This window comes from Terriglobia bacterium, from assembly GCA_020072845.1.
Taxonomy (GTDB): Bacteria; Acidobacteriota; Terriglobia; order Terriglobales; family Acidobacteriaceae; genus JAIQGF01.
The window spans coordinates 173,015-217,342 of record JAIQGF010000003.1; the positions used below are offsets into that span (position 1 = coordinate 173,015).

Here is a 44,328-nt window from a genome sequence, read left to right on the forward strand (position 1 = left end):
TTTTCCACCATGTTCTGCTGAGGTAAGGGTGCTGATTGTCGGCGGTCAAAAGCGGACACGCGGGATGTTATTGATAGCGCAGACTGTCTCTGTTTGAGATTCTCGTCTTTTCCTGAGACAGACCAATTGTGCCGACATGTTATTGATTTGGCACATACATCGCGATCACAGTGAAAAGTTTTGCGTTGCTAATTGTTTTCGACTAAAGATTGTTAGGACACGCACGTGGCACTGGGAAACTCCAAGGTAATTCCGCGGTTTCGGCAGACAAGCGCCTTGCCCTGGGCGATGGAACCGGACTTGCTCACGTGCACTGCAAGGGCAGGAGTTGCACAGAGTGAGATGTGACTCAGAGGGCGGAGCTACGTACAGCGGCACCTATAATGACGTAAGTCACATGCTGGAGCTGCCGTTGCCCACTCCGCTGCCACAATGGTACGCCGTGCAGACGCGTCCGCGGCACGAGAAGAAAGTCGCTGCCGAGTTGGCGCGAAAAGGCATTGAGAATTACGTGCCGCTCCTGGGTCAGATCCATCGTTGGAGCGACCGGCGAAAGAAAGTCGAAGTACCCCTCTTCCCGGGTTACGCGTTCGTGCATGCAGCCCTGTCACCAGAAACGCGGATAGCAATCCTGAGGGTCTGGGGAGTGTTGAACTTCGTCGGTTCGCAAAACCTGGGCACACCGATCCCGGATAAGCAGATCGAATCCATCCGGATGCTGATGGCCCAAAATCTCCAAGCCACACCGTATCCGTTCCTCAGGAGCGGTCAACGTGTGGTGGTGCGCAGCGGAGCACTGGCGGGACTGGAAGGCATTTTCTTGGGAACTGCGGGGAGGAAGCGATTGGTGATTTCAATCGAATCCATCCAGCAATCCGTCGCTCTCACGATTGAGGGCTACGACATCCAGCCAGTTTAACTGTCGAAGCTTTTGCTGCGGCATGCCTGCTGGATTCATCCAGCATCATGCTGACGCAACCCGGACGATGCGATTGCATTGTCGATCGGGGAATTCACAAAAGACATGAGGCATCACAGATGACAAATACGGACGCATCGATTCCTTTCCTCGACCTGATTACGCCGCATCGCGAACTGGAAAGCGAACTCCTCGCCGTCGTGCAACAAGCCTTTCGTACTGCCGGCTTTATCGGCGGCCGAATGTTGGAAGCATTCGAGCAGGACTACGCGCGCTTCTGCCAGGTGCCGTACTGCGTTGGGGTGAACAGTGGCACGGACGCTTTGCGCTTCGCGCTGATCGCCGCCGGCATTGGTCCGGGCGATGCCGTGATTACCGTCGCCAACACTTTCATCGCTACCACGGAAGCGATTTCCCAGGCCGGTGCACTGCCGGAGTTCATCGACGTTGACCCGCAAACCTGCAACATGGACGCGGGCAAGCTCCAGGAATATCTGGAGCTACGCTGCACGCTCGACAGCCACACCGGAAAGTTGATCAGCCGCCGAACAGGAAAACGAGTGGCGGCAATTCTCCCGGTTCACCTTTACGGCCAGATGGTGGACATGGATCCGATCCTGGACTTGGCACAACGCTATCACCTGATCGTCATTGAAGACGCTTGCCAGGCCCACGGGGCGGAGTACTTTTCAAAGAAACAGAATCGCTGGTGTAAGGCCGGATCCATGGGGCTCGCCGGCGCCTTCAGCTTCTATCCCGGTAAGAACCTTGGAGCATGCGGCGAGGCCGGTGCGGTGACGACCGGCGACGAAACGCTGGCTCGCAAGATCCGCGTCATCCGCGACCATGGTCAAGCGGAGAAGTACTACCACGATGTGGAGGGTTACAACGGACGCCTGGACTCAATCCAGGCGGGCATTCTCGGAGTCAAGCTGCAGCATCTCGCGAAATGGAATGCCAGCCGGGTGGAAGCTGCGAAGCGGTATGGACAATTGTTTGCGGCGGCGGGCGCGCCTGTGACCTTGACCGCACAGCCGGCCTGGTCGAAACCTGTGTATCACCTCTACGTGATTCAGGTGGACGACCGGGAAACTCTGCGGCAAGACCTGGCTGCGGAGAAAATCGGGACGGGAATTCACTACCCGATCCCATTGCACTTGCAGAAAGCCTACGTGGGCATGGGGATCCGTCGTGGTGAGTTACCGGTGACCGAAGCCGCGGCCAGCAGAATCCTGTCGCTGCCCATGTTCCCGACCCTCTCGGAAGCACAGCAGAGGCGGGTCGTAGATGCCGTGGTGCGCAGCGTATCGAAAAATGCTGCAGCGGTGTCGTCGTAGCGCCTGGAAGGCGAGTTCGTGGTGGGGCTCGCGGTATCTCAAGGTTTGTCAGGAGGCGGAATCGCCATGAGCGAGCGCAGTAATGTAGTCGTCGTCGGACTGGGAGAAGTTGGCAATCCACTGTTCCAGCTCATTTCCAGGCATCACAACACGGTCGGAGTGGACATTGTGCCCGTCGCCGAGCCGATCAAAGGCGTCGATTTCCTGCACATTTGCTATCCGTTCGAGATCAAGGACTTTGTCGGTGAGACCGCCCGGTACATCGAACGCTTTCAGCCGAAAGTGACAATCATCAACAGCACGGTCGGGATCGGAACGACGAGGTCGGTGGCCGAACGAGCGTCCGCCGCCGTTGTGCACAGTCCGGTGCGCGGCAAGCATGTCCGCATGCTGGATGATTTGGGCAAGTACATGAAATTCGTCGGAGGCATTGATTCCGCATGCGCGCGGCAAGCCGCCCGGCATTTCGAGTCGGTCGGTCTGAAGACGCGAATCCTCTCATCGCCGGAGGCGTGTGAAGTTGCGAAGTTAACGGAAACGACCTATTTCGGGCTGATGATCGCTTGGGCGCAAGAAGTGGAGAGGTATTGCGACCGGGTGGGGGCGGATTACAACGAAGTCGTGTCCTTCTACGAGGAGATCAAGTTCTTCCCCCCGGTCAAATACGTACCGGGAATCATCGGGGGACATTGCGTGATGCCCAATATTGAAATCTTAAGCAAGTTTGACCACTCGGCGATCCTCAAGGCGATCCAGTCCTCCAACAAGATGAAAATCGAGCGCGAGGCTCGTAACTCAGCAGCCGACGCCGGCAAATCGCTGGCTGCGTCTGCCAACAAGAATGGAAGGTAACGTACGCTTCGACACAGTGCTCTAGGGCGACCCCAGTGCAGCTTCGCCCTGTGAAGTCGATATATTCCATGGCTATCGAAGGCACGAATTCAATCACGCGATCTTCTGCCATCTCAGACCACGCTGACACCTCTGCGGGGATGTCCTCCCAAAGCCAGAGGCCGATCGCCTCGGGTCACCGTCGCCTGGAAGGAAAACGTGTGGCCATGGTGGTCCTGTCCGGTTATCCGGCGGACCCACGGCCGCGCCGCGCCGCAGAAGCGCTCAAGAACGAAGGGATGGAGGTAGAACTGGTATGCGTGGCGAATCATACCAAGGCGACCGGAGCGTGCAGCAACGGCATCGACGTGGTCCGTTTACCCATCAAGCATGCACGGGGCGGCAAATTATCCTACATGTATGAGTATTCCGCCTTCCTGGCGGCCGCATCCGCCATCTTGGCGGTTCGTTCCCTGACTCGACACTACGATCTGGTGTACATCCACAATATGCCGGACGTTCTCGTCATGAGTTCGCTGGTGCCCAAAGCGTTGGGGGCGAAGGTCATCCTTGACATGCACGATCCTATGCCCGAACTCATGATGACCATCTTCCAACTGGACCAGGAGAGCCGGGGTGTCCAGCTGATTCGACGATTTGAGAGATGGAGCCTGGGGCTGGCGGATCTGGTGGTCACCGTCAACATCGCGTGTAAGCGGATCTTTGGGACGCGGAGCTGTCCTCCCGAAAAAATCGGGGTGGTCATGAATTCTCCCGATCGTCAGATCTTCCCGTTTCGAGCGCCGCGCGTACGCGCTGCTGCCAAGAACGGTCAAGCAAAGCCATTCGTGATCATGTATCACGGGTCGCTCCTGGAGCGGAATGGCTTGGACCTCGCCGTCGATGCACTGGCGAAGATCCAAGAGTCGGTTCCCGCCGCGGAACTCAGGATTTACGGCGCCACAACCCCGTTTCTGGAACGTGTGCTGGATTCGGTGCGCAGCCGGGGCCTGCAGGACAGGGTTCACTATTTCGGTCCCAAGCGGCTGGAGGAGCTTGTCCCGGCGATCGAAGATTGCGATGTGGGTGTAATTCCGAACCATCGCAACGCATTTACCGAGATCAATACTCCCACACGAATTTTTGAATATCTGGCACTCGGCAAGCCCGTCATTGCCCCCTCCACGCCCGGCATACAGGATTATTTCAACAAGGATTCTCTCTATTTCTTTGCGCCAGGAAACTCCGACGACCTTGCTAAACAAATTGAATACGTGTTTCTCAATCCCACGGACGCTATGGAGATCGTGGCGCGAGGCCAGCAGGTTTACCTCGCGCACACATGGGAGCAGGAGAGAGAGACACTGGTGAATCTCGTAAGCGAACTGCTGCATGGGAGTAACTCGCATTAATGGCACATACAACGGCATTGGTCGAAAGCACGGCAGTCCCGGGCCGCCGGAGTTCGCAAGCGCTCCATGTTGAGGACGTCCAGCGTTCACTCGAGCGCGTTCAATCCTGGGTCGAGCAGCACAACTACCGCGGCTACGAGCCATTTGACGGGCTGTCGTCTTGGGCGCGTCCGTTGGCCTTCGGAAACATCTTTGCCGAGCGCCTGCTGATGCAGGCCATCCGGCAATGCCCGTTCAACCTTCGGCCACTGTTCGGGATTCATCCTCAAGAATCGACCAAAGGGCAAGGCTACATGGCAGCGGGATATTTGTTGCTCTACCGTGCCACCCACGAGCAACACTATCTCGATAAGGCCATCCGCTGCCTCGAGTGGCTCGACAGACACAAAGTGCCTCGGTTTAAGCATCACAGTTGGAGCAATCACTTCGACTTTTCTTCCCGTGGCGGAACCTATACCAAGGACGACCCCATCATTGTGTGGACCGCCTTGATCGGCCAAGCTTATGTCGATGCTTTCGAGATTACCGGGCAGGAATGGTGCCTTCGGATTGCGGAGAGTGCGTGCAACTGGATCCTCGACCTGCCCCGTGAACAGACTCCCCATGGTGCTTGTATCAGTTATTTCGCGCACGTGCAGAGTTCTGTGCACAACTCCAACATGCTGGGCGCTGCGCTGCTGGCGCGGACGGCGAAGCACAACGGCAGTGACCAGTATTCGCGGGTGGCGCGCTCAGCGATGACCTATAGCTGCTTTCACCAGCGTGACGAGGGATCGTGGTGGTACGGAGAGGAACCGAAGTACCGTTGGATCGACAATTTCCATACTGGCTACAATCTCGACAGCCTTCAATGCTACATCGAGGCCAGCGGAGATGACGAGTTTCGCCCCAATATCGACAAGGGACTGGCATTCTACAAGGCAAACTTTTTCGAGGATACAGGGCGGCCGAAGTACTACCACAACCGAACCTACCCCGTGGATATCCAGTGCGCGGCGCAATCGATCGACACGCTCGCCCTCTTCGCCGACCGCGACCGCGAGTGTCTCGAGCTTTCCCAGAAGGTTGCTGCCTGGACAATCGGCAACATGCAGGATTCGGAAGGATACTTTTATTACCGGCAGTATCCGCTAGTTAAGGCGAAGATTCCGATGCTCCATTGGGGGCAGGGCACAATGTTCAAGGCGCTCGCTCGTTTGTTGCTCGAAATGAAGTCCAACGAATGTGCGCAGCTGCGCGCCTCCCGGCGGGATCTGTAAACCGCTCACATACAGCCATGATTGGTGTCATTGCAGATCCGTCGGATTTCTCCGTCGTTCAAGAATTTTTTGAGTTGTTCAAGACGCCATGGGAATTTTATCGTGAAGGACGACATTACAGCGTTCTGCTGTGTTCCGGTGATTCCGGCCTCAGGGAGCAAGACGCGCAGCTTGTGGTTATTTATGGTGGCGCAAAGGCACGTTCCGATGCTGCGATTGCCGGCAGTCGAGCTTCAGGCAAGGTAAGCAGCCGCCTTCTGTCATATAAGGGAGCTCGCCTACAACTCTACTTCGAGAGCTTTACATTCGACGACCGGAGCGCTGGCATCCTCGTCGATGCGGAAACGCTTCGGCCGGCAGTACATGAAACTCGTCGCAACGGCGCCATCGTGGTGCGGGTTGGATACGACCTTTTTCGCGAAGTCCGCCATCTGCTGACGGTCGGCCAGCCAGCCCCTAGTGCGCCGAGTCCGACGCTGGATCTGCACATTGCTTTCTTGCGGGACGTGATCCGTTCAGCGGGCATCTCCCTGATCGAAATTCCACCGGTCCCATTTGGATACCGGTTCATCGCCTGCCTGACGCACGACGTCGATCACCCGTTTGTCCGGCGTCACAAGTTTGATCACACGATGTTCGGCTTTCTTTACCGCGCCTTGATCGGTTCGGCTATCGACCTGTTTCGGAGAAGGACTTCGGCCTTCAACCTGCTGCATAACTGGCTCGCAGCGCTGAAGCTGCCGTTTGTTCATCTCGGCCTGGCGAAAGACTTCTGGAGTGGCTTTGAGCGCTATCAAGAAATCGAGGGCGGCAGCCCGTCCTCGTTTTTCATTATTCCTTTCAGGAACAATCCAGGTCGGGGCTCCGACGGGTGCGCGCCGCGGTTCCGGGGTGCGACTTATGGCGCCTCCGACGTTGCCGATCAGGTTCACAGACTGCTGGCGGCGGACTGCGAAGTCGGGCTCCATGGAATCGACGCCTGGGTCGACAGTGCGAAAGGACGCGAAGAGCTGAACGAGATCCGTTTAATCACGGGCGCACGCAACATCGGCGTACGCATGCACTGGCTTTTCTTCGACGAGCAGTCGCCCGTCGCGCTTGAGAGCGCGGGTGCAAGCTACGATTCTACCGTGGGCTACAACGAGACGATCGGGTACCGCGCCGGCACTGGCCAGGTATACAAGCCGCTCAATGCCACCACGCTTCTCGAACTTCCTCTGCACGTCATGGACACCGCACTGTTCTATCCCTCGCACCTGCATCTGTCGCCCGAAGATGCCCAATCCAGGATCAATGACATTATCGAGAATGCAGTTCGGCAGGGTGGGTGCGTTACCGTGAACTGGCATGACCGCAGCATTGCACCGGAGAGGTTGTGGACCGGCACGTATGTGACCCTGGTTCAGGAACTCAGGGACAAAGGAGCCTGGTTCGCCACAGCGTCGCAGGCAACCGCCTGGTTTCGGATGCGAAGATCCGCGACGTTCGCAATCAACAGCGATGGCAGTTTACGGACAACCCTACCGGCCAGCTCCGATGGGAGACTACCGGCACTGACGCTGCGCAAGTACAGGGGTGCGTCGGGCGAGCCAATCGACGTTGCTCTCAAGGGAGTGGCCGATGCTCCTTGCTCGCATGCGGTCGCAGTGAATTGCTGTGGACCGACCTTACTAGGGTGATGCCCTCCTTTATTGTGCGCAGGATAATGTCGGAGTCTTACTGTTAGTGCACAGCCGAAACCTACTTCGCGAAAAAAAGTTGCTCGCCATGTCGCCATCTACGATCTCGCCCTCAAATAACTGTTCCGCTGGTCCTGACAAAGGAGTGGCGCCACAGGGAACTTATGACGTTGGTGAATCGGCTATTTCCAGAAAGCGTCCAGCGAGTATCGTGTTGGTCTCCAATCAAGTGATGCACTACAGGGTCTCTGTTTACAACTATTTTCACAGGAGATTTCGCGAATACGGTTTCGAATTCTCCGTGATTACGGACCGCCTTCAGAAGGAGAACCAAAAGCCTCTAGAGTTTGCATTGCACGAAGTGCCATTCGATTTCCTTAAGTACAAGCGGGTCATCAGCGCTGAACAGCCCGCTGCTGTGATCTTGTTTCTTCACCTCAAAGATTGGATTACTTGGCCGCTCGCACACTGGCTGAAGTTCCGCAGGATTCCCTTCGCTTTCTGGACAAAAGGTGGAAACTGGGACGCGAAAAACAGCAAGCTGCGCTACCAGATGTTCAATTACGTTCATGCGATGAGCGACGCCCTGATTCTCTACGCCGAGTCTTGCAGGGAGTTCATTAAGCCTCGCTTCCAATCCAAGGCATTCGTGGCCAATAACACCGTCAACTTTGAGGACTTTCCGCCGGTTCATGAGAGCAAGGCGGAAATTAAGCGGGAGTTTGGCATTCCCTTTGAGAAGACCGTCATCTTCATGGGAAGGATGGGCGAGGGAAACGGCCGGAAACGAGTCGACCACCTCATCGATATTTTTCGCGGCCTCGATCGCAGCGGGATCGGCCTGGTGCTCGTGGGATCGGGTTTGAGTGAAGAGTTGAAAGCGCGCATGAATACCCGGAATACGGTCTATCTCGGTGAGGTCCACGATCCACAAGACCTGCAAATCAGCAAATTGTGCAAGATGGCCGACGTTTGTGTCATCCCGGGCCACGTTGGCCTGGGACTCAACCAGGCCTTTTACTGGGGACTGCCGGTGATTACCGAGGAAGGCGACCATCCGCCGGAAATGTTCTATTTGAAACCCGGTCGCAACGGAATTGTCGTTCCCCGGAACGACACAGCGTCGCTGCGTGACCGCATTCTTTGGCTACTGGACAACGACCAGTTGAGGTCGGAATTCTCTAGGAATGCCCGCCAAGACATCTTGCGGGAGGCATCCGTTGAAGGAATGTTTTCGGGATTCAAGGCTTGTGTGGACTTCTTGACATCCCGCGATTGCAGGGGAGCTAGGGAGGTATTGTGAGGATCAGTGTCTTTGGTATGGGTTACGTGGGCTGCGTGAGCGCGGCGTGCCTGGCGGAGCTTGGGCACCAAATTGTGGCCGTTGAGACCAACCCAACGAAAGTGGAGATGATTAACGCGGGCAGAAGCCCGATTATCGAAGCGAAGTTGGATGAGCTCATGGCGGCGGCGGTGTCCAGCGGGCGGCTACGTGCCTCTTCCGATTGGTCAGCTGCGGTGAAGGAAAGCGAGCTGGCCATCGTATGCGTAGGTACACCCAGCCAGGATAATGGCAATATCGATCTCAGCGCAGTCGTGCGGGTCTGTGAGCAAATCGGCGGGGCCCTGACCTCCAAGAACGAATACTTCAGCGTAGTCATCCGCAGCACGGTTATTCCCGGTACGATGCGAGAGATCGTGATACCCACGCTGCAACGCTGCTCTGGAAAGAAGGCCGGGGTTGATTTTGGGGTATGCATGAACCCCGAGTTTCTACGCGAAGGCACCTCGGTGGATGATTTCTACAATCCTCCGAAGACCGTGATCGGCGAACTGGACAGCAAATCCGGGGAGAAATTGGCGCAACTGTACAAAGACTTTCCGGGCGCCCACGTTCGAACGGAATTGGGTGTCGCGGAGATGGTGAAATACGCCGACAATGCTTTCCATGCGTTGAAGATTACTTTCGCAAATGAGATGGGGAACATTGCGCAGGCGGTTGGCGTCGACAGCCACCGGCTGATGGAGATCTTTTGTCTGGACACAAAGCTGAACCTCTCGCCTTACTACCTGAAGCCAGGGTTCGCGTTCGGAGGCTCTTGTCTGCCGAAGGATTTACGGTCCCTTACCTATCTAGCGAAGACGCAAGATGTCGTCGTGCCGGTCTTGAATTCCATTCTTGAGAGCAACGATTATCAAGTCAAGAAGGTCGTCAAGAAACTGCTTTCTTTTAAGGGGCGGTCGTTAGGCTTCCTGGGGCTGACCTTCAAGGAAGGCACGGACGACTTACGGGAGAGCCCAATCGTGGAGCTGGTCGAGACTATGATCGGCAAAGGCTACGCGGTAAGGATTTTTGATCCGAATGTCTCTCTCGCACGACTGATTGGAGCGAACAAAATATATATTGAGAAGGAGATACCCCACATCTCACAGCTGCTGTGTTCCTCGGCGGAAGAGCTCGTCGCCCACAGCGACGTTTTGGTGCTGGCCGGCAAGGAAAAGGCTTATGTCAAAACGCTGCAGGACGTAAACGGGAACAAGCCCATTGTTGACCTGGTGAGGTTCTTTACTCCCGAGCGCCATCCCTCGTCGGAATATTACGGAATTTGCTGGTAATCGCGGTCGGTCGCGCGACCTCGTCTACAGCCCGAAGACCTCCTAGACTATGACCAAAGAAATGGCGCACATTTCGGTCTGCATTTGCACCTTCAGGCGGCCGGATCTGCTCCAGCGCCTGTTGCGCGGACTGGACGAACAGGAGACGGGCGGATTCTTCACCTATTCCATCGTGGTTGTGGACAACGACGAATTGCAGTCTGCCGAGGCCGTGGTTTCCAATTTTGCAGCCACGTCGAGGACCGCGGTCAGATATTGCGTGGAGTCGCAGCAGAACATTGCGCTCGCCCGAAATAAAGCGGTGGCAAACGCGGCCGGCGATTTCGTCGCCTTCATCGATGATGACGAATTTCCCACCAAGAGTTGGTTACTGACATTATTCACGGCCTGTGGGAAATACGAGGTGGATGGAGTGCTCGGACCGGTGAAGCCGCACTTTGACGAAAAACCGCCGCAGTGGGTAGTCAGGGGACAATTTTACGACCGGCCGAGCTATCCCACGGGAATGATCATCGACGGCAAAAAAGGACGGACCGGGAATGTGCTGCTGAAGAGGGAACTGTTCGCCGCCGCTGGCGCACAGCCCTTCCGGCCGCAGTTTCGCACCGGCGAGGACCAGGACTTTTTCACCCGCATGATCGAGCTTGGACATCGATTCATCTGGTGCCACGAAGCAATGGCCTACGAAGTTGTACCCCCCCTACGCTGGAAACGTAGTTTCATGTTGCGGCGGGCCCTGCTGAATGGTGGAGCAGCTGTGCTGCGCAAAAGCTTCGGACCTGTGGAGATTGCGAAGTCGCTCATTGCTGTCCCCACGTACATGGTGGTCCTGCCCTTTGCCCTGCTGTTGGGACATCACCGCTTTATGAGCATCTTGATCAAACTCTGTGACCACCTCGGGAAGCTCCTTGCTCTTCCGAAGTTGAACCCGATGCGGGAGCCTTACATTACCAACTGAGACCGCTATGAACCATACAGAACCACAGTCCTTGATTATCGAGCACGACGATCCGATCCTGATCACCGGCGCTGCCGGGTTCATTGGATTGCCGGTCGTCGAAAATCTGCTGGAGCGTGGGTTTTCTAACCTGCGCTGTTTTACCAGGTCCAAGGGAGCGGCCCGGCTGGCGACGCTTGCTGCGCGCTATCCCCGATCGCGAGTTGAAATCATCCAGGGGAATCTGCTGTCGCGCGATGATTGTAGAACCGCAGCGAAAGGCGCGGCCGTCATCTTCCATCTGGCCGCCGGGCGAGGGGAGAAGCTCGTGCCCGATGCCTTTCTTAACTCCGTGGTCACAACGCGCAACCTGTTGGAGGCCTGCGTCCAGCAGAAATGTTTGCGGCGTTTTGTGAACATCAGTTCTTTCACCGTGTATACGAACTCCGGGAAAACGCGGTGGAGAGCGCTGGATGAATCTTGTCCGGTTGAGTCGCATCCCGAGTTGCGGGGAGATGCCTACACCTATGCCAAGGTCAAGCAGGACGAGATGGTTGCTGACTATGGAAAAAAGTTTGGGATTCCCTACATCCTAGTCAGGCCCGGCTACGTGTATGGCACCGATGGAAAGGGAGCACTCACCAATCGCGTCGGCATTGGCACCTTCGGCCTCTTCCTGCACTTGGGCGGTTCGACTCAGATACCGCTGAGCTACGTAGACAATTGCGCCGAGGCCATTGTGCTGGCCGGCTTGACGCCAGGGGTGGATGGCGAGGTGTTCAACGTCGTCGATGACGACCTGCCCTCGAGTCGCAAGCTTTTGCGCTTGTACAAGAGAAATGTAAAGCGGTTTAAGTCTCTCTACGTACCGAAAGCTGCCAGTTATCTGCTCTGCTACCTGTGGGAACTTTATTCCGGTTGGTCGGAGGGACAGGTACCGCTGGCTTTCAATCGCAAGGCGTGGCATGCATTCTGGAAGACGACGAGTTACAGCAACCAGAAGCTTAAGACCCGCGTCGGATGGTCGCAGATTGTCCCGACAAAAGAAGCGTTACGGCGATACTTCGAAGCCTGCCGCATGGGAGGCGTCAATGCTTAAGATCGGCATCGTCGGATGCGGCAAGATTGCTGATTCCCACGCCGCTCAGATCCAGCGGATCAAGGGTACCGAGATCGTCGGAGTCTGCGACCGTGAGCCGCTGATGGCGCAGCAACTGTGCGATCGCTTTTCGGTCAAGCAGTCCTTCATGGAGTTGCCGGAACTGCTCGAACGTGCCAAGCCCGACGTGGTCCACATCACCACTCCTCCGCAGATTCACTTTGAGGCGGCCAAGCTTTGTTTGCAGGCCGGGTGCCACGTTTACGTCGAGAAGCCATTCACGGTCAACGAACGGGAAGCCCGCGAACTGATCGCGCTCGCCAATGAGCGAGGGCTCAAACTCACCGCCGGCCACGATAACCAGTTCCGCCGTGCCGCCATTCAAGCGCGAGAACTTGTGCGTGCGGGGTACCTCGGCGGAAATCCCGTGCACATGGAGAGTTATTTTTGTTATGAGCTGGGACCCGGCGGCTATGCCGGAGTGCTGCTCTCCGACAAACAGCATTGGGTACGCCGGCTGCCCGGACAATTACTGCACAACGTCATCAGTCACGGCATTGCCAGAATTGCTGAATTCCTCCAAACCGAATCGCCCCAGGTCATCGCGCATGGGTTTGTTAGCCCCTTCCTGCGCAGCCTGGGGGAACGCGAAATCGTTGACGAGCTGCGGGTCATCATTTCGGAGGAGTGCGGGACCACGGCTTACTTTACGTTCTCTTCGCAGATGCGTCCTTCTCTCCATCAGTTTCGTCTTTATGGACCAAAAAACGGTCTGATGGTGGACCAGGATCAGGACATCCTGATCAAATTGCCGGGCTTAATGCGCACCAGTTATCTGGAACAGTTCGTAAGCCCGGCGGCAACCGGCTGGCAGTACTTTGGGAACACCTGGAGCAACGTGAGGACTTTCTTGCACAGGGATTTCCACCCCAAGGCGGGGATGAAGCACCTGATCGAGAACTTCTACCGCTCGATCCTGGAAGACACTCCGGTGCCGATTCCCTACCGCGAGATCATTCTGACCGCCCGGATTATGGATGCGATCTTCACCCAGCTGGCGCAAGGCTCCGAGCGCCAGCGAATCAGCCGGCAGGAGGGCGAAGAGGCGCCGCTGGCGTATTCCGTTGGGGCAATGGCCGACGATGAGCATTCCAGCAAGTAGCCTTGGCCTGCCGTTGCCGGGACTGATAGCGCGTCTCTGAGGAAACCCAAGTGCCCCCGACAGTCGCCACTTTCATTTGTTGTGCCGGCATCCTCGGTGTTTTTTGGCTCGACCGCGACCCCAAGTCCCGGACCTCGCCAGCTCTGTGGATTGCCGTGCTCTGGTTCCTGCTGGCGTGCTCACGCACGCCATCCAGGTGGCTTTACCTGGGCCAAGCTTCGCCGGTGGCTGACGAGTTGATGGAGGGAGACCCGATAAACAGACTGGTTTATACAAGTCTCATCATCCTCGCATTGCTCGTGGTCCTGAAGAGATACAAGCAAGTCGTGGGCGGGTTGCGTCACACCTGGCCAATTCTGTTGTTCTTTATCTACTGTCTGGTGAGTCTCATGTGGTCCGACTATCCGGCGGTCGGGTTCAGGCGCTGGAACAAGGCCATTGCAGACTGGCTGATGGTTCTGATCGTTTGGACCGATCCTCAGCCGCTCACGGCCCTAAAACGGGTCGTTGCGAGAACAGCCTACATTCTGGTTCCTCTATCGATTTTGTTTATCAGGTACTACCCTGAGATCGGCCGATACTATCACCGCTATCTTGGTACTACCTTCTTTTCTGGCGTTGCACTGGAGAAGAATGGGCTCGGAGCAATCTGCCTGCTTTTTGGGCTAGCTTCGGTATGGCGCCTTTTGAACCTGTTTGCCGACGATCCTCAGGACATGCAGCGCAGCCGGCGCCTCATTGCTCAGGGCGTAGTTCTCGCCATGATCTTTTGGCTGTTCTCAGTTACCGATTCCGTGACCTCGCTCGTCTGCTTTCTATTGGCCAGCCTCCTGCTAGTGGCGACCCGTTTTCGAGTGTTTGCCAGAAACCGGTTCATGGTCCACTGCTTGGTTCTCTTGATGATAGTGATTCCCGCCTCGATCGCCCTTCTGGATTTTAGTCCGGGCGCCCTGCATGCAATGGGAAGAAATTCGACGCTGACCGAGCGCACCGATATATGGGCAGAGGTGGTTAAGCTGAATCCGAACGCGTGGGTCGGCGCAGGTTACGAAAGCTTCTGGCTTGGCCCGCGATTGGAGACGATGGTCGCCGAGGTTACGCGGTTTTGGGTGCCGAACCAAAGCCACAACGGGTACCTGGAGATCTACGCGAATCTGGGGTGGATTGGAGTCGGAGGCCTGGCCGTAGTGTTGGCGTACGGGTATAGGAGGGTGATTCTGGCCTGGCGGCAGAATCTGCCGGCAGGCGATCTCATGGTGGCGTACTTCGTAACGGGTGTGGTCTATAACATCACCGAGGCAGCGTTCTTCAGAAATACCTATCCGATCTGGCTGTTCTTGCTCCTCGCCATTACTATCTCGCAAGTTACAGGGCAACAATCGTCCAGAGAATCGATCACCTCTCACGGCTTTCGCGCAGGATGCGACGGCGTGCGGGCGAGCGATCCGGGTAACGCTGTCCTTCAGTACAAGTGACGTACAGGCGCACGCCACTGTACTTTTTTCGACCCTCCGTCCAGTAGTTTCACAGGTTCGTATCTCCTACTCTTGCTGCGACAGAAGTCGAGTCCATCCCGCTGGCCGCAGAGTGAGTAAATCAGTTCTACCACGGACCGCCGGCGGGGCAAGCGACCATTCTACGGAAGCCCGTGGGCGGTTCCCGTAACACAGAGAGGCGGACGCAGATGTCAAGAAAGATTGTCCTATTCGCAGTCGTAGCCCTAATCGCTCTCATTGGACAGTGCCTCTGGGCTCAGAGCCCGTATGACCTTCCCAATGACGATGCGGACTGCCCGGGGAACTGCCGCCAGATTCCATGGCTCGCCGGATCGGACATCTGGAATGGTGGGACGCTTCCGGTCTATACCGGCGTCGCTTGCACCGCGGGACTGACGGAGGGGAACGGCACCACCGACAACACCAGCGCCATCAACGCCTGTATTAGCGCGCTTTCGGCCAATCGCGCGGCGGTTCTTCCGCCGGGAATCTACTATGTCAACGGAGCCATCACCATCCCGTCTGGAAAGGTGCTACGAGGTTCCGGCTCGAATAACTGCACACAGGGAAGATGGCTTTCCGCATCCTTCCCCGGCGACACGGGAGCGGGCGCGGCCTGCACCACGCTGAAGCTGGGCAACAACGGGGCGGTCAGGTTCAACGGTTCCTCGTCTCCCAACAGGGGGTCGAACGTAGCCATTTCGAGCGGCTACACCAAGGGGAGCAGGACTCTCACGGTGGGCGCGGGTCATGGGTTGGTCACGGGGGATTGGGTGGCCATGTATGAACTGCCCGACACTGCCATTCCGGTAACGGCTGTCGGAACAGATGGAACCTGTGATTGGTGCGGCGAGGCAGACGCTCCCCCATACCACCTGATGTCGCAGATCGCTCAGGTCACAGTCAGCGGGAACACTCTGACGCTCAGCCGCCCCATGTACTACACCTTCCAAGCCGGGCTCAGCCCGGGGTTGCGCAAGTACACGTTTGGCACCGTCAAGGCGGGGCTTGAAAACATCAAACTGAACGGCTGGGGTACTCGATCCGCGCCGATCATTGAAATGTCCAACTCGCTGTTCAGTTGGGTGAAAAGCGTGGAAGCCTATCGGGACACGAACACCGCCAAGGGATACCCGATTTACCTGCAGTACGTCTACGGCAATGAAATTCGTGACTCGTACGTTCACTTCCAGACGGCGCAAAGCTCTGACCGCGCCTACGGCATCGGCTTCATGTTCGCGACCTCGGACAACAAGGTCGAGAACAACATCATCCGCGAGCAACGGCACGGCGGCGGGCAGGAGGGCGGCGGGTCGGGAAACGCGTGGCTTTATAACTACATTGACGATCTGTTCTACCTCTACGATACAACCTGGATGGAAGCAACGCGGATGAACCACGGGGCGCACCCCTACTTCACCTTGGTCGAGGGGAGCATAGCGCCCAAGTTCGGCTCAGATTTTACTTGGGGTTCTTCCTCGCATGGCGTGCTGTTTCGTAACTGGTTCTGGGGGGATGTGACGGGCAATTACGCCCAGTACAACTCCAACAACCCCAACTGGGGCTTTGATGCCATCAGCATCGACCGCAACAACACCTATTTCTCGCTTGTGGGGAATATCTTGGGCAACCCCAATCTCCACACCAATTGGGCGAACGCCATTATGTACCCAGGAAATGCTTGTACCTACGGATCTCGCAGTAAACCCGTTGTATATCAAGTTGGCTGCGATGATAACCAGATTTTCAATGCCAACACCTGGAACACGATGATTCGGCATGGCAACTACGACTACAAAACGCAGGGCGTGGCCGAGTGGGGCGGTGGCTCCAATCACACGCTGAAAAACTCGATGTACTATACATCGAAGCCCGCATTTTTCGGTAGCTGCGCGTGGCCTCCCTTCGGCCCAGAACCGACCATTGGTACGCTGCCAGCGAAAGCGCGGTATGAAGGTGACACATCCTGCTCCGGTGGTGCGGCGCCTCCCAACCCTCCGACGGGATTGACGGTTGTAGTGAATTAGGATGAAGAAATGTGTGGACTGGCTGGGGTTGGTTAGTGGCACCTAGCCGCGCACTGTTGGGAGTGATCCGACACCTGCGACCGGTCTGATCGCGACCTCGAAGGTGAGCAAACCTATGATTAGGTCGCGGCGGTTCTAACATTCAAAGAATATTCTGGAAAGAGGTTTATCTTGGGTGATCGCAGTCACCCTCGACTTTCCAGCGCCGCACGGAGCCAGGAAGCTCTACCAACTACCATGATTCATTTCAGCTTCTATCGTCTCTCCATGACAGAAGCTCCCAAGCAGCCTGCCTCACACATAAGTACGTGATAGTGGTTAAACCTGTTCATGAAACTCACCTGACCAACAGTTAGGAACCAAACCAGAGTTGCCCACCATGCGTCTGCGCGCCGGCGGGCGACGATCTGGAGCCCGATCTGTAACAGGTTGCAGTCACAAGCGACACTCCCTTCTGTCAGCGACATGAGAGATTACAGAGATTACAGGGCGCGATTTCACAAGCTCCTGGCAGGGTGCTTTTCGCGGAAACGTGCGCGGCGAGCCTCCCCCGAGCCGATGATCTCCTTCACATTCGACGATTTTCCCAGGTCGGCTCTGACCGTCGGCGGCAGAATACTGGTGGATCACGGCCGGAGAGGCACCTACTACGGTTCCATGGGATTGATGGGGAAAGACAGCAGCGCGGGGCCAATGTTCACGCGCGCCGATCTGGACGATCTGCTGACCGCCGGTCATGAACTGGCGTGTCACACGTTCGACCATGCTTCGTGCTACGCAGTTGGCGCCGCAGAGTTCGTAGATCAATGTACAGAGAACCGCCGGCAAGCAGCTGCAATGCTGAGCGACTACCAGCTACGGAACCTGTCCTTCCCGCATGGACACATCACGTTAGCTGCGAAACAATTGTTGCGGTCCGACTACGACACGTGTCGATCCATAGAATCTGGCATTAACGTCGACCCTGTGGACCTTTGCTTCCTTCGCGCAAACCCGGTTTATTTGCGGTCGGAAATCGAGACGCTTAAGCAACTCATTCATGCCAACAGCCGAGCAAAGGGCTGGTTGGTTCTATACACACATGATGTGGCGAGAAATCCATCCCCGTACGGCTGCACGCCCCAGTACTTTGAAGAAGTGCTCCGCTTTGCACTCGAATCGGGAGCGGACGTTGTGCCAATCCGTGAGGCGGCCTGCCGATATCCTACCGGACTAGGGCGCGGACAGGTTTCAGCCGTTTAGTTCGGGTGGTTCGGCGAAGCTGACACCGGCCAATGCGATCAAGATCAAGCTTCTGGCGAGGGCAATAACGTGCCGTTGCGGACCCGCAACGGAGCGGTTACTACACTCCACCGACCCGACGTGCTTTCATGAAAACCACAGACATCTCCGATTTGAGCGAGCTTGGCCTCCCTATACAACTGCCAGGACGTGTCCGGTTCAATGCCGGACCCGCAGTCGCGGAAGGAATCGTCGAGGCGGTAATCCCTTCCCAGGACCTGGCAGAAGAGTTTGCACACTTGGCCGGAGCGGCCCCCGAGGCCTTTCCGCTCTCGACCCGCGTCTTCGCCTTCCACGTGCGGGAGGGTGACGAGGTGGTAGTGCGCACCGCGGATGGAGGTCTGCCCCTGGTCGTCCGCCGCGACGGGGAAGTAATCATCAACTTCGACATTCGGGCCACTCAGGCATTCCAGTTTTCAGACTCGAAAAGGCCGATCTATACCTATATCCCGGGCTTCAACATTCAATCGGTCCCGGAAGGGATCCGTCGGCCCGTGTCCAACCTGGTCGAATCACTCCGTGGTCCCAGGCGTGTCGATATGTCGGGCAACTGGCGGCGCCTCCCGTTGACCGATTTCGATTTTACCGTTCTCCTCCTGAACACGATACTGGCGCGCGGGCTTCCGCAGCGGCCCCAACCGTTTCGCTGGCCTGCGGGTAAACGCGCGGTATTCGTATCGCTCCACGATGTGGATACACCAGGGTTGCTGCGGCGACGCGACCGCGATCCTCTGCTCCGCATTGAGACGGAGCACCAGATTCGTTCGACGTGGTTCGTACCAACAGGGCTTCTGGAGCGGCCGAATCATAGCGTCGATTTTCTCCTGGAATCCGGCCACGATGTGGGTTGGCATGGCCACAAACATGATCACAGAGATCACGTCAAGCCCTTCGCCGACCGCGCCGTCAACGCCTTCAACCATTCCCGTTTGGGAGATCCCGCGAACCATCCCGTCGGCATGCGACTTCCCAAGCTGCTGAAGAGTAACTACATTTTCCAGCTTCTGGAACGGTTATCCCCAACCTTGTGCTACGACACTTCCTTTCTTCGAGGAATTGTTCCGTACAACTTGTCGTTGAACGGCAAACAATCGAGGATTCTCGAAATTCCTTGCACGGTGCCGACTGACATCCTTGTGTACAACCAGTTGGGCGGTCTTGGCGGTGCCAGCAAGGCCGATGCCATCCTCCAAGCGCAGATCGCAAGGACAGAGAGGCTGATCGAGGTGGGTGCACTCATCTCGATCGTCACCCACCCGGAACCCGGACTGTCAGAACGGCCCGATTTTCTCGAGGTTTACTCTCGATATCTAGATTACATCTGCAATTGCCGCGATATCTGGTTCGCGACGGCAGGTGAACTTTTCAAGTACTGGTCCCAAAACAACGACGGTTCGGGTCCTCGGATAACAAATCCACCGCAGCCGCCTGAGGTGCTGACCCAATGAAATCCGCTCTGAACTACCCAGGCCTCGACAGCCAACCCGATCAGGGGCAGAGCAGTGGTGTGTTGTTTCAATACTTGAAGCGGTTCTTGCGCGCGCAGTTCGGGCGCCCCACGGGGCTATGTGGATATCTGGCGGGCATGCTGATGGCCCGAACCCCCTCGAACCTGGATCGCATCCGCTGGACGCTGTCGTTGTTGGACGTCAGGCCCAACCATCGCATTTTGGAAATAGGCTTCGGTCCGGGAATTGCCATCCAGCTGCTGAGCAAGGTTGTCGCAGACGGATCGATCGTCGGCATCGACCATTCCGAAGTGATGTTGGAGCAGGCGCGCAAGCGCAACGCGAGAGCGGTGCGGAATGGGCGTGTCAGCTTGCATCTTGGATCAGTTTTGACGGTACCACCTTTTCCCGAGTCTTTTGACCGAATCTTCACCATCAATTCGATTCACTTCTGGGACAAACCCGTCGACTGTTTGAAAACCTTACATACCTGGCTGCGGCCAGGCGGCTTGATAGCCGTGACCGTCCAGCCGAGATCCCGAAACGCGACCGACGCAACGGCCAGGGTCATGGGGAATGAGTTGGCGGCGAATCTGGAGCGTGCAGGGTTTTCACAATGCCGGTTGGAGATCCGGCAGGCCAAACCAGTGGCCGTGGCGTGTGCCCTGGGCACCAAATAGGAGATCAACAGACATGTCCCACGCAACTGTGCAAGACAGTCACCAAATGATATTCTCCCCGGACCAAGCGAAACCGTACCGGCAGCCGGTAGCGCAAACGCTACATCAACTCTTGACCGGCCGGGCTCGCACCGCCCCTGGGTTGTGCGCAATCGCGGCTCCCGGACGACCCCCTCTCACGTACTCGTGCCTGCTCCGGCAAGTTGAGCGGACGGTGGAAGCGCTGCGCGCGCTCGGGTTGAATCGGAATGATCGGGTGGCATTGGTATTGCCGAACGGGCCAGAGATGGCAGTGGCGTTTCTCGCCGTGGCGGCCGGTGCAACGTGCGCTCCTCTCAATCCAGGGTACCGTGAAAGCGAATTCGACTTCTACCTGTCCGACCTGAATGCGCGTGCCTTGATCATTGGGTCGAACCAGGACTCTCCTGCGAGGAACGTAGCCCGGGCCCGTGGCATTCCTATCATCGAACTGACGCCGGACGTCGCCGCACCAGCAGGCGTGTTTGCCCTGACCGGTGCGGCACCGGGAACCGCGGCCCAGGATGGATTCGCGGAACCCGACGACATCGCCCTGGTCCTGCACACATCGGGGACTACTGCGCGGCCGAAAATGGTCCCGCTGACGCACTCCAACATCTGCAACTCCGGCCACAGCATCTCGCTGACACTCGAACTGAACGAGAAGGACCGCTGCCTTAACATCATGCCTTTATTTCACATTCATGGCTTGATCGGAGCGGTCGTTTCCTCCATGACGGCAGGCGCAAGTGTGGTCTGCACCCCGGGCTTCGACGCCGAACGGTTCTTTGAGTGGACAGATGACCTGGAGCCGACCTGGTACACCGCGGTTCCTACCATGCATTCGGCCGTCCTCCCTCGTACCCCGGCTCATCGGGAGATCATCGCGCGGCGTCCTCTGCGTTTCATTCGTTCCTGTTCCGCCGCGATGCCGCAACGGCTGCTGACAGAGCTGGAGGAGGCATATGGAACAAGAGTTATCGAGTCTTATGGCATGACCGAAGGGGCCCATGCCATATCGAGCAACCCTCTTCCGCCGTTACCCCGAAAGCTGAATTCGGTCGGCATGGCTGCCGGACCCGATATAGCCGTCATGGATGCGGTCGGAAACCTGCTGCCGGTTGGTGAAGTCGGCGAGGTCGTGCTCCGCGGACCGAATGTCATGCGGGGCTATGAAAACAACCCGGCGGCAAACCAGAGCAATTTCCACGATGGCTGGTTTCGTACCGGTGACCAAGGACGGTTTGACGGCGACGGCTATCTGTACCTCATCGGCCGCCTCAAGGAAATCATTAATCGCGGCGGGGAGAAGATCGCCCCGAGGGAGGTGGACGACATTCTGTGTCAGCACCCCGCAGTGTCGCAAGCCGTTGCCTTTGCGGTGCCCCATCCCACGCTTGGCGAAGATGTCGCCGCTGCCGTCGTCCTGAAGCCGAATGCTGCCGTATCGGAAAGCGAAATTCTTCAGTTTGTCTCCGAGCGACTGGCGGACTTCAAGACCCCGAAACACTTGCTCATCGTTGATCAAATTCCCAAGGGCCCTACCGGAAAAATTCAGCGCATTGGCCTGGCGGACAAGCTGGCCGATAAGCTCGCTTCGAAACTGCAGGCTAACTTCCTCGCGCCGCAGACCTCGATCGAGACGCAACTGAGTGACATCTGGAAGGACATACTGAAACTGGATCGCGTGGGTGTGCGTGACAGCTTCTACGCGCTCGGAGGAGATTCGCTTGCATTGGCGATTATGGTGACCGCCGTTGAGGATCGTTTTAAAATGCCGGTTCCCATGGACAGTGTTCTCCAGGGACCGACGATCGAGAATATTGCCGGCCTGCTTCAACAGGGAACGTCGTCATCGGTCTCCGCCGGTTCATCGGCCCCAGCGGCGCCGGCCGGTGGAAAGCCGATCCGAGATTCGTTCCTGTCGGGCATAAAGAACCGTCTCCTGCAAGCTCTAGCGCTCTATATGCCTGGCTACAAAACTACGCGTGTTTGGCTTCACCGCCTGCGCGGCGTGTCCATTGGCAGCAATGTGTCCATTGGTACAGGGGCATTGATCGAGACTGCATATCCCCAGTTGGTCCGCCTGGGAAATAACGTTTCGATTGGGATGCGCACTATGATCATCGCGCATCTTCGAGACGCCACGGCGGAAGCCAGGGCCAGCCACAGGCATACGGTTCAGATCGAGCAAGACGCCTATATCGGACCGGGCGTGATCATCCTGCCCAACGTGAACATTGGTCAGGGCGCCGTCGTCAGCGCCGGAAGTGTTGTATCTCGATCCGTTCCGGCCCACACTCTGGTGCGGGGAAATCCTGCGGTGCCGATTGCCCATTGCGGCATGTCGCTGGGCGGCGGGGTCCCTTATGAAGAGTTTCTGCGCAGCCTCACACCGATCAAGGACGATAAGTCTCAAGACGAACCTGTGCGCAACCCGTTAACGGCGTCAGGGACCCCGGCTTAGCTCGGCGCATCACGCAAGATCGTGAGGCAAGGTCGATGATGGACCTCGAGTCAATAGCGGTAGGGGGTGAGGCGGCCACTTCGCTGAAGTGTCTGCTCTGTGGAAGCCTGCGGCATCGGGTTGTTTTCAGGGAGCTTGACGTAGACATTCTGCGATGCCTGGACTGCGATCATGTCTTCTCGTCGTTCGCCGCGGATCCTTACTATGATGGATTCTGGGGCGACGAGATCGCGGACGATGGCCACACTTATTGGAGCAAGGCCCGCGACAGGATGTATCAGGACTTTCTCACGAAGTTTGTTGCGAACCGATCGGGACGGCTGCTCGACCTGGGATGTGGTCTCGGGTTTTTCGTGCGGTGCGTCGCAATGTTCGAGAACTGGGAGGCATACGGTTCTGAGATTTCGCCAGCCGCTGTCCGATACGCTCGCGAGAAACTCAAGCTGGACAACATTATCTGTGGCCGGCCCGAAGATCTTGAACTGCCGGAGGGTTCCTTCGACGTTATCACGATGTGGGATGTGATCGATCACATCCTCCACCCCGATCCCCTGCTCCACCGCTGTCGCGCGCTGTTGCGGGACGGGGGAATCTGCTTCCTACGGACCCCGAACGTGCGCGTCCAGTTCCTCAGGGCACGTATCAGCAAATTGGTGAGACTCACACAACCGAGTGGCTCGTGCCTACAGGCTCGCGATCACCTCCACCAATACTCCACGTCCACGATCCAGAAGCTGCTGGTACGCAACGGATTTACGCGGGTTGAATTCATACACCTGCACCCTGTCCAAAACCCCGATAGCTCGGGTGTCCTGAGAGCAGCCAAGAACATGTGTTTCGAGGTCGCGCGAGCGGGCGCCGTCATTAGTAGAGGGTACCTGAATTTCGACAATCTGTTCGTTGTTGCTCGCAAGTGATTTGCTGATTCTGAACCGCGGCCGACCGCGGGGAAGTTAGCGGTCTACTGGGATATTCCGTGGACTCGACCGTAGTACCTGATAGGCAGTGTCAAACCGAAGGGATGCCAATGGCAATTGATGAAGTGGGAACGCAGCCTCCGACCACACCGCGTGTACTGCTGTTCTCCAATAAGAACATCTACGAGCGGAAGGTCTGGCGCTGCTCGTTTAACGAGTTCGCGGGCATCTTGCAGCAGATTGATGCGGTGGAGGTCGTTGCCCCGAAGCCGACCAGTTGGTATCGCAACGGCAAACGGCTGGTTTCAAGGCTAGGAGAGTATCTCAGTACTCCTCTGAACCCCGGCGTTCAGAAAGTCGTGCTGGACAGGGAATACGACATCTTCGCTGCCTTCATCGAGGTACCGTCCGAGCTTTTCCATCTCTGCGCCGTCGACGACTGGAAACGCCGTTGTAAGACCTCCGTCTGCTGGGTGATTGAGTTCTACGTCAAAGATATTCCGATGTTCAAGAGCGCGCTGGAAGTGCTCTCGCGCTTTGACCATGTCGTCTTCATGGCGCAGGCGATCGAGCCCTTTCGCAAATGGGTCGGAGAGGCCAGCGGTTATTTGGCTCCAGGGGTTGATGCCATACGATTCTGCCCTTTTCCAAACCCGCCGCGGAGAAGCATTGACGTCCTCAGCATCGGCCGCAGATCGTCGGAAACCCATCATGCGCTGCTCCAGTTGGCCCGCGACGACGGGTCTTTCTATGTGTATGACACCATCAACAGCCTGGACGGTTACGATCTCGAAGAGCACCGGCTGCTATACGCCAATATGGCCAGGCGCAGCCGCTATTTCCTGGTCAATCCGGGAAAGATCAACAAACCCAAAGAGACCGGAGGACAGCACGAGTTCGGGTACCGTTATTTCGAGGCGGCCGCGGCCGGCACTCTCATGATCGGCGAGCGGCCGCAGAACAACAAAGAGTTTGATCGGATTTTCCACTGGGACGGCGCCGTCATTGATCTGCCTTTCGGCTCAGACCGCGTTGGGAACATCATCCGGGAAGTAGATATGGACCCAGAGCGGGAGAGCCGAATTCGTAAGCAGAACATCACTGAATGCCTCTTGCACCATGACTGGGCCTATCGCTGGGAATCCATGCTCCAGTTGGCTGGGCTTGCTCCGTTGCCGGGTCTGGTGCAGCGCAAAGAGCGACTGCGGCAGCTCGCGAAACAGGTCCAGGAAGCGCGCGTCGAGCCCTGACGGTGCCGGCCAGAGCCTTGGCAGCCGGCTGGCCACCTTGATGACGACGTGAGCTGGACGATCGGTCCTCATTTGCTGGGCATTATCAGCCGCGCTGAGCATAGAGGCAGGTGACGGGCTTACTCGTCGACTTGCTGGGCCGCTGCTGCCCGCTCGCAACAGAATCCGAGAGCGCCATCATTGCGAAGGCTGACGCATCATCCGCACTCTGTAGTTCGCTATTTTTTCAAAGAGGGTTAAATCTATGAAGGTCGTTATTTTTTGTGGTGGATTGGGTCTGAGGTTGAGGGAGTATTCTGAAAACGTACCCAAGCCTCTGGTTCCCATTGGAGACCATCCCATCGTCTGGCACCTGATGAAGTACTATTCCCACTACGGGCACAAGGATTTCGTCCTTTGCCTCGGCCACAAGGGAGAGGCGATCAAGAAGTTCTTCCTCGACTACAATGAAGCCCTCTCCAACGACTTCGTCCTATCAAAGGCCGGTCGAAATGTGCAGCTCCTAAGCACCGACTTTGCGGACTGGCGGATCGCGTTCGTGGACACGGGCGCCAAGTCAATGGTCGGCGAACGCCTCTTGACCGTTCGCGAGCATGTCGGGAACGAGGAGGTGTTCTTGGCGAATTACGTGGACGGGTTGACTGACATTGACCTGAACATGGTTATCGAGCGCTTCCTCCAGTCCAAGAAGACAGCGTGCTTCGTATCCGTGCCGCCAACATCAACATTCCATCTGGTCGAAACCGATGGGGACTCTCAGGTGACGCGTATTAACCATGCCGGTACTTCGAATACCTGGATCAATGGCGGCTATTTTGTCTTTAAGCAGGGAATTTTTGACTACATTAGGCCTGGCGAGGATCTGGTAAACCAACCGTTCCAGCGGCTCATCGCGGCGCGGGAACTCATCACCATTAAGCATAGAGGTTTTTGGGCGTGTATGGATACCTTCAAGGAGCGGCAGCAGTTGGAAGACTTCTGGTCGAAGGGCGCCGCCCCCTGGCAGGTGTGGTCAAGCAATGGCAAGAAAACGGATGCAGAGACAGCTCCTGGCATCGGAGAACCACGGAAAGCGGGCGTAGTGACCGGCTCGGACAGCCTGTGATGCCGGCCCCTAAACCGCTGAAGCGGGTGCGCGTGGAAGAATGGTTTCGGCGACAGTTGAGAGCAGAGCTTCTTGTGCCCGGCAGGAGGTTGCGTGAGCAGTAGTTTGGGAATCACGACGGACAAGGATTCCGCAGCGGTGATAGAGGCAGGACATCTCCGCACCGATCATCTGCTCCACAACATTGGACGCCGTGCTGTCTCTGGCGGCTTCGTGACGGTTGGCGCACAGGCGGCTAAGTTTGTCCTCAACTTCACTGCGGCCGCTGTCCTGGCTCGTCTGCTGAGTCCAAGAGATTTTGGACTGGTGGGCATGGTCCTCGGTGTCACCGCTCTGGTGGGGATATTCAACGTACTCGGTCTTTCAACAGCCACGGTACAGCGAGAGACGATTACGCAGCAACAGGTCTCCAACCTATTTTGGGTCAACGTCTCTGTCAGCGGGATCTTGGCTGTCATCTGCATCGGCCTCGCGCCCTTGATTGCGTGGTTTTATCACGATCCGCGGGTCGCGGCGATCATGCTGGCGCTGTCGCTGACCTTTCTTCTGACCGGCTCAACCGTCCAACATCAAGCTCTGCTGACTCGGCAAATGCGCTTTCGAGCGCTCGCCATCATTGATGTGACCTCGATGCTGGTTGGTTTTACGACGGCATGCTGCTTAGCCTGGTTTGGGTTTGCGTATTGGGCTTTGGTGGCCCAGCAACTGGTCAATGCAGCTGCCAGTCTCGTGCTCACGTGGTGCACGTCCGGATGGCGCCCGTCCATGCCAAGTCGGAACAGCGGCGTGCGGCCCATGGTGAGCTTCGGGGCGCACCTCACCATCGCCGACTTTGTCGGCCGCTTTTCGGTCAACAGCGACAACATCTTGATTGGACGTTTTTTCGGAGCGGGACCCCTCGGCCTCTACACGCGAGCGAACGTGCTGCTGGCACGTCCCTTAGAGCAAGTTCTCACTCCCATCGCCTCTGTTCTGGTACCCGTACTCTCGCGGCTCCAGTCTGATTCAGAACGGTATCGGCGGACCTTTATGCGCGCCTATGACACGCTGGCACTCATCGTTTTACCGTTCGCGGCGATGTGCCTCGCCTTAGCAAGGCCGCTGGTTCTGCTAATCCTCGGTCCGAAGTGGACGGATGCGATTCCCTTGTTTTCCGCCTTCGCGCTGGTCGCCGTGTCGTCGCCACTATCCGTCGTCGGTAGCTGGTTATTTGAGAGTCAGGGGCGAGGACGGGACCAGTTGCACAACCACACATTGGCCGGTGCCGTGACCGTAGGCGCCTTTCTGATAGGGTTGCGATGGGGGCCTCTCGGCATGGTCTTGTCGCTTGCGTTCACGAGCCTGGTGATCCGTTTGCCGATTGTCTACTACTTGGCTGGGCGACGTGGTCCGGTGACTACTGGCGATCTATGGATTGGCTTCTTGTCCCATTTGCCCTGCTGGGGAGCAGTGTATCTTACGACGACCCTGGCGTATAAGGCGGTCGACCATGCCGCTCCCATCGTACAGTTGCTTGTGTGTGGTCCCGTCGGATTAGCAACGGGAGCTGCGCTGATTTTCATGTTTCGTCGACCACGCCAGAGCGCCTTCTATGCCTGGAACACAGTTAAAAGTACGTTGGTACGACAGAGGAGTGGTGCAACATCATGAGCAGTCCAGTGAACACTGAGACGGCGCCGCCCCGCCAAAGCAAGCTGCTTTCGCCGGCTGCAAGCAAGAAGTCGAAAATCGCCTTCTTTGGGATCTTTGGAATGCAGAACCTCGGTAACGAGTGCACGCTGCAGGCAATACTGCACAACGCTCGCGAACAGCTGCCCGGTCGAGAGATCTACGGCATCTCCTATGGGCCCGATGACACTTCGCGCCGGCACAACATCACCTCGGTTGCCGTGTCCCAACAGAATTTCGATGGGGTCGTACGCCGGAGTGGTCTCGCAAGATTGCTGCGGATATGCCGGCGGATACCGGGCGAGCTGTCGGATTGGGTGAAGACAGTCAGAATCCTAAGGGGCACGGATCTGGTTGTCATGACGGGAACGGGGATGCTGACCGACTACAGCACCAACGCAGTCGGTTTTCCCTATAGTGTCTTCAGGTGGGCCGTTGCCGCACGCCTAGCGGGGTGCAAAGTACGGTTCGTCGGAGTTGGCGTAGGCCCGATTTACGAGCGGTTGAGCCGGTTCTTTATCCGGCACGCTCTGTCCCTAGCTGACTATAGGAGCTTTCGAGATCAATTCTCCAAGAACAGAATCGCGAAACTTTGTTTCGATAGCGGTAGAGATCCCGTGTTCCCGGACTTGGCATTCAGCCTGCCAATGAACCTTTTCCCGCAGCGCCCCAACCGAACACGCCGAACGCGGCAGGTGGGTCTTGGAGTCATGGACCACCGGGATGTACACCTTTCGAACCCAAATGAGCATCAGGCCGAATATTCCGCCTACCTTGAGAAGATGTGCGACTTCGTATCGTGGCTGGTTGAGCACGGTTACGCAGTTCGTATCCTTCAAGGCGATGCGAAGCATGACAGGAGCACAAGGGCCGAGCTCAAGGCGAGACTGGAGCGGCGAGGAATCCGCTACGATCAAGCTGGAATCACCGATGAGGACACTACTACGGTGGAAGAACTGCTGGCGCAGCTTGCAAAGGTCGATATCATAGTATCTCCACGGTTCCACAACCTTCTCCTAGGACTGATGCTCAATATCCCGGTTGTTTCCATCTCGTACGATCCGAAAAACGATGCGCTGCTGGACGGTTTTGGCTTAAGTAAGTACCGCCAGGCACTGGCCGATTTAGATGTGCAGAAACTCATCCACCAGTTCATGGATCTTGAGGTGCGAGCTGACGAACTCACACCGACATTTAGTAAGAAGGCAGCCGAATATCGCGGCCTCTTAGAGGAGCAGTATCACTCCATCTTCGGTGACATGTGACCGAACCGGAAAATACCTGTTGGCCTTATCCGTTGCAGTTGAGTCATAGTTTGATCGAAAGCCCCAGAGGTGTACATGATGGAAGCGACTGAGAATTACAGGACGAAAGACTACTGGATCGTCGAAAACGCACAATATGCCGAACCGAGTTTCCGACTCCGGAAATGCGCCCGAATCGTCAGTGAGATCGCGCGAGGCAGGACGTGCGACCTGCTCGATGTTGGATGCGGACCGGCCGCTCTCCGTGAATTGCTTAGCCCCAACGTTAGGTATTACGGCCTCGACATAGCAATCCAGGAACCGGCCAGCTACCTGCGGGAAGTCGATTTTGGCGGCAATGAGATCTCGTTCGATGAAAAACGCTTCGACATCGTCACGGCCTTGGGCGTATTCGAGTACATGGGGCAGTACCAGAGCAAAAAATTCGAGGAAATTAGGGACATTCTGAACAAAGACGGCAGGTTCATAATGTCCTACATTAACTTCGGGCATATGCGGCGCAAGGTATGGCCCAACTATAACAACGTACAGCCGATCGCAAGCATGGCGAAGAGCTTGAATGAAATATTTCAAATAGAAAGGTGCTTTCCGGCGTCTCATCATTGGCGCCCAAAACAGCCAGGAAAGCTTGCCATTCCGGCAATACAGATGCACCTGAACTTCAACATTCCCCTGCTTAGTCCATGGCTCGCCGTGGAATACTTTTTCATTTGCTCTCATCGCAAGTGAATCGGAAGCAGCCTGCTGCGCCGCGTGACGACGAAAATTGTCAGCCCGCACAGCCGCCTGTTAAGATGATCGCCGGCAACAGCATGCTGCGGAGTCGAAGATGAAGCCAGGGGCTTGCCTACGTTTCACGCCGACGGACGTCGTCGGCGCAATGTTGATCGATCCGATTCTGCGCAAAGATGACCGCGGACACTTCGCGCGAGCGTGGTGCATTCGGGAATTTGCGGAGCAGGGCATTAGTTTCGTGCCGCTGCAGGCGAATATCGGCTTCAATGTGCGGAAGGGAACCGTACGGGGCCTGCACTACCAAGCCGTGCCCGCACTCGAGGCCAAACTGATCCATTGCACCAGGGGATCCATTTTCGACGTCGTGCTCGACCTCCGACCCGAATCGCCATCGTATCGTAAATGGTACGGCACAGAGTTGAGCGCGGCGAACTACAGAATGTTGTACATCCCCGAGCGTTGTGCGCACGGATACCAGACTCTGGAGGATTGCACGGACGTGTACTATTTGACCTCGCATTTCTACAGCCCAAGCACGGAGCGTGGCGTGCGATACGATGATCCGATGTTCGGTGTTCAATGGCCTCTGCCCGCCACGGCAATCTCTGAAAACGATCGCAATTGGCCGCTCATGAACGCTACGAGCCTCCCATGATTGTAGATACCGCTCTTCGAGAACGTGAGGCCGCCGGCCATCCGATCCGCGTCGGGGTCGTCGGAGCAGGAGCTGCCGGGCGGGCCATCGCCCTGCAGCTCGGAACACCAGCACCGGGAATTCGCCTGGTGGCAATCGCGAACCGGACACCGGAGCATGGCGAACGTTCATTCCGCGAAGCCGGTTTCATGGAATGGCGTCATCCAGAGTCTGCTCGGGATGCTGCAACGGCAATCGCCCGTGGGCTCCCGGTGCTGACGGACGATCCCTCGGTGCTAACCACTTGCGATGCCATCGATGTGCTCGTGGAAGCCACGGGTACCATCGAGCCCGCGGCTCGCATGGTTCTCGACGCGTTCGACCACGGCAAGCATGTGGTCTTGGTGAATGCCGAACTCGATTCGCTCCTCGGCCCGATTTTGAAGGCGAAAGCAGACCGGGCGGGCGTGGTCATTACCCACACCGACGGAGAGGAACCGGGAGTGGCCATGACCCTCCTCCGTTATCTCCGATCGACGGGGCTCCGTCCCGTCGCGGCGGGTAACCTCAAAGGCATGGTCGACCACTATCGCACCCCCGAGACCCAGCGGGGATTTGCCGAGAAGTATGACCAGGATGTCAGGAAGGTCACCTCGTTCGCGGACGCTACGAAACTATCCATGGAGACGACGGTCCTCGCCAACGCGACCGGATTCCGTGCCGGCCGCCGCGGCATGTACGGGCCAGCCTGCGCGCACGTCCGGGAGATGGCAAACCTGCTGCCGGCCGACCAGATGCTCGACACCGGCCTTGTGGATTATGCGCTCGGCGCCGCGCCGCACACTGGCGCCTTCGTCATCGTTCACGAAGACTCGCCGCTCAAGAAAGCTCAGCTCGGGTACGTCAAACTCGGCGATGGTCCGTTCTACGTCTTTTACACACCATTTCATCTGCCTCACATCCAGATCGCCTCGACCATTGGTCGCGCGGCCATCCATCATGATCCAACCGTCGCTCCGATCGAGGGGCCGGTTTGCGAAGTGGTCGCGGTTGCCAAGCGCGATCTGAAGGCCGGTGAGCGTCTCGACGGTATTGGTGGGTTCTGCACGTATGGCCTGATTGACAACACCGCGGCAGCTCGTGGCATGGCTGCCCTGCCAATCAGCCTCTCAGAAGATTGCGTCCTGCGTCGAGATGTTGCCAAGGACGAGGCGCTTTCCTTCGATGACGTGGATGAACCAACTCGCGGCGTCGTCGACGGGCTCTGGCGCGAACAGATGGCACGCTGGCCACAGGCGAGGCGAGCAGCAGAGCGATAGCCTCGCGTTCGGAGTGATCCTCAGCACCGGACAACATCATGATGCCTAACCGTGCATACTGGAAAGGCCGCCGTGTGTTCCTCACCGGACACACCGGTTTTAAAGGTAGCTGGCTCTCCCTGTGGCTCGAAGCACTCGGGGCTGACGTCACGGGATACGCGCTCGCCCCCCCGACCGAGCCGAGCTTGTTTCAGCAGGCCGGGGTCGCCGACGCCGTGCACTCGATTTGCGCGGACATTCGCGATTTCGCGCGGCTCCAAACAGCGGTCGATGACTGCCATCCTGACGTCGTCATTCACATGGCTGCGCAATCCGTTGTGCGTCGTGGCTACGAGGATCCGATCGAGACGTATTCGTCCAATGTTATGGGGACCGTCCATCTCCTGGAGGCACTACGACAGCTCAAACACCGGTGCGTGGTGGTCAACGTCACCAGCGATAAGTGCTACGACAACCGCGAGTGGGTCTGGCCATATCGCGAGAACGATCCCATGGGCGGCCATGATCCTTACTCGAACTCAAAAGGTTGCGCGGAGCTGGTGACCGCCGCCTACCGGGAATCGTTTTTCCCTCCGGGCTCGCTCGAGCGCCACGGCGTGGCCCTCGCGAGCGCTCGCGCCGGCAATGTGATCGGAGGCGGCGATTGGACGGCGAACCAGCTCATTCCCGACCTGATGAAGGCTTTCCTTGCGGGGCAACCCTGCCTGATCCGCAACCCTTCCGCGATCCGACCATGGGAATTCGTTCTGGAGCCGCTGCGTGGATACCTCATGTTGGCGGAGCGGCTGACGGAGGACGGCGCCCGCTTCGCCACCGCCTGGAATTTCGGTCCTTCCGAGGAGGACGCCAAGCCGGTGTCCTGGATTGCAGACCGATTGTCATGCTCGTGGGGGGACCACGCCTCGTGGACTCACGACGGAGCCATGCACCCACAGGAGGCGCACACTCTCAAGTTGGATACCTCCAAAGCGAGGGCCTCCCTGGATTGGCATCCCATGCTTCCCTTGGGCCCGGCGCTCGACTGGATCGTCACCTGGTACCGTGCTTTTAAGGAAGGCGCAGATCTTCAAGGCCTCACCCGAGCACAGATCGAGCAGTATGAGGCCCTCTCCGAGAAGTGACGCCGACGCGCGGCGCCGGGCACGATCATGATCGGACAGCGCGCCAACAATAAGTGCTCAGCCTCGTGGGAATGCAGCCTTTGCCCATGCTTCTGAAGAGAAAACAGGCGTTAAAAGATCTTGCCGACAGAGTTGAGGAAGCTCACGTCGAGCGCCACGGCTCCCAGGTTCAATGACCCCGATCGCCCCAATGTCGGACCAGAAACCAGGAAACGACGCCGCCCGCGCGTTCCTGGATTACTTCTGCTGCCCACCTGAATGCGCTCCGTTTCGGGTGGCCGGCAACTTGCCTGTTAAGGAAGGATTTTTTCGTTTCGGACCGGCTCTGTGTTTCGGCAAAACGGCTGCCGCTTCCTGTAGCACTCCGGCCGAGACGCTATTCGATGCCTTTTCGACCGTCGAAACGTCGGCGGCGGGAGAGGTTCGTTTATGCTTCGACCCCACGCAGGTGGTCGAGAACCTTCGGCGAGAGCGGTACCAGGTTGACCGCAACCGAGAGCGTCTGCTGCGCAGATTGTATTATCGGATTCGGTCGGTTCTTCCGTCCTTCGTTCGCCAGTTGCTGCAGCGATACGTGACTCGCCAGAGGCGGGAAAGCGTATTTCCAGCGTGGCCGGTCGACTGCTCCGTCGAACAGATCTTCGAGACATTGATGGCATTGGCGATTCCGGCGGCGGGCGAGCGCGAAATTCCATTCATCTGGTTCTGGCCGGACGGGAATGAAGCAGCGCTCATGATGACGCACGATGTGGAGGAGAAAAGAGGAGTAGAACACTGCCAGATGCTGATGGACCTGGACGAATCCTTCGGTATCAAGGCGGCGTTTCAGTTGATCCCACAGGGCCGGTACCAGGATTTTGAGGAGATGGCCGCGTGCATTCGCGCCCGCGGCTTTGAGACGAACATCCACGACCTGGATCATGACGGCAGGCTGTATGAGCATGCGGAGCTGTTTCAACAGCGCGCGCGGAAGATCAATGAATATGCGCGGAAGTACGGTATGACGGGCTTTCGAGCCGGCTCGATGCATCGCAACCAGGATTGGTTCGGCATGCTGGATTTCCAGTACGAAATGTCTGTGCCTACCGTCTCGCACCTGGAGCCGCAAAAAGGCGGCTGCTGCACCGTGACTCCCTACTTTGTAGGCGGCGTGCTGGAGTTGCCCCTCACGACGATACAAGACCACGGCGTGTTCTATATCCTGGGTGAACGCTCCATTGACTTGTGGAAGCGGCAGATCGAGATCATCTCGGCCCATCACGGGTTAATCAGCTTCATCATCCATCCGGACTACATCGTGCACACAAGGGAGAGGGGCCTCTATCGCGAGCTTCTGGAATACATTTCGCGCCTGAGGCAGGAACGCAACATTTGGTTGGCGGTTCCGGGCGACATTAATCGTTGGTGGCGCGAGCGAAGCCAGATGCGGCTGGTGCAAGCAGGCGCCGGCTGGGAAATCCGCGGGAAGGGAAGTGAGCGGGCGCAACTGGCGTATGCAGGAATCGTCGATGGCAGAGTGTCCTATCGGATCGCGGACAAGCGCTTTAAGTGCTCGTCTGAAGGCCTGTCGGCGCGGGAAAAACTATCTTAGGCGTTCCATCGCGATCGCAGGAAATGATCGGCAGTCAACGATCCCCATCGGCGAGCGGCGCCGCCGTGATGCCCGTTTACCAAATTGACCCGCTTCAGGATCCTCGCTGGGAACCGTTTCTTCAAACCCATCCGCGCGCCTCGATATTCCATACGTCCGGCTGGCTGGAAGTGTTGCGTCGCACGTACGGATACGAACCGGTTGTATTTACAACTTCTCCTCCGAGCCAGCAGCTTGCCAATGGGATTGTGTTCTGCCGGATCCGTAGCTGGTTGACGGGATCGCGGCTGGTTTCGGTCGCGTTTGCCGATCACTGCCAGCCGCTGGTGCGAACCGCAGATGAATTCGTAGAGCTGGTTACGCATCTGCAACGTGCTTTTCCCAGCGAGAATTGCAAATACTTCGAGTTGCGATGCTTGAGCTCCGACGCACAGGACTTGGAAGCACACACTGGTCTCACCAAGAGTGCCTCCTTTTCCTTCCATTCTCTTGACCTCCGTCCCGATTTGGAGAGTTTGTTTCGCGGCCTTCACCCAAGCTGTGTACAACGGAAGATCCGCCGCGCGCAACGAGAGGGCTTGACGTACGATGAGGGGACCTCAGATCAGTTTCTAGAACAGTTCTACACTCTGATGGTGATGACCCGGCGCCGGCACGGCCTGCCTCCACAGCCATTCGCCTGGTTTCGGAATTTACGGGACTGCCTCGGCAGCAGACTGAAGATCCGTATCGCCTCCAACGATGGCCACCCGATCGCAAGTATTGTCACGGTTCAATACAAGAAAGCAATCGTGTACAAGTACGGGTGCTCCGACGCCCGCTTCCACAACCTGGGGGGCATGCCGCTTCTGTTTTGGCGCACCATCCAGGAGGGAAAAGAGCTGGGAATGCACGAATTGGATCTCGGCCGCTCCGATGCGGAGGACACCGGCTTGATTACATTCAAGGGCCACTTGGGCGCAGCCTCTTCTACGTTGAATTATTACCGCTACCCACCGCAATCTGTGGGAAGCGGTTTCCTCCGCAGAATGGCATTTGTCCCGAGGCTTTACGCGCGCTTGCCGATTTCATGGTTGAGGGCGGCAGGAAATTTTCTCTACCGACACGCCGGCTAGGGCTCATCATGATTCGAGAACAGATCACCTTGGGGCTTGGAATGACGAGGCATCAGGACGCCCCGGAATCCCAAAGAGCCAAGGAGGAGGGTCGTGGATGATCAACGTTGCCCTTAACGGCGGCGCCTCCAGGCCGTTAAACGTACTCTGCCTGGGCTGCCATTCCGACGACATCGAAATCGGCTGCGGGGGCACAATCCTCCGCCTGGCGGAGCAATATCCCGGATCTACGTTTCACTGGGTCGTATTGAGTGCCGTCGGCGTCCGCGAGGCTGAGGCGCAGCGTGCCGCCAGGATGTTCGTCGGCTCCGGCAATCTCCAAGGTCCGCTGCTGAAGGCGTTTCGCGACAGCTTTATGCCCTTCGAAGGGGCTGAAATCAAAGCTGTCTTTGAAGAGTTGAAGGCGGCCGTTTCGCCCGATTTGGTCCTCACGCATTATCGCAACGATGCCCACCAGGACCACCGGCTCATTGCGGAGTTAACCTGGAATACTTATCGGGACCATTTGATCTTGGAGTACGAGATCCCGAAGTATGACGGCGACCTCGGCCAGCCAAGCTTGTACATTCCGCTCTCCGCCGAGGTGTGCCAGAAAAAGGTGCGCTACCTCCTGGATGCCTTTCCGTCTCAGCGGACCAAACGCTGGTTTGAGGAGAGCACCTTCCTGGGACTCATGCGGCTGCGGGGCATGGAATGCAACGCTCCGAGCGGCTATGCCGAAGCCTTCTACTGTCGAAAACTAGTACTGTGAACCGGCCAGTGATGCGTTCCCGCACGCCATTGTTTCTCCTCTGGGTCGCCGTCGTTGTCGCGTTCTGCTGGGGTGTGCTGCGCGAAATTGTGAAGGCATCCCTGGAAAACGGGTTTAGCTCGCACATCGTGCTAATTCCGTTCATCACTGCCTACTTTATCTGGTCCGGACGCAAAACGATTTTTTCCAAGGCGGGCTATGGGGCAGGTCCCGGCGCGCTGGTTGCCGCCATCGGGATCCTCGGCTTCGTGTTGCTGGTGAATTTTTCGCCATTTGCCTCCGGACATACGCTGGTGGCGGCCAAGCTGATCGCCGTGTTCGCCATGATCATCGGCGGTTTCATTGGCTTCTACGGCGCGCATGCGTTCCAAGCCGCCCTGTTTCCATTCGCGCTGCTTCTGTTGATGTTGCCGCTGCCGAGTATTCTGATCGAAAAGGTTGTGTACTTTCTTCAGAAGGGATCGGCAGACCTCGCGTACGGTATGTTTTCGGTCCTTGGAGTTCCCGTTCACCGCGAAGGCTTTCTGCTGCGGCTTCCCGGGCTGACGATCGAGGTGGCGAAAGAATGCAGTGGGATCAATTCCAGTGTCGCACTTCTGATTACGATGCTCCTGGTCGCCGTTGAAACCCTCCAGACGACCTCCCGGCGGGTAATAATCCTCTTGCTAACCATTCCCCTGTCGCTGGTGAAGAACGCGGTCCGAATCGTGACCCTCACCCTGCTGGCGCTGCATGTGGACCGGAGTTTCCTAACTGGCAGACTTCATCATCAGGGCGGGTTCGTTTTCTTCCTTCTCGCGCTGGCGATTATGTTCCCCGTTTGGAAACTACTGCACCAATCCGAACAGAAGTCAGGCAGTCGAACCATCAGCCAGCCTCCTGCCTTACAGCAGGCGTCGGGCGTGTCGGAGCAGTGAGCTGACCAAGCTCGCATCCGGGTGGGACCGATCTTCGCGGTAGCAGAGTAGCGGCGCTTAAGATCTCTTTTGCAGGCAGTGCTGTCCAGGACCGAGCCGTGTGGCTCGGCCCTTTTTTTTTGTCTTCAAATAGCGGCTGACCTCGGCCAGCTTCGTCCTCGCCGGTCAAAGTCCGCTGGACCGGTTGCACAGTGAGCAGAAGTATTTCTCTACGTGTAGGTCAAGAAGCGACGGGTCGGGGAGCAGAATCCGGGAGAATCCCGCCCCGGTGAATGGGGTGATTCCTGCGGCTCGGTGAAAACTGCGCTGCGGCTTGATTGCGAATCTAGTGGGTCTTTACACCCTGCTTGCACCGCGGACACTGCTCATCGGTGTAAAGGTACGTTCCACAAATTGGGCAGGGCAGCCCGATCAAGTTACGCTTCCCGGGTTCCGCTGCGGCCGGCGGCTGCGGGCGCGGCTCAGTCACTTGCTGGCACGCCTGGGCAAGACCGGCTTCCAAGCCCTGGCGATAGCCGGCTTGCTTGCCGGCGGCGAAACCGGCCTCGAATCCCGCCTGGTAGAGGGCGGCGGACTCGCTGGAAACCTCATGACCGTTGCCGTTGTGCCGCGAGATCTCGGAAACCACGTTTGGCTGACCCATGATCGATCCCTCCTGAGGTTTGGCCCTTTGCTTAAGGTTCAGGCGGGACGCTGGTTGGCGTTCCGCCTGGTTGTGGTTGTGCTGGGCCGCCATTTGTGGCGGCCCAGCTTGAAGGGTTTACTGTTTCTCGAACGCTACCCGCACGTCCGAGAGAGCCTCGCTTGCAGCGGTCGGACCACCTACCAGGATCACCTGTTCGCCCTGCCCGATGACCTGAGAGTTGGTGAAGTCCGAGCACGATTTCCCTCCCAGAGGGATAGTGCACGTTATGTCAGTTGGGAACATGGAGCCCGCCGGGCTAGCTGAGCCGCCACCGGAAGCAGCATGCGCCGTTCCACCGGCAATCGTGTAGGTGAATGTGGTTGGCGACGGCACGCTCAGAACGGTGGACGTCGTATTGAAGTAAGCGAAATTGGCAACCCCTGCCACGGTTATGGATTCGCCAACCGAGAACCCATGCGGAGTAGTGGTTGTGATCTGGCCGACGGTGGAACTGGTCGCCACCGCTCCGGAACCAGTGTCGGCCGTAACAACGCCGAGGGTGGTGGGGATGGCGCCAGTTGTTCCGCCGCTGATCGGGTAAGTGAATACGTTTGCACTGACGATGGTAATCAGAGCTCCCGTAACACTGTCACGCGCCGGCGCGAAGCCGGTGGTGGTTGCGTAATTGGTGCCGGTGAGTCCGTGCGGAGCAGTGGTTACGATTCGCATTACGGCGCTTGTTTGTTCCATGGCGCCGCTTGTCGTGGCCGTGAGGGCAGCCGTGTTGGACGCAGCGCAACCCGACTTCGTGTAGGTGAATGAGTTGCCGTTCACCGAGTTGATTGCAACCGCAGTGACGTTGTCGGCCGTCAACCCCGTGACGTTCACCAGCGCTCCAGCCACGAAGCTGGCTGGAAGACCCGAGGCTACGGTGGCCGTAACGGTGGTGCCCGAACACGTGGCGCTGCCAATCGGGACAGTTACCGTCGCGGTTGGGTTAATGGCGAAGGTATTGGCCGGTGCAATGGTCGCGGCGGGGTGTCCCGCTGCACTCGTCCACAGAGTGAACGTGACCGGGTTTGTGGCCACTGCTCCTGCGTTCACGGCCAGATTCCTCAGTGTCCCGGCTGACATTGGGACGCCGATGGTGTTGGCCGGAGTATTGTTAGTCACAGTTCCGCGGCACGTTGTATCCCACTGTGCCGAGAGGCCAAACTCCGCCAGGTTATAGTACCTGCCGGCGGCACTAGGTCCCGGCCCAGAGCACCACGATGTCAGGAGCGCTGTACCAGCCTGACCCTGCGGACCGGTCGGACCCGCCGGACCTTGAGAACCAGCCGGACCCTGCGGACCGATCGGACCCGCCGGACCTTCCGGGCCAGTTGGGCCGGCAGGGCCGGTTGCACCCGTGGCGCCGGTCGGACCCGCGGGACCTGTGGTTCCGCTGAGCCCCGCCCACGGACCGGAGTACACAATGTCCACAAAAAAGGCGACGGTCCCATCGTCCGTGGTGGGGAAGCCTCCGGGCCCGTCGTACAGGCTTGCGAGCGCGGTCAGGGGGGAACCAGGGTAGACGCTTGGAATCATGTTCAGTCCGTTAGTGGTGTACCCAAATACCGCGACGCTGTTGTACGACACTGTGTAGATATCTCCCGCTGTAACCGTCAGCGGCGTAGGCAGATCTTGCACCTGCCATCCGGAATCTGTTTCAGTGCCGAAGGTTACGGTTGCCAGCAGCGTGCCGTTTAGGCTCCAGATGTGCCCGACACGTGGCGAGCCGGTGTCGCCGAGGAACTTGTAGAACCGAATGCTCTTGATCTGCCCCGACGCATTGACACGGAACTTTGTGCCCAACTCGTAATTGTTACCGATAAAAGGAGTTTGCGGTGATGTGTCCCCGAACATGTTGGCGGTCGTATTTGGGCCTTGATCCCACGCCCCGCTCGACTTGGGACCGTACAGGAAGCCGCCGTTAAGGTCCACATAGACGTCGCCATCTGCGCCAACGCTGCCGTCCGGCGCGCCGTGCCCGGATATAACCGTCTTGCCGTCAACGCCGGCTGTTCCTTGCGGTCCTGCGGGGCCAGCGGAACCCTGCGGGCCGATCGGACCCTGCGCACCCGCTGCACCCGGCGCGCCGTCTGCGCCAGTCGAACCTTGCGGACCAGCCGGACCCTGCGCACCAGCCGGACCCGTCGCGCCGGTGTCGCCCTTCGGACCTTGCGCTGCGAACACCGCCCAGTTCGTCGGGTCACTGTCGGGATTCGCGCCCGCGGCGTTGGCCTGCATCGCTACGTAGCTGGCGCTGCCAAAGCTGACCACGTCGTTGGCGACATAGCCGCCCACGTTGTTGAGGACGAAATTGCCCTTATCGGTGACTCCCTGGCCGTTGGCGCCCGTGTCACCCTTCGGGCCCTGCGGACCAGTTGGACCTTGCGGACCCATGGGTCCGATCGAACCCGCGTCGCCCTGCGCCCCTTGCGAACCCTGCGGACCGGTCGCGCCGGTGTCGCCCTTGGAACCCTGCGGACCTACGTCGCCCGGTACGCCTTGCGGACCAGCCGGACCGGTTGCGCCGGTTGCGCCAGCGAGACCTTGCGGACCTTGCGCTGCGAACAGCGCCCAGGGCGCACCCGCATCGGGATTGCTCGAAGCATCGTTGGCAACCAGAGCCACGTAGCTGGCGCCGTTGTAGCTCACCACATCGTTGGCGGCGTAGCCGCCCACGTTGCCGGAAACGAAATTGCCCTTGTCCGTGACGCCCGCGCCCGTGTCACCCTTCGGACCTTGCGCGCCCGTCGCACCGTCGGCACCTACCGATCCCTGTGGGCCAACTGCGCCCTGCACACCCTGCGGACCTTGCAGACCCTGCGCACCAGCCGGACCCGTAGCGCCGTCGGCACCCGCCGGACCAACCGGTCCCTGCGGGCCAACCGGACCCGCCGCGCCATCGGCACCAGCAGGACCAGCCGAACCGGTTGCGCCGGTTGCGCCAGCGAGACCTTGCGCACCTTGCGCTGCGAACAGCGCCCAGGGCGCACCCGCATCGGGATTGCTCGAAGCATCGTTGGCAACCAGAGCCACGTAGCTGGCGCCGTTGTAGCTCACTACATCGTTGGCGGCGTAGCCGCCCACGTTGCCGGAAACGAAATTGCCCTTTTCGGTGATGCCCGCGCCAGCGGCGCCAGTGTCACCCTTCGGGCCTTGTGGGCCTTCCGGACCTTGCGGACCGGTCAAACCAATCGGACCTTGCAAGCCGGTGGCGCCGGTCGGTCCCTGCGGACCTTCGGGGCCAGTGAGACCCTGCGGACCAGCCGGACCCGCCGCGCCGTCTGCGCCAGCCGGACCCGACGCACCCGCCGGACCCGTCGCGCCCGTGGTGCCCGCCGGACCCTGCGGACCTTGCGCCGCAAACAGCGCCCAGTTGGTCGGGTCGGTGTCGGGATTCGTAGCGCCGGCGTTGCCCAGCAACGCTACATAGCTGGCGTCGCCAAAGCTGACAACGTCGTTGGCGGCATAGCCGCCCACGTTGTTGAGGACGAAATTACCCTTCTCGGTGATGCCCGCGCCAGCGGCGCCAGTGTCACCCTTCGGGCCTTGCGAACCAGCCGGACCTTCCGGACCCATGAGACCCTGCGCGCCCGCTGCGCCAGCCGGACCCTGCGGACCTTGCGGACCCTGCGCTCCAGCCGGACCCTGTGCACCCGCTGCACCGTCTGCGCCAGCCGGACCTTGCGGACCAGCCTGACCAGCCTGACCCGTCGCGCCGGTGTCGCCCTTCGGACCTTGTAGACCAGCCGGACCCTGTGTACCCGCTGCGCCGTCTGCGCCAGCCGGACCTTGCGGACCGGCCGGACCTGTCGCGCCGGTGTCGCCCTTCGGACCTTGCAGACCAGCCGGGCCTTGAGAGCCAGCCGGACCCTGGGTGCCGTCTACGCCAGCAGGACCCGCTGGCCCCTGTGGACCAGTTGCGCCCGGTGCGCCAGTTGCTCCAATTGCGCCCGCGGGACCCGCCGCTCCCCTGAGTCCCGCTCCCGGCCCGGAGAGAACAACGTCCGCAAAAAGGGCGGTAATGCCATCGGAAGCGTTGGGGAAGGTTCCGGGCGGAGAGGCCATGCTTTCGAGCGCGGTCATGGGGGCACCAGGGTAGGTGCTTGGCAGCATGTTCAGCCCGTTGACAGTGTATCCAAATACTACGGTGGTGTTATACGACACCGTGTAGATATCTCCCGCCGTAACCGTCAGTGGTGAAGGCAGAACCTGCTCCTGCCATCCGGAATCAGTTTCGTTGGTGATGGTTAGACTTGCCACCGGCGTGCCGGACACGTTCCAGATGTTGGCGACACGTGGCGAGGTGGAGTCGCCGAGGTACTTGTAGAACCGAATGCTTGTGATCTGCCCCGACACATTGACACGGAATTTGGTGCCCAACTCGTACGTGGCGCCGCTGACGGAAACCAACGGTGCAACGTTCCCGTACATCGTGCTGGAGATATTTGTGCCTTGATCCCAGGCGCTGTTCGTCTTGGGACCGTACAGATAGCCGCCGTTAAGATCCACATAGACGTCGCCATTCGCGCCAACGCTGGCGTCCGGCGCGCCGTGCCCGGATATAACCGTCTTGCCGTCAATGCCGACTGATCCCTGCGGACCGGTGGCGCCTGGCGCACCGGTTGCACCCGTCGGACCCTGTGGTCCCATCGGGCCGATGTCACCTTGCGGACCTTGAAGTCCCTGTGGGCCTTGCGCACCCGTTGCGCCCGTGTCGCCCTTGAGACCCTGCGGCCCAGTGGTGCCGGTTGCGCCGGCCGGACCTTGTGCACCAGCAGAACCAGCGGCGCCGTCTGCGCCAGCAGGACCCTGCAGACCAGATGCACCGGCTGCGCCCGTGTCGCCCTTCAAACCTTGCGCCGCAAACAGCGCCCAATTCGTGATGTCGGCGTCCGGAGTCGCGACGCCGGCGTTGGCCAGCAACGCTACATAGCTCGCGCCACCAAAGTTGACCACGTCGTTGGCGGCATAGCCGTTGACGTGGTTGAGGACGAATGCTCCCTTGTCGGCGAAGCCTAAGCCGGCGTCACCCTTATCGCCCTTTGCACCCGTCGGACCCTGCAGTCCCATCGGGCCGATGTCGCCCTGCTGACCTTGAAGCCCCTGCGGGCCTTGCGCACCAGTTGCGCCCGTGGCGCCGGTGTCGCCCTTGAGACCCTGCGGTCCAGTGGCACCGGCCGCGCCGATCGGACCCTGGGCGCCGTCTACGCCAGCCGGACCTTGCGGTCCAGTGGCACCGGCCGCGCCGATCGGACCCTGGGCGCCATCTACGCCAGCAGGACCCTGCGGACCAGTTGCACCGGCCGCGCCAGCGGCGCCGGTATCGCCCTTCAAACCTTGCGCCGCAAACAGCGCCCAGTTCGTGATGTCGGCGTCCGGAGTCGACGCCGCGTTGTTGGCCGCGATTGCGACGTAGCTGGACCCGTTGTAGCTGATCACGTCGTTGACGGCATAGCCGTTGACGTGGTTGAGGGCGAACGCTCCCTGGTCGGCGAAGCCTAAGCCGGCGTCGCCCTTATCGCCCTTCGCACCCTGTGCGCCCGTCGGACCCTGGAGTCCCATCGGGCCGATGTCGCCCTGCGGACCTTGAAGCCCCTGTAGGCCTTGCGCACCAGTTGCGCCAGTCGCACCGGTCGCGCCAGTGTCGCCCTTGGGACCCTGTGCGCCGTCGGCGCCGGCAGGACCCGCTGCTCCCTGAACGCCCTGATCGCCCTTTGCGGCCACCAGCGCCCAGTTGCTGACATCGTTGTCGGGATTGTTGGCACCCGCGTTGGCCGCAATTGCGACGTAGCTGGAGCCGCCGAAGCTGACCACGTCGTTGACGGCATAGCCGTTGACGTGGTTGAGGACGAAATTGCCTTTATCGGTGAATCCCTCGCCGGTCGCGCCGGTGTCGCCCTTCGCGCCTTGGGGACCGGTTGCACCCGTCAAACCGGTCAGACCCTGCGGACCAACCTCGCCCTGCACGCCTTGCGGTCCCTGCGGACCCGTGGCGCCGGTGTCGCCCTTGGGACCCTGCGGCGCCGGTATCGCCCTTCAGACCTTGCGCGGCGAACAGCGCCCAATTCGTGGGGTCAGTGTCGGGATTGGCGGTGCCGGCGTTGGCCAGCATCGCTACGTAGCTGGAGCCACCAAAGCTGACCACGTCGTTGACGTCATAGCTGTTGTTCAGAACGAAGCTGCCTTTATCGGCGAAGCCCAAGCCTTTGGCGCCCGCCGGACCTTGCGGGCCTTGCGGCCCCTGCGCGCCGTCTACTCCAGCCGGACCCTGCGGACCAGTTGCACCGGTTGCGCCTGCCGAACCCTGCGGACCAATTGCGCCGGCTGCGCCTGCCGGACCCTGGGGACCTTGTGCACCCTGCAGGCCGGTATCGCCCTTGGAGGCGACCACCGCCCAGTTGGCGCCGTCGAGATCTGGAGATGGGTTACTGGCCGCCAACGTCCGGATCACATTAAGCTCGGCCACTGCCGTCCACGGCCCACCCTTGATCTCGGTCAATGCTTGGAAACGCACAAACCGGCCAACGACGCCGGGAAAATTCACCTGCTTCTGCGATTTGTCACTGGTGCTGGTCATCAAGGTGCCGGTGGCAACC

The 44,328-nt window shown here is 58.7% G+C and carries 32 protein-coding genes and 1 pseudogene; 30 read left to right on the forward strand and 3 right to left on the reverse strand.

Annotated features, from left to right (window positions below):
• Positions 1-397 precede the first annotated feature (397 nt).
• The 30 genes from LAN70_03140 (at position 398) to LAN70_03285 (ending at position 37,056) form a co-directional block, all read left to right on the forward strand.
• On the forward strand, positions 398-919 hold the full coding sequence (locus tag LAN70_03140; protein MBZ5510145.1) for a UpxY family transcription antiterminator: 522 nt from the start codon (positions 398-400) through the stop codon (positions 917-919).
• Between the two features lie 119 nt (positions 920-1,038).
• Positions 1,039-2,256 (forward strand): DegT/DnrJ/EryC1/StrS family aminotransferase, encoded by a 1,218-nt coding sequence (locus LAN70_03145; GenBank protein ID MBZ5510146.1) that lies wholly within the window; start codon positions 1,039-1,041, stop codon positions 2,254-2,256.
• Positions 2,257-2,424: 168 nt separating this feature from the next.
• Positions 2,425-3,108, forward strand: coding sequence for a hypothetical protein (locus tag LAN70_03150; protein MBZ5510147.1), 684 nt, complete (start codon positions 2,425-2,427; stop codon positions 3,106-3,108).
• Positions 3,109-3,176: 68 nt separating this feature from the next.
• The gene (locus LAN70_03155) at positions 3,177-4,499 is read left to right on the forward strand and encodes a glycosyltransferase family 4 protein (GenBank protein MBZ5510148.1); all 1,323 of its coding nucleotides are present in this window, start codon (positions 3,177-3,179) and stop codon (positions 4,497-4,499) included.
• Positions 4,499-5,758, forward strand: a complete 1,260-nt coding sequence (locus LAN70_03160; protein ID MBZ5510149.1) for a hypothetical protein — start codon at positions 4,499-4,501, stop codon at positions 5,756-5,758. Before LAN70_03155 ends, LAN70_03160 begins: the two co-directional genes overlap by 1 nt.
• A gap of 17 nt (positions 5,759-5,775) precedes the next feature.
• Positions 5,776-7,437: a hypothetical protein gene (locus tag LAN70_03165; GenBank protein MBZ5510150.1), complete on the forward strand. Its 1,662-nt coding sequence runs from the start codon at positions 5,776-5,778 to the stop codon at positions 7,435-7,437.
• Positions 7,438-7,582: 145 nt separating this feature from the next.
• Positions 7,583-8,740 carry a glycosyltransferase family 4 protein gene (locus tag LAN70_03170; GenBank protein MBZ5510151.1) on the forward strand — a complete coding sequence of 386 codons (1,158 nt, stop codon included), beginning with the start codon at positions 7,583-7,585 and terminating at the stop codon, positions 8,738-8,740.
• On the forward strand, positions 8,737-10,053 hold the full coding sequence (locus LAN70_03175; GenBank protein MBZ5510152.1) for a nucleotide sugar dehydrogenase: 1,317 nt from the start codon (positions 8,737-8,739) through the stop codon (positions 10,051-10,053). The genes LAN70_03170 and LAN70_03175 overlap by 4 nt, the downstream gene beginning before the upstream one ends.
• Positions 10,054-10,102: 49 nt before the next feature.
• On the forward strand, positions 10,103-11,011 hold the full coding sequence (locus tag LAN70_03180) for a glycosyltransferase (protein ID MBZ5510153.1): 909 nt from the start codon (positions 10,103-10,105) through the stop codon (positions 11,009-11,011).
• A 7-nt stretch (positions 11,012-11,018) separates the two neighbouring features.
• Positions 11,019-12,089, forward strand: coding sequence for an NAD(P)-dependent oxidoreductase (locus LAN70_03185; GenBank protein MBZ5510154.1), 1,071 nt, complete (start codon positions 11,019-11,021; stop codon positions 12,087-12,089).
• Positions 12,082-13,251 carry a Gfo/Idh/MocA family oxidoreductase gene (locus tag LAN70_03190; protein ID MBZ5510155.1) on the forward strand — a complete coding sequence of 390 codons (1,170 nt, stop codon included), beginning with the start codon at positions 12,082-12,084 and terminating at the stop codon, positions 13,249-13,251. Before LAN70_03185 ends, LAN70_03190 begins: the two co-directional genes overlap by 8 nt.
• A gap of 50 nt (positions 13,252-13,301) precedes the next feature.
• On the forward strand, positions 13,302-14,726 hold the full coding sequence (locus LAN70_03195) for an O-antigen ligase family protein (GenBank protein ID MBZ5510156.1): 1,425 nt from the start codon (positions 13,302-13,304) through the stop codon (positions 14,724-14,726).
• A gap of 209 nt (positions 14,727-14,935) precedes the next feature.
• On the forward strand, positions 14,936-16,774 hold the full coding sequence (locus tag LAN70_03200; protein ID MBZ5510157.1) for a glycoside hydrolase family 55 protein: 1,839 nt from the start codon (positions 14,936-14,938) through the stop codon (positions 16,772-16,774).
• Positions 16,775-17,332: 558 nt separating this feature from the next.
• Positions 17,333-18,016, forward strand: coding sequence for a polysaccharide deacetylase family protein (locus tag LAN70_03205; protein ID MBZ5510158.1), 684 nt, complete (start codon positions 17,333-17,335; stop codon positions 18,014-18,016).
• 128 nt (positions 18,017-18,144) lie between these two features.
• Positions 18,145-19,503: a hypothetical protein gene (locus tag LAN70_03210; protein ID MBZ5510159.1), complete on the forward strand. Its 1,359-nt coding sequence runs from the start codon at positions 18,145-18,147 to the stop codon at positions 19,501-19,503.
• Positions 19,500-20,183 (forward strand): methyltransferase domain-containing protein, encoded by a 684-nt coding sequence (locus tag LAN70_03215; protein ID MBZ5510160.1) that lies wholly within the window; start codon positions 19,500-19,502, stop codon positions 20,181-20,183. Before LAN70_03210 ends, LAN70_03215 begins: the two co-directional genes overlap by 4 nt.
• Positions 20,184-20,196: 13 nt before the next feature.
• Positions 20,197-22,668: an AMP-binding protein gene (locus LAN70_03220; GenBank protein ID MBZ5510161.1), complete on the forward strand. Its 2,472-nt coding sequence runs from the start codon at positions 20,197-20,199 to the stop codon at positions 22,666-22,668.
• 35 nt (positions 22,669-22,703) lie between these two features.
• On the forward strand, positions 22,704-23,585 hold the full coding sequence (locus LAN70_03225) for a class I SAM-dependent methyltransferase (protein MBZ5510162.1): 882 nt from the start codon (positions 22,704-22,706) through the stop codon (positions 23,583-23,585).
• A gap of 110 nt (positions 23,586-23,695) precedes the next feature.
• On the forward strand, positions 23,696-24,835 hold the full coding sequence (locus LAN70_03230) for a glycosyltransferase (protein ID MBZ5510163.1): 1,140 nt from the start codon (positions 23,696-23,698) through the stop codon (positions 24,833-24,835).
• Positions 24,836-25,079: 244 nt separating this feature from the next.
• Positions 25,080-25,940 carry a glucose-1-phosphate cytidylyltransferase gene (locus LAN70_03235; protein MBZ5510164.1) on the forward strand — a complete coding sequence of 287 codons (861 nt, stop codon included), beginning with the start codon at positions 25,080-25,082 and terminating at the stop codon, positions 25,938-25,940.
• A gap of 105 nt (positions 25,941-26,045) precedes the next feature.
• The gene (locus LAN70_03240; GenBank protein MBZ5510165.1) at positions 26,046-27,590 is read left to right on the forward strand and encodes a lipopolysaccharide biosynthesis protein; all 1,545 of its coding nucleotides are present in this window, start codon (positions 26,046-26,048) and stop codon (positions 27,588-27,590) included.
• Positions 27,591-27,598: 8 nt separating this feature from the next.
• Positions 27,599-28,873: a polysaccharide pyruvyl transferase family protein gene (locus LAN70_03245; GenBank protein MBZ5510166.1), complete on the forward strand. Its 1,275-nt coding sequence runs from the start codon at positions 27,599-27,601 to the stop codon at positions 28,871-28,873.
• Positions 28,874-28,948: 75 nt separating this feature from the next.
• Positions 28,949-29,602: a class I SAM-dependent methyltransferase gene (locus LAN70_03250; GenBank protein ID MBZ5510167.1), complete on the forward strand. Its 654-nt coding sequence runs from the start codon at positions 28,949-28,951 to the stop codon at positions 29,600-29,602.
• A 100-nt stretch (positions 29,603-29,702) separates the two neighbouring features.
• Positions 29,703-30,263 carry a dTDP-4-dehydrorhamnose 3,5-epimerase family protein gene (locus LAN70_03255; protein ID MBZ5510168.1) on the forward strand — a complete coding sequence of 187 codons (561 nt, stop codon included), beginning with the start codon at positions 29,703-29,705 and terminating at the stop codon, positions 30,261-30,263.
• Positions 30,260-31,561, forward strand: a complete 1,302-nt coding sequence (locus LAN70_03260) for an NAD(P)-dependent oxidoreductase (protein ID MBZ5510169.1) — start codon at positions 30,260-30,262, stop codon at positions 31,559-31,561. Before LAN70_03255 ends, LAN70_03260 begins: the two co-directional genes overlap by 4 nt.
• Positions 31,562-31,599: 38 nt before the next feature.
• On the forward strand, positions 31,600-32,682 hold the full coding sequence (rfbG, locus tag LAN70_03265; GenBank protein MBZ5510170.1) for a CDP-glucose 4,6-dehydratase: 1,083 nt from the start codon (positions 31,600-31,602) through the stop codon (positions 32,680-32,682).
• Between the two features lie 190 nt (positions 32,683-32,872).
• On the forward strand, positions 32,873-34,273 hold the full coding sequence (locus LAN70_03270) for a hypothetical protein (protein MBZ5510171.1): 1,401 nt from the start codon (positions 32,873-32,875) through the stop codon (positions 34,271-34,273).
• A 23-nt stretch (positions 34,274-34,296) separates the two neighbouring features.
• Complete coding sequence (locus LAN70_03275; protein ID MBZ5510172.1) at positions 34,297-35,388, forward strand: GNAT family N-acetyltransferase; 1,092 nt, start codon at positions 34,297-34,299, stop codon at positions 35,386-35,388.
• A gap of 97 nt (positions 35,389-35,485) precedes the next feature.
• Positions 35,486-36,139, forward strand: a complete 654-nt coding sequence (locus tag LAN70_03280; protein ID MBZ5510173.1) for a PIG-L family deacetylase — start codon at positions 35,486-35,488, stop codon at positions 36,137-36,139.
• 11 nt (positions 36,140-36,150) lie between these two features.
• Complete coding sequence (locus LAN70_03285) at positions 36,151-37,056, forward strand: exosortase/archaeosortase family protein (GenBank protein MBZ5510174.1); 906 nt, start codon at positions 36,151-36,153, stop codon at positions 37,054-37,056.
• 325 nt (positions 37,057-37,381) lie between these two features.
• On the opposite strand, the gene LAN70_03290 is transcribed toward LAN70_03285, so the two are convergent.
• From LAN70_03290 to LAN70_03300, 3 genes and pseudogenes are all read right to left on the reverse strand, one after another.
• A complete protein-coding gene (locus tag LAN70_03290) occupies positions 37,382-37,699 on the reverse strand; it encodes a hypothetical protein (GenBank protein MBZ5510175.1) in 318 nt (105 codons plus the stop codon).
• Positions 37,700-37,816: 117 nt separating this feature from the next.
• Positions 37,817-43,663, reverse strand: a complete 5,847-nt coding sequence (locus tag LAN70_03295) for a DUF4082 domain-containing protein (protein MBZ5510176.1) — start codon at positions 43,661-43,663, stop codon at positions 37,817-37,819.
• A 271-nt stretch (positions 43,664-43,934) separates the two neighbouring features.
• A pseudogene (locus LAN70_03300) lies at positions 43,935-44,114 on the reverse strand (collagen-like protein).
• Positions 44,115-44,328: the final 214 nt, after the last annotated feature.

What these genes read in the sequence shown, in the direction of transcription:
- LAN70_03180 (MBZ5510153.1), top strand. Translation starts at nt 10,103, where the DNA reads ATGACCAAAGAAATGGCGCACATTTCGGTCTGCATTTGCACCTTCAGG.
- LAN70_03235 (MBZ5510164.1), top strand. Translation starts at nt 25,080, where the DNA reads ATGAAGGTCGTTATTTTTTGTGGTGGATTGGGTCTGAGGTTGAGGGAG.
- LAN70_03250 (MBZ5510167.1), top strand. Translation starts at nt 28,949, where the DNA reads ATGATGGAAGCGACTGAGAATTACAGGACGAAAGACTACTGGATCGTC.
- LAN70_03165 (MBZ5510150.1), top strand. Translation starts at nt 5,776, where the DNA reads ATGATTGGTGTCATTGCAGATCCGTCGGATTTCTCCGTCGTTCAAGAA.
- LAN70_03220 (MBZ5510161.1), top strand. Translation starts at nt 20,197, where the DNA reads ATGTCCCACGCAACTGTGCAAGACAGTCACCAAATGATATTCTCCCCG.
- rfbG (MBZ5510170.1), top strand. Translation starts at nt 31,600, where the DNA reads ATGATGCCTAACCGTGCATACTGGAAAGGCCGCCGTGTGTTCCTCACC.
- LAN70_03185 (MBZ5510154.1), top strand. Translation starts at nt 11,019, where the DNA reads ATGAACCATACAGAACCACAGTCCTTGATTATCGAGCACGACGATCCG.
- LAN70_03140 (MBZ5510145.1), top strand. Translation starts at nt 398, where the DNA reads ATGCTGGAGCTGCCGTTGCCCACTCCGCTGCCACAATGGTACGCCGTG.
- LAN70_03160 (MBZ5510149.1), top strand. Translation starts at nt 4,499, where the DNA reads ATGGCACATACAACGGCATTGGTCGAAAGCACGGCAGTCCCGGGCCGC.
- LAN70_03155 (MBZ5510148.1), top strand. Translation starts at nt 3,177, where the DNA reads ATGGCTATCGAAGGCACGAATTCAATCACGCGATCTTCTGCCATCTCA.
- LAN70_03285 (MBZ5510174.1), top strand. Translation starts at nt 36,151, where the DNA reads ATGCGTTCCCGCACGCCATTGTTTCTCCTCTGGGTCGCCGTCGTTGTC.
- LAN70_03260 (MBZ5510169.1), top strand. Translation starts at nt 30,260, where the DNA reads ATGATTGTAGATACCGCTCTTCGAGAACGTGAGGCCGCCGGCCATCCG.
- LAN70_03290 (MBZ5510175.1), bottom strand. Translation starts at nt 37,699, where the DNA reads ATGGGTCAGCCAAACGTGGTTTCCGAGATCTCGCGGCACAACGGCAAC.
- LAN70_03215 (MBZ5510160.1), top strand. Translation starts at nt 19,500, where the DNA reads ATGAAATCCGCTCTGAACTACCCAGGCCTCGACAGCCAACCCGATCAG.
- LAN70_03255 (MBZ5510168.1), top strand. Translation starts at nt 29,703, where the DNA reads ATGAAGCCAGGGGCTTGCCTACGTTTCACGCCGACGGACGTCGTCGGC.
- LAN70_03275 (MBZ5510172.1), top strand. Translation starts at nt 34,297, where the DNA reads ATGATCGGCAGTCAACGATCCCCATCGGCGAGCGGCGCCGCCGTGATG.
- LAN70_03270 (MBZ5510171.1), top strand. Translation starts at nt 32,873, where the DNA reads ATGTCGGACCAGAAACCAGGAAACGACGCCGCCCGCGCGTTCCTGGAT.
- LAN70_03280 (MBZ5510173.1), top strand. Translation starts at nt 35,486, where the DNA reads ATGATCAACGTTGCCCTTAACGGCGGCGCCTCCAGGCCGTTAAACGTA.
- LAN70_03210 (MBZ5510159.1), top strand. Translation starts at nt 18,145, where the DNA reads ATGAAAACCACAGACATCTCCGATTTGAGCGAGCTTGGCCTCCCTATA.
- LAN70_03225 (MBZ5510162.1), top strand. Translation starts at nt 22,704, where the DNA reads ATGATGGACCTCGAGTCAATAGCGGTAGGGGGTGAGGCGGCCACTTCG.
- LAN70_03190 (MBZ5510155.1), top strand. Translation starts at nt 12,082, where the DNA reads ATGCTTAAGATCGGCATCGTCGGATGCGGCAAGATTGCTGATTCCCAC.
- LAN70_03205 (MBZ5510158.1), top strand. Translation starts at nt 17,333, where the DNA reads ATGATCTCCTTCACATTCGACGATTTTCCCAGGTCGGCTCTGACCGTC.
- LAN70_03230 (MBZ5510163.1), top strand. Translation starts at nt 23,696, where the DNA reads ATGGCAATTGATGAAGTGGGAACGCAGCCTCCGACCACACCGCGTGTA.
- LAN70_03200 (MBZ5510157.1), top strand. Translation starts at nt 14,936, where the DNA reads ATGTCAAGAAAGATTGTCCTATTCGCAGTCGTAGCCCTAATCGCTCTC.
- LAN70_03145 (MBZ5510146.1), top strand. Translation starts at nt 1,039, where the DNA reads ATGACAAATACGGACGCATCGATTCCTTTCCTCGACCTGATTACGCCG.